At 59.7% G+C, this 56504-nt stretch carries 53 protein-coding genes and 2 tRNA genes (2 of these 55 only partly in view); 28 read left to right on the forward strand and 27 right to left on the reverse strand.

What is annotated here, in order from left to right:
• The 3 genes from KVH01_RS09070 to KVH01_RS09080 all read left to right on the forward strand — a co-directional run.
• On the forward strand, positions 1-508 hold the 3' portion of the coding sequence (locus tag KVH01_RS09070) for a phage tail fiber protein (protein ID WP_225924118.1). It extends 401 nt beyond the left edge of the window; the window shows 508 of its 909 coding nt (coding positions 402-909); its start codon lies off the left edge, out of view; the stop codon is at positions 506-508.
• Positions 509-551: 43 nt separating this feature from the next.
• Entirely contained in the window at positions 552-977 is a 426-nt protein-coding gene (locus tag KVH01_RS09075; protein WP_217881421.1) for a cell wall hydrolase, read from the forward strand.
• A gap of 75 nt (positions 978-1052) precedes the next feature.
• Positions 1053-1442, forward strand: coding sequence for a hypothetical protein (locus KVH01_RS09080; RefSeq protein WP_217881222.1), 390 nt, complete (start codon positions 1053-1055; stop codon positions 1440-1442).
• A gap of 136 nt (positions 1443-1578) precedes the next feature.
• Here the strand turns inward: KVH01_RS09080 and KVH01_RS09085 are convergent.
• The 6 genes from KVH01_RS09085 to KVH01_RS09110 form a co-directional block, all read right to left on the reverse strand.
• A tRNA-Thr gene (locus KVH01_RS09085) sits at positions 1579-1654 on the reverse strand.
• Between the two features lie 520 nt (positions 1655-2174).
• On the reverse strand, positions 2175-3362 hold the full coding sequence (locus KVH01_RS09090) for a methyltransferase (RefSeq protein WP_217881223.1): 1188 nt from the start codon (positions 3360-3362) through the stop codon (positions 2175-2177).
• Positions 3343-4032: an ABC transporter permease gene (locus tag KVH01_RS09095; protein ID WP_124380058.1), complete on the reverse strand. Its 690-nt coding sequence runs from the start codon at positions 4030-4032 to the stop codon at positions 3343-3345. The genes KVH01_RS09090 and KVH01_RS09095 overlap by 20 nt, the downstream gene beginning before the upstream one ends.
• 38 nt (positions 4033-4070) lie before the next feature.
• Positions 4071-4766: an ABC transporter permease gene (locus KVH01_RS09100; protein WP_043047309.1), complete on the reverse strand. Its 696-nt coding sequence runs from the start codon at positions 4764-4766 to the stop codon at positions 4071-4073.
• Between the two features lie 74 nt (positions 4767-4840).
• A complete protein-coding gene (locus tag KVH01_RS09105; RefSeq protein WP_003187758.1) occupies positions 4841-5593 on the reverse strand; it encodes an ABC transporter substrate-binding protein in 753 nt (250 codons plus the stop codon).
• A gap of 13 nt (positions 5594-5606) precedes the next feature.
• Positions 5607-6380: an ABC transporter ATP-binding protein gene (locus KVH01_RS09110; RefSeq protein ID WP_017738342.1), complete on the reverse strand. Its 774-nt coding sequence runs from the start codon at positions 6378-6380 to the stop codon at positions 5607-5609.
• A gap of 554 nt (positions 6381-6934) precedes the next feature.
• On the opposite strand from KVH01_RS09110, the gene gabP reads away from it, so the two are divergent.
• A complete protein-coding gene (gabP, locus tag KVH01_RS09115; protein WP_005783895.1) occupies positions 6935-8326 on the forward strand; it encodes a GABA permease in 1392 nt (463 codons plus the stop codon).
• 565 nt (positions 8327-8891) lie between these two features.
• On the opposite strand, the gene KVH01_RS09120 is transcribed toward gabP, so the two are convergent.
• Complete coding sequence (locus KVH01_RS09120) at positions 8892-9305, reverse strand: hypothetical protein (RefSeq protein WP_005783897.1); 414 nt, start codon at positions 9303-9305, stop codon at positions 8892-8894.
• 157 nt (positions 9306-9462) lie between these two features.
• Between KVH01_RS09120 and KVH01_RS09125 the strand changes: the two genes are divergently transcribed.
• Positions 9463-10428 carry an arsenic resistance protein gene (locus KVH01_RS09125; protein WP_217881224.1) on the forward strand — a complete coding sequence of 322 codons (966 nt, stop codon included), beginning with the start codon at positions 9463-9465 and terminating at the stop codon, positions 10426-10428.
• 87 nt (positions 10429-10515) lie between these two features.
• Positions 10516-12123: an ArnT family glycosyltransferase gene (locus KVH01_RS09130; RefSeq protein WP_217881225.1), complete on the forward strand. Its 1608-nt coding sequence runs from the start codon at positions 10516-10518 to the stop codon at positions 12121-12123.
• A 22-nt stretch (positions 12124-12145) separates the two neighbouring features.
• Here KVH01_RS09130 and KVH01_RS09135 read toward each other — a convergent pair whose 3' ends face one another.
• The 7 genes from KVH01_RS09135 to KVH01_RS09165 all read right to left on the reverse strand — a co-directional run bounded on the left by KVH01_RS09135 (position 12146) and on the right by KVH01_RS09165 (position 18683).
• Positions 12146-13306: a Fic family protein gene (locus KVH01_RS09135; RefSeq protein ID WP_043047305.1), complete on the reverse strand. Its 1161-nt coding sequence runs from the start codon at positions 13304-13306 to the stop codon at positions 12146-12148.
• Between the two features lie 198 nt (positions 13307-13504).
• Complete coding sequence (locus KVH01_RS09140) at positions 13505-14176, reverse strand: hypothetical protein (RefSeq protein ID WP_043047304.1); 672 nt, start codon at positions 14174-14176, stop codon at positions 13505-13507.
• 92 nt (positions 14177-14268) lie between these two features.
• Positions 14269-14703 (reverse strand): TonB family protein, encoded by a 435-nt coding sequence (locus tag KVH01_RS09145; protein ID WP_217881226.1) that lies wholly within the window; start codon positions 14701-14703, stop codon positions 14269-14271.
• 245 nt (positions 14704-14948) lie between these two features.
• Positions 14949-15024: transfer RNA gene (locus tag KVH01_RS09150), tRNA-Phe, on the reverse strand.
• Between the two features lie 103 nt (positions 15025-15127).
• Positions 15128-15400: an oxidative damage protection protein gene (locus KVH01_RS09155; protein ID WP_043047303.1), complete on the reverse strand. Its 273-nt coding sequence runs from the start codon at positions 15398-15400 to the stop codon at positions 15128-15130.
• On the reverse strand, positions 15397-16464 hold the full coding sequence (mutY, locus tag KVH01_RS09160) for an A/G-specific adenine glycosylase (protein ID WP_217881227.1): 1068 nt from the start codon (positions 16462-16464) through the stop codon (positions 15397-15399). The genes KVH01_RS09155 and mutY overlap by 4 nt, the downstream gene beginning before the upstream one ends.
• Positions 16461-18683 (reverse strand): AsmA family protein, encoded by a 2223-nt coding sequence (locus KVH01_RS09165; RefSeq protein ID WP_217881228.1) that lies wholly within the window; start codon positions 18681-18683, stop codon positions 16461-16463. Before KVH01_RS09165 ends, mutY begins: the two co-directional genes overlap by 4 nt.
• A gap of 326 nt (positions 18684-19009) precedes the next feature.
• Between KVH01_RS09165 and KVH01_RS09170 the strand changes: the two genes are divergently transcribed.
• The 7 genes from KVH01_RS09170 (at position 19010) to KVH01_RS09200 (ending at position 24881) form a co-directional block, all read left to right on the forward strand.
• The gene (locus tag KVH01_RS09170) at positions 19010-20671 is read left to right on the forward strand and encodes an OFA family MFS transporter (protein ID WP_043047300.1); all 1662 of its coding nucleotides are present in this window, start codon (positions 19010-19012) and stop codon (positions 20669-20671) included.
• A gap of 342 nt (positions 20672-21013) precedes the next feature.
• Positions 21014-21610: an imidazoleglycerol-phosphate dehydratase HisB gene (gene hisB / locus KVH01_RS09175; RefSeq protein ID WP_043047299.1), complete on the forward strand. Its 597-nt coding sequence runs from the start codon at positions 21014-21016 to the stop codon at positions 21608-21610.
• Complete coding sequence (gene hisH / locus KVH01_RS09180; RefSeq protein WP_217881229.1) at positions 21610-22248, forward strand: imidazole glycerol phosphate synthase subunit HisH; 639 nt, start codon at positions 21610-21612, stop codon at positions 22246-22248. Before hisB ends, hisH begins: the two co-directional genes overlap by 1 nt.
• Positions 22248-22505: a DUF2164 domain-containing protein gene (locus KVH01_RS09185; RefSeq protein WP_043047297.1), complete on the forward strand. Its 258-nt coding sequence runs from the start codon at positions 22248-22250 to the stop codon at positions 22503-22505. The genes hisH and KVH01_RS09185 overlap by 1 nt, the downstream gene beginning before the upstream one ends.
• 39 nt (positions 22506-22544) lie before the next feature.
• A complete protein-coding gene (gene hisA, locus KVH01_RS09190) occupies positions 22545-23282 on the forward strand; it encodes a 1-(5-phosphoribosyl)-5-[(5-phosphoribosylamino)methylideneamino]imidazole-4-carboxamide isomerase (RefSeq protein WP_003187784.1) in 738 nt (245 codons plus the stop codon).
• A gap of 9 nt (positions 23283-23291) precedes the next feature.
• Complete coding sequence (gene hisF / locus KVH01_RS09195) at positions 23292-24062, forward strand: imidazole glycerol phosphate synthase subunit HisF (RefSeq protein WP_003171107.1); 771 nt, start codon at positions 23292-23294, stop codon at positions 24060-24062.
• Positions 24063-24125: 63 nt separating this feature from the next.
• Positions 24126-24881, forward strand: a complete 756-nt coding sequence (locus KVH01_RS09200) for a substrate-binding periplasmic protein (RefSeq protein ID WP_217881230.1) — start codon at positions 24126-24128, stop codon at positions 24879-24881.
• 105 nt (positions 24882-24986) lie between these two features.
• Here the strand turns inward: KVH01_RS09200 and KVH01_RS09205 are convergent, their stop codons facing one another.
• From KVH01_RS09205 to gpmI, 4 genes are all read right to left on the reverse strand, one after another.
• Positions 24987-25760 carry a divergent polysaccharide deacetylase family protein gene (locus tag KVH01_RS09205; protein WP_217881231.1) on the reverse strand — a complete coding sequence of 258 codons (774 nt, stop codon included), beginning with the start codon at positions 25758-25760 and terminating at the stop codon, positions 24987-24989.
• A gap of 2 nt (positions 25761-25762) precedes the next feature.
• Positions 25763-27079, reverse strand: a complete 1317-nt coding sequence (locus KVH01_RS09210) for a S41 family peptidase (protein WP_217881232.1) — start codon at positions 27077-27079, stop codon at positions 25763-25765.
• A 30-nt stretch (positions 27080-27109) separates the two neighbouring features.
• The gene (locus KVH01_RS09215; protein WP_046070507.1) at positions 27110-28405 is read right to left on the reverse strand and encodes a murein hydrolase activator EnvC family protein; all 1296 of its coding nucleotides are present in this window, start codon (positions 28403-28405) and stop codon (positions 27110-27112) included.
• A 257-nt stretch (positions 28406-28662) separates the two neighbouring features.
• Positions 28663-30189 carry a 2,3-bisphosphoglycerate-independent phosphoglycerate mutase gene (gene gpmI, locus KVH01_RS09220; RefSeq protein WP_217881233.1) on the reverse strand — a complete coding sequence of 509 codons (1527 nt, stop codon included), beginning with the start codon at positions 30187-30189 and terminating at the stop codon, positions 28663-28665.
• A 151-nt stretch (positions 30190-30340) separates the two neighbouring features.
• Here gpmI and KVH01_RS09225 point away from each other — a divergent pair, with 151 nt between their 5' ends.
• The 3 genes from KVH01_RS09225 to secB are packed head-to-tail and all read left to right on the forward strand — an operon-like array spanning position 30341 to position 31533.
• Positions 30341-30754 (forward strand): rhodanese-like domain-containing protein, encoded by a 414-nt coding sequence (locus tag KVH01_RS09225; protein ID WP_003187796.1) that lies wholly within the window; start codon positions 30341-30343, stop codon positions 30752-30754.
• A 1-nt stretch (position 30755) separates the two neighbouring features.
• Positions 30756-31010 carry a glutaredoxin 3 gene (gene grxC, locus KVH01_RS09230; protein ID WP_043047291.1) on the forward strand — a complete coding sequence of 85 codons (255 nt, stop codon included), beginning with the start codon at positions 30756-30758 and terminating at the stop codon, positions 31008-31010.
• A gap of 43 nt (positions 31011-31053) precedes the next feature.
• On the forward strand, positions 31054-31533 hold the full coding sequence (gene secB, locus KVH01_RS09235; protein ID WP_043047290.1) for a protein-export chaperone SecB: 480 nt from the start codon (positions 31054-31056) through the stop codon (positions 31531-31533).
• A gap of 125 nt (positions 31534-31658) precedes the next feature.
• On the opposite strand, the gene KVH01_RS09240 is transcribed toward secB, so the two are convergent.
• On the reverse strand, positions 31659-32114 hold the full coding sequence (locus KVH01_RS09240) for a tRNA (cytidine(34)-2'-O)-methyltransferase (protein WP_046070509.1): 456 nt from the start codon (positions 32112-32114) through the stop codon (positions 31659-31661).
• On the opposite strand from KVH01_RS09240, the gene KVH01_RS09245 reads away from it, so the two are divergent.
• Positions 32113-32553: a hypothetical protein gene (locus KVH01_RS09245; protein WP_217881234.1), complete on the forward strand. Its 441-nt coding sequence runs from the start codon at positions 32113-32115 to the stop codon at positions 32551-32553. The two genes, KVH01_RS09240 and KVH01_RS09245, sit on opposite strands and share 2 nt — an antisense overlap.
• Before the next feature lie 442 nt (positions 32554-32995).
• Here KVH01_RS09245 and ntrC read toward each other — a convergent pair whose 3' ends face one another.
• The 3 genes from ntrC to KVH01_RS09260 all read right to left on the reverse strand — a co-directional run bounded on the left by ntrC (position 32996) and on the right by KVH01_RS09260 (position 36346).
• Positions 32996-34432, reverse strand: coding sequence for a nitrogen regulation protein NR(I) (gene ntrC, locus KVH01_RS09250; protein WP_046070511.1), 1437 nt, complete (start codon positions 34430-34432; stop codon positions 32996-32998).
• Positions 34429-35514, reverse strand: a complete 1086-nt coding sequence (gene glnL, locus KVH01_RS09255) for a nitrogen regulation protein NR(II) (protein WP_046070512.1) — start codon at positions 35512-35514, stop codon at positions 34429-34431. Before glnL ends, ntrC begins: the two co-directional genes overlap by 4 nt.
• A 295-nt stretch (positions 35515-35809) precedes the next feature.
• On the reverse strand, positions 35810-36346 hold the full coding sequence (locus KVH01_RS09260; protein WP_217881235.1) for a chorismate mutase: 537 nt from the start codon (positions 36344-36346) through the stop codon (positions 35810-35812).
• 425 nt (positions 36347-36771) lie between these two features.
• On the opposite strand from KVH01_RS09260, the gene KVH01_RS09265 reads away from it, so the two are divergent.
• Positions 36772-37008: a DUF6124 family protein gene (locus KVH01_RS09265; protein WP_217881236.1), complete on the forward strand. Its 237-nt coding sequence runs from the start codon at positions 36772-36774 to the stop codon at positions 37006-37008.
• A 74-nt stretch (positions 37009-37082) separates the two neighbouring features.
• On the opposite strand, the gene glnA is transcribed toward KVH01_RS09265, so the two are convergent.
• Complete coding sequence (glnA, locus tag KVH01_RS09270; RefSeq protein ID WP_034117297.1) at positions 37083-38489, reverse strand: glutamate--ammonia ligase; 1407 nt, start codon at positions 38487-38489, stop codon at positions 37083-37085.
• A 333-nt stretch (positions 38490-38822) separates the two neighbouring features.
• Here glnA and thiI point away from each other — a divergent pair, with 333 nt between their 5' ends.
• Together thiI and typA are read left to right on the forward strand one after the other, a co-directional pair.
• On the forward strand, positions 38823-40277 hold the full coding sequence (gene thiI, locus KVH01_RS09275) for a tRNA uracil 4-sulfurtransferase ThiI (protein WP_043047285.1): 1455 nt from the start codon (positions 38823-38825) through the stop codon (positions 40275-40277).
• A 139-nt stretch (positions 40278-40416) separates the two neighbouring features.
• Entirely contained in the window at positions 40417-42237 is a 1821-nt protein-coding gene (typA, locus tag KVH01_RS09280) for a translational GTPase TypA (RefSeq protein WP_043047284.1), read from the forward strand.
• Between the two features lie 189 nt (positions 42238-42426).
• On the opposite strand, the gene KVH01_RS09285 is transcribed toward typA, so the two are convergent.
• Complete coding sequence (locus KVH01_RS09285; protein WP_003187815.1) at positions 42427-42861, reverse strand: YkgJ family cysteine cluster protein; 435 nt, start codon at positions 42859-42861, stop codon at positions 42427-42429.
• Positions 42862-43088: 227 nt separating this feature from the next.
• Here KVH01_RS09285 and KVH01_RS09290 point away from each other — a divergent pair, with 227 nt between their 5' ends.
• From KVH01_RS09290 to KVH01_RS09300, 3 genes are all read left to right on the forward strand, one after another.
• Positions 43089-45539: a glycogen/starch/alpha-glucan phosphorylase gene (locus KVH01_RS09290; RefSeq protein WP_043047283.1), complete on the forward strand. Its 2451-nt coding sequence runs from the start codon at positions 43089-43091 to the stop codon at positions 45537-45539.
• A gap of 156 nt (positions 45540-45695) precedes the next feature.
• Complete coding sequence (locus KVH01_RS09295; RefSeq protein WP_217881237.1) at positions 45696-48773, forward strand: DUF2339 domain-containing protein; 3078 nt, start codon at positions 45696-45698, stop codon at positions 48771-48773.
• Between the two features lie 95 nt (positions 48774-48868).
• Positions 48869-49879, forward strand: a complete 1011-nt coding sequence (locus tag KVH01_RS09300) for a class 1 fructose-bisphosphatase (protein WP_034117301.1) — start codon at positions 48869-48871, stop codon at positions 49877-49879.
• Positions 49880-49959: 80 nt separating this feature from the next.
• Here the strand turns inward: KVH01_RS09300 and KVH01_RS09305 are convergent, their stop codons facing one another.
• Together KVH01_RS09305 and KVH01_RS09310 are read right to left on the reverse strand one after the other, a co-directional pair.
• Positions 49960-50283, reverse strand: a complete 324-nt coding sequence (locus KVH01_RS09305) for a type II toxin-antitoxin system RelE/ParE family toxin (RefSeq protein ID WP_124375922.1) — start codon at positions 50281-50283, stop codon at positions 49960-49962.
• On the reverse strand, positions 50280-50552 hold the full coding sequence (locus KVH01_RS09310) for a type II toxin-antitoxin system Phd/YefM family antitoxin (RefSeq protein WP_124375923.1): 273 nt from the start codon (positions 50550-50552) through the stop codon (positions 50280-50282). Before KVH01_RS09310 ends, KVH01_RS09305 begins: the two co-directional genes overlap by 4 nt.
• Before the next feature lie 218 nt (positions 50553-50770).
• Between KVH01_RS09310 and KVH01_RS09315 the strand changes: the two genes are divergently transcribed.
• Together KVH01_RS09315 and KVH01_RS09320 are read left to right on the forward strand one after the other, a co-directional pair.
• Complete coding sequence (locus KVH01_RS09315) at positions 50771-51025, forward strand: lipoprotein (RefSeq protein ID WP_043047281.1); 255 nt, start codon at positions 50771-50773, stop codon at positions 51023-51025.
• Positions 51026-51055: 30 nt separating this feature from the next.
• Positions 51056-51625 carry a lipocalin family protein gene (locus KVH01_RS09320; protein ID WP_014716529.1) on the forward strand — a complete coding sequence of 190 codons (570 nt, stop codon included), beginning with the start codon at positions 51056-51058 and terminating at the stop codon, positions 51623-51625.
• 111 nt (positions 51626-51736) lie between these two features.
• Here KVH01_RS09320 and KVH01_RS09325 read toward each other — a convergent pair whose 3' ends face one another.
• On the reverse strand, positions 51737-53101 hold the full coding sequence (locus KVH01_RS09325) for a formimidoylglutamate deiminase (RefSeq protein WP_217881238.1): 1365 nt from the start codon (positions 53099-53101) through the stop codon (positions 51737-51739).
• A gap of 147 nt (positions 53102-53248) precedes the next feature.
• Between KVH01_RS09325 and hutC the strand changes: the two genes are divergently transcribed.
• From hutC to hutU, 3 genes are all read left to right on the forward strand, one after another.
• Positions 53249-53959 (forward strand): histidine utilization repressor, encoded by a 711-nt coding sequence (gene hutC / locus KVH01_RS09330; protein WP_206425755.1) that lies wholly within the window; start codon positions 53249-53251, stop codon positions 53957-53959.
• Complete coding sequence (locus tag KVH01_RS09335; RefSeq protein ID WP_217881239.1) at positions 53956-54516, forward strand: HutD/Ves family protein; 561 nt, start codon at positions 53956-53958, stop codon at positions 54514-54516. Before hutC ends, KVH01_RS09335 begins: the two co-directional genes overlap by 4 nt.
• Before the next feature lie 402 nt (positions 54517-54918).
• A protein-coding gene (gene hutU / locus KVH01_RS09340; RefSeq protein WP_241194027.1) for a urocanate hydratase crosses the window boundary here: on the forward strand, positions 54919-56504 show its 5' portion. The gene runs 103 nt beyond the window's last position; only the first 1586 of its 1689 coding nucleotides appear in the window; the start codon lies at positions 54919-54921; the stop codon falls past the right edge of the window.

Below are 56504 nucleotides of genomic sequence, written 5' to 3' on the forward strand. Positions count from 1 at the left end.
TGATTACAGCACCACCTCATTCAACACGATCTATCACACCGGCAATACCACTCGTGGTTCTGGGGGCGTGCTTTCTGCTGCCTCGCCAATCATGCGGATTGCGTGCGTGGCCACCAGCGAGCGTCGTGACCTGCAGGAAGAAACCTTTCTCCCTGCTGGAGAGTGGGGGGTGGTGAACGGCGAAGCTCGGGGCGTCACCGTGGAGCGCATTGGTGTGGGTGAGTACAAGGTATTTGGGAGCCTTGGCTTAGCGCTTGAGGGGTGGCGAACCCAGGATCCATGCTCGCCAGATGGGGGGCGCACGCTCGGCGTTACCGAAAGCGAACAATCCGAAGATGGCAATGTGATCATCCGCCTTTTCAAGCAGCGTTGGACGCTTTCCGATGACGGCGAAATGTTCCCGGGTCGAGGTGCACCGATGGATGTCCCGCTAAATAGCTGGATCGACGTGCGGCTCGAAATGCCGAAGGCTGAAACGCCACCACCCATGGATGCCACAACAGAGTAACTGCCCGCCAAATGAGCGGGCTTTTTTACGCCTGGAGAAAAGCATGAATGAAGCAGAGAAAGACCGGGACATCCTGGCGCGGACGCTGTGGGGCGAAGCCCGCGGGGAAGGGCTGGCCGGCCAGATCGCCGTAGCCTGGACCATCCGCAACCGTGTGTTCGATGGCAAGGCCAAGTCGTGGTGGGGGGAGGGCTACGCCGGTGTGTGCCTGAAGCCCTGGCAGTTCAGCTGCTGGAACCAGAACGACCCGAACTACGCCTACCTGAGCGGTGCGAAGCCGATCCCGGCCGCGCAGTTCGCCCAGGCCCAGCGCGCGGCTGACCAGGTGATGTCTGGCGCGGTACCGGACCCAACCGGCGGCGCCACGCACTACTACGCGACCACGATGCCGAAGGCCCCGGCCTGGGCGGCGAAGGCCAAGCAGACGCTGCGCCTTGGTCACCATGTCTTCTTCAAGGATGTGCCGTGATGACGCCCGGCGCCGACCTACATTCGCGGCCGTGAAAATTATCATGACCTCGATTCATGTAGGAAAAACGGAATAGTGCTGATCTGCCAGCTTGCGCAAAATCGAAAGCTGGTCACGGCCACGACAAAACCGGCGCAGAATATTCCGGAAATTATTCCTTGCCTCCGCGCGACGGGAATATTTCCTGCTCATCTGGTAGCGTCATGGCATCAACCTAACCAGATGGAAATATGGATGTCGATCAAAGTAACTGCACCACTTGTGAATGGCGACTTGTGGGACCCGCTCGATGAGAATGCGTCAGGCGAGAACGCTGTCGAACTGATATGTGGCGATGACCTGCGCCCACCGCCCACCAGCGTGGTCATCACAGTCACTACCGAATCAGGCAAACGGGTCGAGGTCTGGATTCCTAACTCTGGCAGCAGCACGGCCAGCGTTAGGGTTGACGGCAAGTCGGTATAAGGAGGGTAGAGATTCGGATAGACGGCACATTAGGGTATCTGTGGATAACTCATGCGCCGCCAAAAACAATGTACGTCTATTTGTACGGTTGGCAGAAAAACAAAGGGCCTGCATCGCTGCAAGCCCTTGTTTTGTATGGTGCCGGCACCAGGAGTCGAACCCGGGACCTACTGATTACAAGTCAGTTGCTCTACCAACTGAGCTATACCGGCGTGTTAGGGCGACGATTATAGCGATTGGAAAGCTTCTGTAAACCCCTGAATTCTGACTATTTTTGCAGAAGGAGAGGTTTTCTTCGAATGGCGGGTTTTCCTGCTCCCTCGAGCGTCAATTCCTATCCCCGCAATCCACGGTGAATTTCATCTATTCCATCATCCTGCGTCTGCTCTTTGGAGTCGAGGTAGGTCATGTATGCGTACATTCACCACGCCTTAGCCTGCCTGTGGCGCGGAGCTTTCCGGCTGCTCAAAGGCCCAAAAAAAACATCGCATAAATTACGCTTTATACGCTTACCCCAAATGCTTATGCACAATCGGCAGGTAGATAGCATGATGAAGCAGCCATTTTGTATCGGCGTTCCTTACACCCCGCAACTGCCTGTTTTGCGTGCGTTTTATTTTGTGAACAAAAAATGACCAGTATCGATTTTTGCCTGTAACGCAGATAGATACTGGCTTGGTAAAGATTCCATCAACAGAGTTATCCACAGGGATGTGTGGGAAATTTCGCCGCTTAATCGCGCTCGGCCAGCACCATCAAGTTGCGCGGTGTCAGCGCTGTTTCACAGAAGCTGCCGACCTCGACGTTGTAGCCTTGCTCTTGTAGGAACAATGCTCGATCAAGCACCAGCCACATTTCCAGCGGGCGTCGAAACATGCCTCTTAACAACTCCAGGTTTCGCACCTCGGCCAGGCGGCGCCAGCCGTGTGCCTCCAGCGCCGCCCAGTCCTGTTCGCCTGTGGATAACCCCTTCAGGTTCGCCAGTTCTCGGCAGTAGTCGGCGAAAGGTTTATCCAGCCAGCTGGCGGGCAGGGAGGGCGTTGGCAGGTATTCGTCGCAACCGCGCAGCTGGCGTTGCAGTCGGTCAAAGCCCAGGCGTCGGGCCATGGACGTATCCCGTTGCTGGCGCACGCGGTTACCGGCGGTGACGGTTTCGCTCAGGGGCAGGCCTAGATCCTCTATGGATAGTTGCAGTCGGGATGCGCGCCCGGCAGCGGACAACGCCTGATAGTAATCGGCGTTGATGCGGTTGTAGCAGCAGGGCGCCAGTGCCAGTTGTTTGCAGCCGGCGGCGCTGGCACGTTGCAGCAGGCGCACGTGCAAATCGCCGCAGGCGTGCAGGGCGACTGGTGTGTGTGCGGGGTCAATCGCCATATCCGCCATGACGTCCTGCAGGCGATGGGCGGCGGGCAGGTTATGGCGGTCACTCAGGGCTTGGCCGGATGCGACCAGGGCTGGGTCGTATTCCAGGCAGGTCAGGTGTTGGTCGGACTGCAGCAGGCGGCGGCCTAGATGGCCTTTGCCGGCGCACCAGTCCAGCCAATGGGTGGGCGTTTCGGCAAAGTTCAGCGCGGCGCCGAAGGCTTCGATCTGTTGCCATTTGCGTCCTGGGACGTCGACATTCAGGCGGTGGCGAGCAGGTTCAAGGGTGTGGGTGGGTAATTTATCCACAGCACTGAGGTGTAACGCTTGCGCGGCCAGCTGTGGAAACGGTGCGGGCGCAGGCAGGTCGTGGGGGTGGTTGTGACTGGCTTCGGCTTCGGCCAGCGAGCGCTGGCGCAGCCATCGGGACAGCGTCGGGTGTTCGGTTTCCCAGGGCAAGCGCAGATGGGTAAAGGGCCGTGGTCTCCACAGCCCTTGGTGTTCGGTCAGGAATGCATCCAGTGCCTGGAAGCGTGCCTCAACGTCCTTGGCACGCATCGACGCGCAGCCATTTTTCCAGCAGTTTGAAGCCACGCACGAGGATGTAGGCCATCACCAGGTAGAACAGCCCGGCCGCGAAGAAGATCTCTACCGGCAGGTAGGTGCGGGCGATGATGGTCCGCGCCATGCCGGTCAGTTCCAGCAGGGTCACGGTACTGGCCAGGGCGCTGGCCTTGAGCATCAGGATCACTTCGTTGCTGTAGGCCGGCAGGCCGATGCGTGAGGCGCGGGGCAGGATGATGTAGAACAGCGTTTTGGGCTTGGACATGCCCAGGGCGCGCGCCGCTTCGATTTCACCTGGCGGAATGGCCTGGATAGCACCGCGCAGGATCTCGGCGATATAGGCGGCGGTGTGCAGGGTCATGGTGACGGTGGCGCACCAGAACGGATCGCGCAGGTACGGCCACATGAAGCTGTTGCGCACCGCATCGAACTGCGCCAGGCCGTAGTAGACCAGGAACAATTGCACCAGCAACGGCGTGCCACGGAAGAAGAAGATGTAGGCGTAGGGCAGGGCGCTCACGTACCAGCGGCGCGACGAGCGGGCGATGCCGAGCGGGATCGCCAGCAGCAGGCCGGCGATCACAGCGATGGCCACCAGCTCCAGGGTCAGGGTGGCGCCCTGGGCCAGTTTGGGCAGCCACTTGATGATCACGGCCCAGTTCAGGCCCAGGTCGAAGTGCGATAGCCAGCTGTAGTCGCCGCTCATTGGGTGCTCCTTGCAAAGCCGCGGGCGGCGCGTTTTTCCAGGAAGTGCATGCTGATCATCGCGAGCACGGTCAGGCCCAGGTACATGAACGCCGCGACCATGAAGAAGGTGAACGGTTGCTTGGTGACGGTCACGCCGATCTGTGCGTGGCGCATGATTTCTTCAAGGCCGATCACCGATACCAGTGCAGTGTCTTTCATCAGGATCATGAACAGGTTGCCCAGGCCCGGCAGGGCGATGCGCCACATTTGCGGCATGATCAAACGCGTGAAAATCCGTAGTTTCGACAGCCCCAATGCCACGCCGGCTTCGCGGTGGCCCTTGGGAATGGCGAGGATCGCGCCGCGGAACACTTCCGTGGCGTAGGCGCCAAAGCACAGGCCCAGGGCGATCACCCCGGCGGCAAAGGCACTCAAGGACAGGTCGGGGTTACCGAAGAACTCCCCGAGGGCACGCATCAGGTTGACCGTGCCGAAGTAAATCAGCAGCACCCACAACAGCTCGGGAATACCGCGGACGATGGTCGAATAAGCACCGCCCAGCCATTGCAGCGGCTTGTAGGGCGAAGTCTTGGCCAAGGCGCCGGCAAGGCCGAGCACCAGCCCCAGGCACAGGGCCGTGAGCGCCAGTTTGACGGTCATCAGCGCGCCAGCGGCGAGCGCCGGGCCGAATCCGTAGAGATCGAAATTCATGGTGTTTTCATATCGCGGCAGGCATTGCTGAAAGCCGGCGCGCTCAACCGAGCGCACCGGGCAGGCCGTTCAGGTCATTCGATGCTGAACGGGAAGTACTTGTCGTTGATTTTCTTGTAGGTGCCGTCTGCCTTGATCTCTGCCAGGGCTTTGTTCAGGCGCTCGCGCAGCGGGTCGCCCTTGCGTACGGCGATACCGATCTTGTCGCTTTCCACCACCGGGTCGCCTTTGAATTCATAGGCCGAACCGTCTTTGCTCTTGAGCCACTCGTACTGCACGTACTTGTCGGCGAGGATGCCGTCCAGGCGCCCGGAGGTCAGGTCGAGGTAGGCGTTTTCCTGGGTGTCGTAGAGCTTGGCTTCGGTGTCCGGCAGCTTGTCTTCCAGGTAGGTACCGGCCAGCGTTGCGCGTTGTGCACCAATCACCTTGCCTTTGAGGTAAGCGGCGTCGGTCTTGAAGTCCGCTGTGGCTTTTGGTGCGATGAATTGCAGCTTGTTGGAGTAGTACGGGTCGGTGAAGTCGACGGCCTGCTTGCGTTCATCGGTGATCGACAGCGAGGACACCAGGAAGTCGAACTTCTTGGCGTTCAGGGCCGGGATGATGCCGTCCCAGTCGGACACGTACACTTCGCACTTCTCGACTTTCATCTTGGCGCACAGGGCGTCGCCGATGTCTTTGTCAAAACCCACGACATTGCCGCTGGCGTCTTTATTGTTGAACGGCGGGTAGGCCGCTTCGATCCCCATTTTCAAGGTTTCTGCCATGGCCGTGGCGCTGAACGCCATCGAGACGGCCGCAGCCAGAAGGAATTTTTTATAGTTCTGCATGCATGTTGCTCCGTTAGCGGTTGCTGGACATGAATTGTTTGCAGCGCGCCGAAAGCGGGTTTTCAAATACCTGCTGTGGCGATCCTTGCTCTTCTACCAGACCCTGGTGCAGGAACACCACTTCGCTGGACACCTGGCGGGCGAAGCCCATTTCATGGGTGACCAGCAGCATGGTGCGGCCTTCTTCGGCCAGTGCGCGGATCACATTAAGTACTTCCTGAACCATTTCCGGGTCAAGGGCCGAGGTGGGCTCATCGAACAGGATGACTTTAGGCTGCATGGCCAGGGTGCGTGCAATCGCCGCCCGCTGCTGCTGGCCGCCGGAGAGTTGGGCAGGGTAGGCGTGGCGCTTGTCGCTGATGCCGACCTTGGCCAGCAGGGCCTCGGCCACTTCTATCGCTTCGGCCTTGCTTTGGCCGAGCACGCGGCGTGGCGCCTCGATGATGTTGTCGAGGATGCTCATGTGCGGCCACAGGTTAAAGTTTTGAAACACAAAACCGATTTCGCTGCGCAGGCGGTTGATCTGCTTGCCGTCGGCGGCCATCAGCTCGCCGTTTTTCGCGGCCTTGAGCTTGAGTTCTTCACCGGCCACCAGGATCTGGCCCTGATGCGGGTTCTCCAGCAGGTTGATACAACGCAGGAAGGTGGACTTGCCGGAACCGGAAGAACCCAGGATCGAGATCACGTCGCCGTCGCGTGCGGTCAGCGAGATACCCTTGAGTACCTCCAGCTCACCATAGCGTTTATGCAAGTTGCGGATTTCAAGCGCGGGCGTGGCCTCGGCCATGTGCGGTCCTCATTGTGTTCGTTGCGTGCTTCGCTGTTGGGCCGCCTTCCTGGCGAGGCGCCAAGCTAGCATAGCGTTTGGATGACAGCCAACAGCGCTGCGGACGGTTAACCGGTGGTCTGCGGCAGGGTGTCGCATCGGCACAGTAGCGTGTCGCGCCATCAACAACCGAACAGCCGTTTGAACCGGAAAAGCCACAGGCTTCGCGTAAAAAAGGGCGCGATGGTGCCAGCTTTGGCCGGGTGTTGGAAGGGTTAACCGGGCAAACGGTCCATATCAGTCCTTATATGGAGCGTCACGCACTTTTTGTGTGTGTTTTTGGTGCGCCTGTTCGTCTTGGATGTGGGTCGCACGGTAACGCTATAGCGGAATGCCATTGTTCTCAAAGACTTGCGATGACTGTTGAATTGTCCTACAGGCCGCGTCAATCGTGGTTTCGTAATATTTTGGCGCAAATCTTGCGTAAAAAATAAAGAACGCCCTGTTGGTTTCTTTTCACGAGAGAGGCAGCAACTGGGCGAACCGTTTTCGCAATTCCTCGCAAAGGTGTGTCAATGAGTAGTACGCAAAGCTCCAATGACCTCGAACAGGGGCTCAAACCGCGTCACGTCACCATGCTGTCGATTGCCGGCGTGATCGGTGCCGGTTTGTTTGTTGGCTCCGGCCATGCGATTGCTGCCGCCGGCCCCGCCGTGCTGCTGGCCTACGCGGCCGCCGGTACGTTGGTGGTGCTGGTGATGCGGATGCTGGCCGAGATGGCTGTTGCGTCACCCGATACCGGTTCGTTCTCTACCTATGCCGACCGCGCAATTGGTCACTGGGCTGGGTTTACCATTGGTTGGTTGTACTGGTGGTTCTGGGTGCTGGTGATTCCGTTGGAAGCCAACGCGGCGGCGACCATCCTGCATGCCTGGTTCCCCGATGTGGCGATTTGGGTGTTTACCCTGGTCATTACGTTGTTGCTGACGGCAACCAACCTGTTCAGCGTGAAGAACTACGGTGAGTTCGAGTTCTGGTTTGCATTGATTAAAGTCGTGGCCATCGTCGGCTTTGTAATCCTCGGCCTAGCCGCGATTTTCGGCTTTTTGCCCACCAGCCAGGTCAGCGGTGTTTCGCACCTGTTCGATACCCAGGGCTTTATGCCTAATGGGATGGGCGCGGTTCTGGCAGCGATCCTGACCACCATGTTCTCGTTCATGGGCACTGAGATCGTGACCATCGCTGCAGCGGAATCCAAGAACCCCGGCCAGCAAATCACCAAGGCCACCAACTCGGTCATCTGGCGGATTGGTTTGTTCTACCTGCTGTCGATCTTCATTGTCGTGTCGCTGGTGCCTTGGAACGATCCGACCCTGGCCGCCGTAGGTTCCTACCAGACGGTACTTGAGCGCATGGGCATCCCGAATGCCAAGCTGATTGTCGACCTGGTGGTGCTGGTGGCTGTTACCAGTTGCCTCAACTCGGCGCTCTACACCGCCTCGCGTATGTTGTTCTCCCTCGGGCGTCGCGGTGATGCACCAGCGGTGGCCAAGCGCACCAACAAAAGTGGTACACCTTATTGGGCGGTGTTGCTGTCCACCGGTGCGGCGTTCCTGGCGGTATTTGCCAACTACGTGGCCCCGGCGGCCGTGTTCGAATTCCTGCTGGCCAGCTCCGGCGCCATTGCGTTGCTGGTGTACCTGGTGATTGCCGTGTCGCAACTGCGTATGCGTCAAAAGCGTGCGGCGGCGGGCGAGAAGATCGTGTTCAAGATGTGGCTGTTTCCTGGCCTGACGTACGCCGTGATGGTGTTTATCGTCGGTACGTTGACCATCATGCTGTTCCAGGAAGCGCACCGGGTCGAGATCATCGCGACGGGAGTGTTGAGCTTGCTGGTGGTGTTGGCGGGGTTGTTCGTGGCGAGCCGCCGCAAGGCCCAGAAGGTAGGCGCAGCAGTGCTCAACTGACGGAATGTGATGCAAATGTGGGAGGGGGCTTGCTCCCGATGGCGGTGTGTCAGTCACTTGGATGTTGACTGAGACTCTGCCATCGGGAGCAAGCCCCCTCCCACATTTTGATATGGGTCAGTCTGCTGAGGTTGTCAGCGACTGAGATGCTGAGCTTGCAGGTGGTATTGGTAGTGGCGAGCTGCGACAAGGCCCAGAAATCAGGCGCAGCAGTGCTCAACTGACGGAATGTGGTGCAAATGTGGGAGGGGGCTTGCTCCCGATGGCGGTGTGTCAGTCACTTGGATGTTGACTGAGACTCTGCCATCGGGAGCAAGCCCCCTCCCACATTTTGATACGCGTCAGTCTGCTGAGGTTGTCAGTGACTGAGATGCTGAGCTTGCAGGTGGTATTGGTAGTGGCGAGCTGCGACAAGGCCCAGAAATCAGGCGCAGCAGTGCTCAACTGACGGGATGTGACGCAAATGTGGGAGGGGGCTTGCTCCCGATGGCGGTGTGTCAGTCACTTGGATGTTGACTGAGACTCTGCCATCGGGAGCAAGCCCCCTCCCACATTTTGATATGGGTCAGTCTGTTGAGGCTGTCAGCGCTTGGGATGCTGCCACGTAGTCCGCCTGGAACTGCGGCGATTCGATCCATGCCAGCGCAGCGGCCTCGTCATCGCTGTCTGTCGCCCACTGCCGATATTCAATCAGCGCCGCCAGGATAAAGTCGGTCGCTTCCTCTTCGCCTTCCTGCTCCAGCACCAGCGCCAGCAGCGGGTGCGCCAGGAATACCGCGCACAGTGCCTGCTGGCTGATCTCGCCTGCGGTGCGCATCTCGACGAACAGTTCGGTCAAGTCCACCGACTCAAGATCGATGCGGCTGTCGTCGCCGGCGAACGCATCCGGCTTGGCCGCGACAGCGCGCTGGGTGCGGTTTTGCTTGGCCTTGGTCTTTGCCCGCTGGGCGCGTTTTTGCTGCTTGTTCGGCGAGGCCATGGGCTCAACGTCCTTGGGTTCTGGATCTGGGTGGGGTATTGAAGCGCAGGTTGGGGTAAATCCCAAGGAAATCCGGGCGGATCTGGTCGTTCATCGCGCTCGACCGTCAGGCCATAGATCAATAGGCTACGGCTTTGTCATCCGCCAGAGCGTCCTCATGACCCGCGATGCCCTTGAGCATAACCAGATCCCCTTCTATTTTGTCGCCATCCTGCTGGCCGCTGCCTGTGGTGTGTTCGCGCCGGTACTGGCTCACGGTTTGAACGTATTGATCACACCCGCCATCGCGGTATTGATGTACGCGATGTTCCTGCAAATTCCTTTCCTCGATCTGCGCCAGGGTTTGGGCAATATCCGCTTTGTCTCGGCGCTGTTGCTGGCCAACTTTGTTCTGGTGCCATTACTGGTGTGGGCGCTGACCCGTGGTCTGTTGGAGCATCCCGCGCTGTTGGTGGGGGCATTACTGGTGTTGTTGACGCCCTGTATTGATTACGTGGTGGTGTTCACCCACATCGGCAAGGGCGACTCGCGGTCGATGCTGGCGGCCACGCCGTTGTTATTGCTGCTGCAGTTGGCACTGCTGCCGGTGTACCTGGGCTTTATGCTGGGCGCGCACTCGGGAGTGGTGGTTCAGATCGGCCCGTTTATCGAGGCATTCCTGTGGTTGATCGTGGTGCCGATGCTGCTGGCCGTGCTGACGGCCTACCTGGCGCGGCGATCAACGCTTGTCGGCAAATGGAGCAATGCGTGGGCCTGGTTGCCGGTGCCGACGATGGCCCTGGTGCTGTTCGTGGTGATTGGGTCGCAGATCACGTCAGTGATGCGCGACATCGACCTGCTGCTGCCGGTGCTTGCGATCTATCTGGGCTTTGTACTGCTGGCGCCGTTGATGGGGATCCTCGCTGCACGGCTATTTGCGCTGCCTGCGCCAAGCGCGCGGGCGGTGACGTTCAGTGCGTCAACGCGCAACTCGCTGGTGGTATTGCCGTTGGCGCTGGCCTTGCCGGAGGACGTGCGCGGGTTGGCTGCCGCGGCGGTGATCCTGCAAACCCTGGTCGAGCTGGTGGCCGAGTTGGTCTACGTTCGCCTGATCCCGGCAGTGGTGTGGCACTCAAGTCGGTAAAAACGTGAATGTTCAGGTTCGTTCAGGCGCTATTCAGGGCTGCGGTCGGCACCATACGCCAGCGCTTCCCACCTGACAGGTCACCCGATGGATCATCGCAACCGTATTCGCCTGGAGTCCCTGGGCCTCTTTCTGATTGCCCTGTTGTTGTTCACGTTGGGAATCTGGGATCAGCAGCCCCAGGGCTTTGATGGGCGCTGGGCGTTGTTCATGCAGGAAATGTTTCGCCACGGCGCAAGCTTTTTTCCCACCACCTACGGTCAGCCTTACGCGGACTACCCAGGCACTGCGACTTTCTTCAGTTTTGTATTCGCCCGCTGGTTTGATGCACCGAATCATTTGGCGAATGTATTGCCCACCGCGCTTGCGTCGGCCGGTGTGATCGCGCTGATGTACCGCTTGCTGGCGCCGTTCAGTCGTCCATGGGCGTTTTTGACGGCGTTGCTGACGCTACTCACCACCCAGTTGCTCGAAAAGTCGCGCTCGGTCTGCCTCGACCAGATGATCGCGCTGTTGTGTGTCGGCAGTTTCTATCTGCTGCACAGTGGCGAGCGCCAGGGGTCGCGCCTGCGGCAACTGGCGGTGTTCCCGTTGTTCGTCCTGGCTTTTGCAATCCGTGGCCCGCTGGGGTTGATTGAGGTCTGTGGGGTGGTGTGCGTGTATTGGGCGCTGGGCAGGCCGGGCGAGCGCGTTCGGCAAGTGCTGATCCACGGCGTTATCGGCCTGGTGCTGCTCGCGGTGTGCTGGTGGCTGCTGATGAAGCTTGCGCGGTTCAGTGGCGGTGATGCCTTTGCTGATGAAGTGTTCAAGATGCAGGTTGGCGGGCGCCTGGATGAGTCCGGCGAGCCATTCTATTTTTACTTTCAGCTGAGTTTGTACCGTTACTTTCCGGTGGTGCCGCTGGCGTTGGCCACCCTGGTCGCGCTGCGCCATCGCTGGCCTGAGCGCTGGGCCCATGAGGACCTGCAACTGCTGGTGCGTCTCGCAGCCTGTGGCTTGATGATTCTGCTCGGCTTGTCAGTGCCGCACTTCAAGCGCGCTTATTACATCTTGCCGATGGTGCCGATGTTTGCGGCTGTCGCGGCCTATGGGCTGCTCCAGGCGCAAGGTTGGCTGGTGGGCGTGCGCCGTTGTTACGAAGGGCTTGTCGTAGCGCTGCCGGCGTTGTGTGTGGTTGTGTTGTTTGTGTGTCGGCATGCTTGGCACAAGCAGGGCTATTGGCCGGATATTTCCTTGCCGCTGATGATTGGTGTGTTGGTGTTGCTGCAACTCGCAGCGTTGATTGCCTGGCGCCGGCCGTTGCGTTTGGTATGGCTCAGCGTGATAGCACTGGCGGCGCAATGGTCGTTGCTGGTAGCGGTGATAGAGCCGGCCAAGGACCTGCAATTCGACACCCGACGGTTTGTCAGCCAGGTGGAGGCACTACGTGAGTCGCAGCCTGGCCCTTTGGTATTTGTCGACCTGGCCCGAGACACCTGGGCGGTGCGCTACATGATGAACCTGGATCACGATGAGCAGCCACTGTTTGTCGAGCGTCACCAGCTTGAGCAACTGAGTGCGCTGCCCCGGCCATCCTGGGTGATTGTGCCGCGCAAGGAGACTGCGCTGTTGAAAGGCTCGCCAGTGGAGCAACTGTCGCCAAGCTTTGCGGGGCGGTTGAATGACAATCCGTTGATGGTGTTTTTGCTGAAGTGAGGGGGCAACTTGGCGGGCCCCCTCATGGATAAGGTTTGTCCAGCTGCTCAGGAATAAAGCCTTCTTCGCGCAGGGATTTGATAACCCCTCTGATCAAATAATTATTTGAGAACCCGATTGTGTACTGCCGAGCACCTGGACTGATGGGAAGCAGCATCCCTTGGTCGACCAGTTTTTTTATTTGATAGGTTCTTTGGGCGGCGGACAGTGTCGGTAGAGCGTCAGCGATATCGCCCGACTTGACCACCTTCAGTTGCATCGCCGTGCTCAGAATTTTCTCTTCAAGAGGCGTTATCCATGCGCGGTCTTTCGCCAATGCAATGGTGGGGGCAAGAATGTGCCTGGTCAGGTAGCCGTAGTCCGTCAGCCTGCTGACTTTCTCTAATTCATCTCTAATGCCTGCCAGCACATACGTACACCAAGCCTCAAGGCCTTCCTTGGTGCCTGTGTCAGCGGTGGAAAGCATCGCGTAATACTTTTCGCGGTCGATACAGAAGACTGCCGTCGGATTCAGGACTCGGCCGCCAGCGCTGACGTTGAAGCCGTACTTCATCAACATTGCGTACGTCAGAAGGCGCACGACGCGGCCATTGCCGTTGCCAAATGGGTGGATCCAGCCAAACCGGTGGTGGGCCAGCGCGACTTTCATCAGATCGTACTTGGGGGCATCCTGCTTATTCACAAAGGCGACGAGTTCTTGCATGTAGCCTGGCACCATCACCGCCTCGGGCGGGAGGTGATCGGACTGGGCAATGCTGACCCCGGACTCGCGGTAAGCACCTGGCGTACGATCACCTTCGCGTTGCAGTCCCTGGACGGTGATTGAGTGAAGCTCTCGAATCGCAAACTCCGTGAGATCAGCGCCGGTCTGCATGATGCTTTCGACGTAGTCCATGGCCTTTTCGATATTCGCAATTTCCCGCAACGGATCTGAAGCCTCGGCGGCCCCTTCGACTTTGCTTTCGATGTAGTCGGCCAGTGTCGTGTGGTTGCCCTCGATACGTGCAGAGCCCAGGCTTTCCAGCGTATGAAACAGGGCTTTCAACTGGAAAAAAACAGCAGGCGGTGTATCGCCACCCAGTTGCAGGCGGCGCAGGTGTTCCAGCTCGCTCAGAACATCAACCAGGCCCGAGTCGAACGAGGGGTTCAATAGCTCCAGATCGTGATGAGCAAACTCGGGCATATGGAAAGTATCTCCAATTGATATTTTGATTATCTCGAAATAAGGCTGATTTGATGCCCGTAGGGAAGGCGTTAGGGGCCTGATGAGGCCCTACACTATCTCAAAAAATCAGTTCGGATAAGTGAAAAATATCCCAAATGAAACTAGGTCGGGTCGGCTTTGGTCAGGGTGCCCAAGCTGTATCCGGACGGGAGCAAGCTATTTGCAGCGATACCCCTCAGGCATCGTCACCGTGTAATTGCGCTGCACGCGGTCCTGGAAGTTCAGGTTCTGCAGGCCTTGCTGCACCAGGAAGGCTTCGACCTTGGCCGCCTGGCAATCGTCGTTATAGGACGATACTCGCAGCACGTACACCGCACGCCTGCTCGCTTCATCCCGAGCGGTAGCCCGGAAGGTGGTGAGGGTGGTGTAGCCGGTGCGTTCCGATGTGCCCACCGGGCCATAGGAGGTGTTCGGGACGCTGGTGCAGGTCAGTTGGTCGGTTTTCTTCTTGTTCTTTTTGCACTGCGTGGTCGTGCTGTTTGCCACCGGGCCATAGTCGGTAGCGGTGTAGCGGTAAGTGACCTGCTTGCTTTCGACATCAAGAGTGATGGTCATTTTGATCGGTGCATGGTTCTTGGGCAGTGTGGTGTCGGTAAAGACATTGCGAAAGCCCTGGTCCTTCATGGCGCTGACCATGTCGCGCAGGTAGTAGCGGGCATTGAGTGCGTTTTCGTCGCTGCCACCGACAGACGTCACCAATACGGTTGCCTGGCGGTCGAAGTGATAGTCCGGATCGGGTGTTGCGTTGATCGCTACGTCCATTTGCGTGGCGCATCCACTGAGTAGTGCTGTCAGCAGTAATAGCGAGCAGAGCAAGAGGCGTGTCATGAAAGAAACCTTACAGCTGTGAATTAGGTAAAGGGTGAACGATTGAAGCCAGCGAAAAAAAAGCCTCAATCGCTTTGCGCAAAGAGGCTCGGTCAATCCGTTACCGTATTGCGCTCTACTGCCTCAATGGCGCCCTGGCGCGCCGCTTGCCCTGCGCAGGTTGGGGTCAGGCAGTATACGAAGGGAGCGCGCACCTCGACTTCGCCATCCTTGAGAACTGACGCAGGCGGAGCAGGCATTGGCGATGCTGCTGGGAGAAAAGCCTGCACGGCAGCGACAAAAAGCTCAGAGCCTGAGTGACTGATGACGCGCTGACGCAACAAGTTGCCGCGGGCATCGATGATGAACTCGATATTGACTTGACCCTCCAGCCCCTGCATCTGAGCGTTTGCCGGGTAAAATTTGAACAGTTGTATATGGCTTATCAACTGTTGTTCCCATAACTGCTGTTCTGCCAGTTGTTCAGGGGAAGGGGTCCTTGCACAGGCGCCAAGCAGAAGGGCAAGTGCGATCCAGCAATACTTCATGAATATCTCCTTGAATTTTTCTGCATCCGTACTATCCAGCGACCCAGGGTACTTTAGCTCCATGCTCTTGAAGGGCTCATCCCTTCGACGGCTATGCCGATGGACTTAATCGGTGCCGGTATCGTGATTGCCTGATTCAAGGCGCTCCTGCTCGGGATCCAGGTCCAGGGTTATCCAGAGCCCATTAAATCGCAGGCAATAAAAAACCCCAAGGACACATTGTTCCTTGGGGTTTTTCGGTATTTTGGTGCCCAGAGACGGAATCGAACCGCCGACACGGGGATTTTCAATCCCCTGCTCTACCGACTGAGCTATCTGGGCAACGGGGCGCATTAAACGGGTTTTTCAGGGGGTCGTCAAGCAAGTTTTCAAAAAATATTTAATTATTACCGTCGCTTACGTGCAGACCCCGGTTTTTGATCAATTATTGAGCAGGCGGCACGTAGCCGTCAGCCTTGGCGTATTCCTCGCCGGAAAAGAACTTGTCCATTTCGCCCGCCAGGTATTTGCGGTCTTCGGCGTTCATCATGTTCAGGCGTTTTTCATTGATCAGCAGGGTCTGGTGTTTCAACCAGTCGCCCCAGGCTTTGGCGGATACGTTGTCGTAAATGTCCTGGCCCTTGGCGCCCGGATAGGGAGGGCGTTCCAGTCCTTCCAGTTCTTCTTTGTACTTGCGGCACATTACGGTGCGGGTCATGACGAAACTCCTGCGTTCAATACGTCGGCCGCGCGCTTGAGCAACGTCTTTACCGGAGCGGCAAGGCCCAGGCGCGGCGGGGTGGCGAGGTTATACCAGAGCCAGTCGGCCTCGGCCACGTGATGGGCGGATTCCTCGACCTGGACCAGCCAGGGTTCGATGGCCAACTGGAAGTGGCTGAAGGTGTGGACCAGCCCGGGGAGCTCCTGATGCTTGCCCAGTTGCAGCGCGTGCTGGTTGGCCAGGTGATCGAGGTCTTCCAGGTCGTCCAGTTCCGGCAAGCTCCACAAACCGCCCCACAGGCCCGTGGAAGGACGACGGTAGAGCAGAATCGCGCCCTCGCTGTTCGCCAGCATCGGCATCAGCGTGCGCTTCTGTGGGATGGCCTTGCGCGGCTTGGGGATCGGGTAGCGTGTCTCCAGGCCAAGCATGTGGGCCTCGCAGCCTTTTTCCAGCGGGCACAGCAGGCAGCTGGGTTTGCTGCGGGTGCAGAGCGTGGCGCCCATGTCCATCATCGCCTGGGTGTAGGCGTTGACACGGGTATAGGGCGTAAAGCGCTCTGCGGTGGCCCACAGCTGCTTGGCCACCTTGGGCTCGCCTGGGTAACCCTCTTGCGCGGTAAAGCGCGCCAGCACGCGCTTGACGTTGCCGTCGAGGATCGGCGCGCGCAGGCCCATGCTCAGGCTGGCGATTGCACCGGCGGTGGACAGGCCAATGCCTGGCAGCTCGGTGAGCTTTTCCACGTCGCGGGGAAACTCGCCGCCGTGCTCGTTCACCACGATCTTGGCGGTCTTCTGCAGGTTGCGCGCCCGGGTGTAGTAGCCCAGGCCGGTCCACAGGTGCAGCACTTCGTCTTCCGGCGCGGCCGCCAGGGCTTCGACCGTCGGCAGAGACGCCATGAACCGGTCGAAGTAATTGAGCACGGTGCTGACCTGGGTCTGTTGCAGCATGATCTCCGACACCCACACCCGGTAAGGTGTGATGCCCTGTTGCCAGGGCAGGTCATGGCGGCCGTGGCGGTCGTACCAGTCGAGTACCGCCGCTGAAAACTGCTCGTCTCTCATCGGTTGAACAGGCCTTTCAAAGCGTCCTTGATTTTTGGATTGACCTTGTCGAGCTTCTCTTCGAGCTTCTCGTTCAGGCGATTGCCGGCAGCCTTGAGGGCGACCTGACCAAGGCCATCCTTGTCCAGACGGCAGGCCTTGGCGCCCAGCTCCAGCGGGCCGCGACAGCGCAGCGGAACTTCAATGCCCTGGAAATTGGCGCCAACCTGGCAGGCCGGGTCTGGCACCTCGCGCTGGTCGCCTTCGACGATGATGCCGACGCGGTAGTCCATGCCCAGCACGCGCAAGTCGACATCGCCATTGCCATTGACCGTCAGCCCTGGGATACGCACTTTCAGGTCGGGGTTGCTGGCCACGCCGTTACGGAACGTCAGATTGCCGCGCAGTTCCTGGAAGGGTGTGTCCTTGCCCGGTGGCGTATTGCTCAAGGTCTTGCGGTTGAGCAGGGCGATACCGGTGCAGACCTGTTGCTCAATGTTGGCGTTGAGCAGCACGCCATTATTGATCACAAAGCTGGCGGTACCGTTGAGGCTGTCGATCAGCGCCTTCTGGCTGTTGCCACGCCCGGTCAGATTGCTGTCCAGGGTGACCTGGCCTTTTACTGGCGGGTTTTTCCCCTGGGCTTGCAGGATCTTTTCCACCGGCACTTGCTTGATTTGGGTTCGCAGCGCCAGCAGTGGCAGGTCCTGGCGCACATCGAGCGTGCCGTTGGCCTGGAAGGTGCCGTTGTAGAGCCCGCCACTCAAGCTGTCGAGCTTGAGCTGGCCGTCGATACCCGAAGCTTTCAGCGCCGCGTTCTGGATCGGCAACTGGCTCAGGGTGAGTTGGCCGAACGCCAGGTCGGCGTTTATATCCAGGCTGCGCAGGCGGGTCAGTGGCAGCAGCTTGTCGGTGCTCCAGGCGCCTTTGGTTGGTGCGTCCGGCAATGGCGTGCTGCCCCCGGCTGCCATGGCGCCGGCTTCGCTGCTTTGCACTTCGGCCTGGCGTGCGGCGGTTGCGCCTTTGGCCGCTTCGGATTTGGCCGGCAGGTAATTGTCAGCGTTGAAGGTATCGGCCTTGAGTTGTAAACGCAGGGACTGCTTGGCGAAATCGTCCACAGCGACGCGGCCAGTGAAAGTGCTTTCGTCAAGTTTCAGGTTCAGGTTTTCCAGGGCCATGCTGGTGGGCGTGCCCTTCAGACGGCTGACCAGTTCGACCTTGCTCAGGCTGCCCGGGGCCATAGCCGGCAATGGGTGACCGACGCTGTCGAGAAACTTGGCCAGGTCAAACTGGGCGACAGACAGGGCGCCGCTGATTTGCGGGGTCTTGTCCAGGTCATTGACCTTCAATTCGCCCAACGCGCGTAACTGGTTGGCAGAAAGTTTCAGGTTGGTCCATTCGGCGATGTTGGCTGCCAGGTCCACCAGCAGTTGGCCCTGGGTGGAGAAACTTACGGTCTTGCCCTGCAGCGGCTCGCCGGTGGCTTCGCCGCTCAAGCGCATGTCTTCGAACTGGTAGCGCTTGAGGGCACGCTGGATGCGCAAGTTGCCGTTCAGCTCGGTCTTGACGCGCATCAGCGGCTGGTTGCTGCCCAGGAACGCGGTGAGTTTCAGTGGAATGCTGGCGCCTTCGTGGATCGCACCGGCACTGAGCTGGATGCTTTCGGCACTGAATTGCTTGCCGGTCTGTTCGTCGTTGTATTCGACGCGGGCGTTGTTGATGGTCAGGCTGTCGATATCCAGGCGGATCGGTTGCGGTGGTTTCTCCGGCTTGGTTTCAGCCACCGGTTCCACTGGCGCAGGCGCGGCTGCGGGGGCCTCGGCAGTCGCATCGGGTACGTTCTTGCCGATGTCTTCCCAGTTGCCATGGCCTTGCTTGTCGCGGTTCAGGCGCAGGTTCAGGCCCTCGACGCGCACATCGCTCATTTGCACTTCACGGCGCAGCAGCGGCAGCACGCGCACCGACAGGCCAAGCATCTGCAAGTCGGCGAATGGTTGAGTCGGTGCGGTCAGGGTCGCGACGCTGGCTTCGTGCAACTCCAGGCCCAGCCAGGGGAACAGGCTCCAACCGATATCGCCATTGAGCGTCAGCTCGATGTGGGCCTTGTCGCGGGCTATCTGGCGAATTTCTTCTTTGTAGTCGTTGGGATCGAAGAGGTGGGTCAGGGCAAAGCCGAGCGCCACAATGATCAGCAACAGCCCGAGAAGTACCAGACCCAGGATTTTGCCGAACGCTTTCATGGGCGAGTCCTTGTATGTCGATTTCAAAATTTAGCCGCAGAGTATAACGCCCGGCGGCCTGCGTCAGTTCACGCATCGTTACATTGTATCCAGTGACGCGAAAATAGGATTTTGACGTCAGAAAAATGCAGATAATCCAAAAAAGGTAGTGGCAGTTTGATTTTTCTGTCATCCACTGGTGCTAATCTCTGCACGTTCGTCCGCCTTCTGCGACTTAACGTCGCGCCTAAAAGGGAGCTTCACTCAACAAAACGGCCACGCTTTGCGTGCAAGGCCGAGGGAGAGAGCGCCTGACGGACGCATATTAATAAATGGGGGAAACACCAATGAGCACTAGCACTGTGGCCGGCGCCGTCGCCGCACAGCCCGCGTTCCTGTCCAAGGAACGCATCATCGCCAAGCCGGGGTTCAACCGCTGGCTGGTTCCACCGGCCGCCCTGGCCATCCACTTGTGTATCGGCATGGCCTACGGTTTTTCCGTATTCTGGCTGCCATTGTCCAAGGCGCTGGGGATCAGCGCACCGGTGGCCTGCGCGCCGGACATGAGCTTCATCGCCCAAGTCTTCTCGTCTCAATGCGATTGGCCCATCTCCATGCTGGGCTGGATCTACACCCTGTTCTTCATCTTCCTGGGCTGCTCGGCAGCGATCTGGGGCGGTTGGCTGGAACATGCCGGGCCGCGCAAGGCCGGGGTTGTCTCGGCACTGTGCTGGTGCGGTGGCTTGCTGATTTCTGCGCTGGGTATCTATACCCACCAGATCTGGCTGATGTGGATCGGCTCCGGGGTCATTGGTGGTATCGGTCTGGGCCTGGGCTATATCTCGCCCGTATCGACCCTGATCAAGTGGTTCCCGGACAAGCGCGGCATGGCGACCGGCATGGCGATCATGGGCTTCGGCGGTGGCGCGATGGTGGGCGCACCCCTGGCCGCAGCGCTGATGGGCCACTTCTCTTCACCGACCAGCGTGGGCGTGTGGCAGAGCTTCGTGGTCATGGCGGCGATTTACTTCGTGTTCATGATCGGTGGCGCATTGCTGTACCGCGTGCCGCCGACCGGCTGGAAGCCTGAGGGTTGGACCGCGCCGGCGAAAAAAGCCAGCAACGCGATGATCACTCATCGCCACGTGCATGTGAATGTCGCGTGGAAAACCCCGCAATTCCGCCTGGTATGGCTGGTGTTGTGCCTGAACGTATCGGCCGGTATCGGCATCCTCGGCATGGCCTCGCCACTGTTGCAGGAAGTGTTCGGCGGCAAGCTGCTGGGTGTTGATGTGCCATTTGGCCAGTTGGACGCCGGTCAGCTTGCCTCCATTGCGGCGATTGCCGCTGGCTTTACTGGCCTGCTGAGCCTGTTCAACATCGGGGGCCGGTTCTTCTGGGCGTCGTTCTCCGATTACCTGGGGCGTAAAAATACCTACTTCGTGTTCTTTGCACTGGGTTTTGCCCTGTACGCGCTGATCCCGAACCTGGGGCACCTGGGTAACGTCGCGCTGTTCGTGGCTGCGTTCTGCATCGTGCTGTCGATGTACGGTGGTGGTTTTGCCACCGTCCCGGCTTACCTGGCTGACCTGTTCGGTACTCAGATGGTGGGTGCCATCCACGGTCGCCTGCTGACCGCTTGGGCGGCTGCGGGCGTGTTGGGGCCGGTTCTGGTGAACTACCTGCGTGAATACCAGCTGAGCATCGGCGTTGAACGCGCTGCGGCCTACGATATCACCTTGTATATCCTCGCCGGCCTGCTGGTGCTGGGCTTTATCTGCAATATGCTGGTACGCCCGGTGGCCGACAAGTACTTCATGACTGACGCCGAACTGGCCGCCGAACAGGCGCTCGGGCATGACAAAGGTGCCGATGCGACCACCGTGCTGGAGTGGAAAGCGTCCGCCGGTAGCAAGCCGTTGGCGGTTGCCGCCTGGCTGGTGGTGGGTATTCCGTTGGCGTGGGGTGTGTGGGTAACCCTGCAGAAGACCGCGGTACTGTTCCACTAACACTGCAAACCCTTGTGGGAGGGGGCTTGCCCCAATGCATTACCCTCTGTAGGAGCGAGCTTGCTCGCGAAAAACGTCAACGATAAAGCGCGGTTTCTGAATGAACGCGGCGCCTGTGAGTTTTTCGCGAGCAAGCTCGCTCCTACAGAGTCTTAGCTGACAGGCATTGGGGCAAGCCCCCTCCCATATTGGTTTCCCAGTGTTTTCAGGGGCTGTGCTTCACATGTATGCACATGTCTATCCCCGACGCTCCATCAGTCTTATCCCCTTCGATGTTTCTGTTTAGCGCCCACGCCCCTATAATGGCTGCCTTTTTCGCCCAATGATTTTGCGGAGCTGGTGATGGCCGAACGTAAGGCGTCTGTCGAGCGCGACACTCTGGAAACCCAGATCAAAGCCTCGATCAACCTGGATGGCACCGGAAAGGCCCGATTTGATATCGGTGTACCTTTTCTTGAGCACATGCTGGACCAGATCGCCCGTCATGGGCTGATCGACCTGGATATCGTCGGCAAGGGCGACCTGCACATCGACGACCACCACATGGTGGAAGACGTGGGCATCACCCTCGGCCAGGCCTTTGCCAAGGCTGTTGGCGACAAGAAAGGCATCCGTCGCTACGGTCATGCCTATGTGCCGCTGGACGAAGCGCTGTCGCGTGTGGTCATCGACTTCTCCGGCCGGCCAGGCCTGCAGATGCACGTGCCCTACACCCGCGCCAATGTGGGCCGCGGCTTTGACGTCGACCTGTTCCAGGAATTCTTCCAGGGCTTCGTCAACCACGCCCTTGTCAGCCTGCATATCGACAACCTGCGCGGCACCAACACCCACCACCAGATCGAAACCGTGTTCAAGGCTTTCGGCCGCGCACTGCGCATGGCCGTGGAAGTCGATGAGCGCATGGGCGGGCAAATGCCGTCGACCAAGGGCGTCCTGTAATGCAGACGGTCGCGGTTATCGATTACGGCATGGGTAACCTGCACTCGGTGGCCAAGGCCCTCGAGCATGTAGGCGCCGGCAAGGTGCTGATCACCAGCGATGCCAATGTGATTCGCGAAGCCGACCGTGTGGTGTTCCCCGGTGTCGGCGCGATTCGCGATTGCATGGCCGAGATCCGCCGCCTGGGCTTTGACAGCCTGGTGCGCGAGGTTAGCCAGGATCGGCCGTTCCTCGGTATCTGCGTGGGCATGCAAGCCTTGCTCGACAGCAGCGAAGAGAACGACGGCGTCGACTGCATCGGCCTGTTTCCAGGCCAGGTGAAGTTCTTCGGCAAGGGCCTGCATGAAGACGGCGAGCACTTGAAAGTCCCGCACATGGGCTGGAACGAAGTGCGCCGCACCGTCGATCACCCGCTGTGGCATGAGATTCCGGACATGGCACGTTTCTACTTCGTGCACAGCTACTACATCGCCGCCGGTGACCCGCGCCAGGTGGTGGGTGGCGGGCATTACGGCGTCGACTTCGCCGCAGCGCTGGCCGAAGGTTCGCGTTTTGCCGTGCAGTTCCACCCGGAGAAGAGCCATACCCATGGCCTGCAATTGCTGCAGAACTTCGCCGCGTGGGATGGTCGCTGGTAATGGCTAAGAAACCGAAGCCGCCGATCTTGAACCTCACGCCCGAGCAGGAGCGTGCGGCCACCGACAAAATCAAACGGTTCATGGAGGACCGCTTCGAGCTCAAGCTGGGTTCGTTCGAGGTCGCCGAGATTCTTGAGTTGTTCACCACCGAAGTGGCGCCGCATTATTACAACAGGGCGATTTTCGATACGCAGACGCTCCTCAAAGAAAGGTTCGAAAGCATCGAAAGCGACTTGTGGTCGCTTGAGAAACCCTGATTTCCCAAGCATTGCTGAATATCGAATAAGGTTTGCCAGATGCTGATTATCCCCGCTATCGATCTCAAGGACGGCGCCTGTGTACGTCTGCGCCAGGGCCGCATGGAAGATTCCACGGTGTTCTCCGATGACCCGGTGAGCATGGCCGCCAAATGGGTGGAGGGTGGCTGCCGTCGTCTGCACCTGGTGGACTTGAACGGTGCCTTCGAAGGCCAGCCGGTCAATGGCGAGGTGGTCACCGCGATCGCCAAGCGCTACCCGAACCTGCCGATCCAGATCGGCGGCGGTATCCGCTCCCTGGAGACCATCGAGCACTACGTGAAAGCGGGTGTGAGCTACGTGATCATCGGCACCAAGGCCGTGAAAGACCCAGCCTTCGTCGCCGAAGCCTGCCGCGCGTTCCCTGGCAAGGTGATCGTCGGCCTGGATGCTAAAGATGGTTTCGTCGCCACCGACGGTTGGGCAGAAATCAGCACCGTGCAGGTGATCGACCTGGCCAAGCAGTTTGAAGCCGACGGCGTTTCCGCCATCGTTTATACCGATATCGCCAAAGACGGCATGATGCAGGGTTGCAACGTGCCGTTCACCGCTGCCCTGGCGGCGGCGACCAAGATTCCAGTGATCGCCTCAGGCGGCATTCACAACCTGGGCGACATCAAGTCGCTGCTGGACGCCAAGGCCCCCGGCATTATCGGCGCCATCACTGGCCGTGCGATTTACGAAGGCACCCTGGACGTCGCCGAAGCCCAGGCTTACTGCGATGCCTACAACGGCTGAGGACTGACCATGGCGCTGGCCAAACGCATCATCCCTTGCCTGGACGTCGACAACGGTCGCGTGGTCAAGGGCGTCAAGTTCGAGAACATCCGCGATGCCGGCGACCCGGTGGAAATCGCCCGTCGCTACGATGAGCAAGGTGCCGATGAGATTACCTTTCTCGACATTACCGCCAGCGTCGACGGTCGCGATACCACCTTGCATACCGTCGAGCGCATGGCCAGCCAGGTGTTTATCCCGCTGACCGTGGGCGGTGGCGTGCGCACCGTGCAAGACATCCGCAACCTGCTCAATGCCGGCGCGGACAAGGTCTCGATCAATACCGCCGCCGTGTTCAACCCCGAGTTCGTCGGCGAGGCCGCGCAGCATTTCGGCTCGCAATGCATCGTGGTCGCCATCGACGCCAAGAAGGTGTCCGGCCCGGGCGAAACCCCGCGTTGGGAGATCTTTACCCATGGCGGGCGCAAGCCGACCGGGTTGGACGCGGTGGAGTGGGCGATGAAGATGGAAGGCCTGGGCGCGGGTGAAATCCTGCTGACGAGCATGGACCAGGACGGTATGAAAAATGGCTTCGACCTTGGCGTCACCCGCGCCATCAGCGATGCCCTGGGCATTCCGGTAATCGCCTCCGGTGGTGTCGGCAACCTTCAGCACCTGGCCGATGGCGTGATCGAAGGCCACGCCAGCGCCGTGCTGGCGGCGAGTATTTTCCATTTTGGCGAATACACCGTCCCCGAGGCAAAGGCCTACATGGCGGCTCGCGGTATCGTCGTTCGCTAAACGCTGGACACCATGGCAGGCTCGCGGCACTCTCTGCGCTTGCCATGGATTTCGGTAGCCTTCATGTTCAAACACCTGCTGCTCGCCCTCGCCAGTTCCTCCATGCTCATGGTGGCTACGGCACAAGCCGAAGAATCGTCTGATACTTCCCTGGTACTGCTGACGGAAAATTTCCCGCCCTACAACATGGCGAAAAACGGCAAGAACTTCGCCAAGGACGAGAACATCGAAGGCATCGCCGTAGACATCATGCGCGAAATCTTCAAGCGCGCCGGCATTTCCTACAACCTGACCCTGCGTTTCCCGTGGGAACGAATCTACAAGCTCGCCCTGGAAAAACCCGGTTACGGCGTGTTTGTGATGGCGCGGCTGCCAGACCGTGAAGCCCTGTTCAAATGGGTCGGTCCCATCGGCCCGGACGACTGGGTGTTGCTGGCCAAGGCAGACAGCAAGATCCAGCTGGATAGCCTGGAGCAGGCGCGCCGCTACAAGATTGGCGCCTACAAAGGCGACGCCATTGCCGAAAGCCTGGACAAGCAGGGGCTCAAGCCGATGGTCGCCCTGCGTGACCAGGATAATGCGCAAAAACTCATGGAGGGCCAGATCGACCTGTGGGCCACAGGCGACCCTGCCGGGCGTTACCTGGCGCGGCAGGTGGGGGTGAACGGGCTCAAGACGGTATTGCGTTTCAACAGTGCGCAGCTTTACCTGGCGTTGAACAAGGACGTGCCGGATGAGGTGGTGGCCAAGCTTCAGGCCGCGCTGGACCAGTTGCGTGAGGAAGGCCTTATCGACCAGATCATGGCCAACTACCTGTAGGAGCGAGCTTGCTCGCGAAGGACGTCAACGATGACGCGGGTATCCGGGGTGTACGCGGCGGTCTCAAGTTTTTCGCGAGCAAGCTCGCTCCTACAGGGGGGGGCGTCAGCGATAGATGCCGTTTTTGCCATGCCCAGCCATCGCCCGGTTACTGCGCACGCTGATCATTAACTTGATATCGATCCACTCCACGCCCTGGGCCTTGAGCTTGGGCAATTCGCGCTCCAGCACCGCCAGGGTTTGTGGGTAAGGGTGCCCGATCATCACCGCCGACCCCTGCTTATGCGCCAGCTTGATTGCGGTTTGCAGTTGGGTGGTAATCGCTGCTTCGGTGCGTTCGTCATCGAGGAACACATCCCGCGAAACATGCGCCAGGCCAATCTTCTGCGCCTCGGCGGCGGCGACGGTCTGCGCGCTGGTGCGGCTGTCTACGAAGAACTTGTGACGTCGCTGCAGCTCGGCCATCAACCACGCCATCGCCTGCGGCTGCGCGGTCATGCGGCTGCCCATATGGTTGTTGATGCCGGCTGTATAGGGCACTGCCTGGAACGCGGCGTCCAGGCGCTTGCCGAGTTCTTCCACCGGCAGTTCGGGGTGCCAGGCGAAGGGGCCGGTGGCCGGGTCCATGGGCATGTGCAGAATCACGATCTTGCCGGCCTTGTGGGCCTCGCGGGCGAATTCGGCGGCGTGGGGCGTGTCGGGCATGATCGCAGTGGTTACCGGCCCAGGCAGGGCCAGCACACGACGATCCCGGGGCAGGTTTTGCCCGAGGTCGTCGATGATGAGGGTCAGGTAGGCTTTGTGTGGCTCGCTGGCCGAGGTCGCTTGAGCGACCCCGGCCAGGCTGCACAGCACAGCGATGATCAGGAAAAAGCGCATGATCAACGGCTGCGGGTGATGCTCAGGCCCTTGAGCAGGCTCAGCGCCTGGGCCAACTGATAGTCATCGTCCTGCGGCATCGGCTTGGCTTTGGCGCCGCTGCCGGAGGGCTGGTCGGCGCCGCCGTTGCCATTGCCCAGGTGACCTTGCAGGTCGGCCTCTTTGTAGTACTCGCTGTCGATCTCGTTGGTGATCTTGGCCTTGCGCACTTCGATGTCCGGCACGATGCCCTGGGCCTGGATCGAACGGCCGTTCGGCGTGTAGTACAGCGCTGTGGTGATCTTCAGCGCCCGCTCATTGTTGAGCGGCAACACGGTTTGCACCGAGCCCTTGCCGAAGGTGGTGGTGCCCATCAGGACGCCGCGCTTCTGGTCCTGCAAGGCGCCTGCAACGATTTCCGAGGCCGAGGCGCTGCCGCCGTTGATCAGTACCGCCAGCGGCACGTTCTCGCTCAGGTCGTTGCCGGTGGCCGAGAAGCGCAGTTCGGAGTTGGCGATTCGACCCTTGGTGTAGACAATCAGGCCCTTTGTAATGAAGTGGTCGACTACTTCCACCGCCGATTGCAACACGCCGCCTGGGTTGTTACGCAGGTCGAGCACGATGCCGTTGAGTTTCTTGCCGTTGTCCTTGCGCAGCTTGGCCAGGGCCTTGGCCACTTCGTCGCCGGTCTTGACCTGGAACTGGGTGATGCGGATATAGCCGTAGCCAGACTCCAGCAACTGGCTCTTGACGCTCTTGACCGTGATGGTCGCACGGGCCAGGGTCACGTCAAACGGGTTGCCGCCGTCGCGTACCAGGGTCAGGGTGATTTTCTGGCCGAGCTTGCCGCGCATCTTGTCGACGGCCTCGGTCATGCTCTGGCCGCGGGTCGGCTGGCCGTTGATCTTCACGATCAGGTCGCCGGCCTGGATGCCGGCCTTGGACGCCGGTGTGTCGTCGATGGGCGAGACCACCTTGATCTGGCCGTCCTCGGAGCCCACTTCGATGCCCAGGCCGCCGAACTCACCGCTGGTGCTTTCCTGCAACTCGGCAAAATCTTCAGGGCCCAGGTAGGCAGAGTGCGGGTCGAGGTTGCTGAGCATGCCCTTGATGGCATTTTCCAGCAGGGTCTTGTCGTCTACGGGTTCGACATAAGCTGCCTTGATCCGGTCCATGACCTCGGCAAAGGTGCGCAGCTCGTCCAGCGGCAACGGTGCCTTGGTGGTCGCGGCCATGGCAGCGGGCGCAGCCGGTGCGGCCTGGTCGGCAAAAGCCATAGGCGCGCCGATCACCAGGGCGATCGTCAGGGCCAGCGAAGTGAGGCGGGACAAATGCAGCATGTCGAACGAACTCCTAATGTAGATGCGACCCTATCCTTGGGATCTGCACCATTGTGCAGGATCGCTCGGGCGACCCTGCTGACGAATAGCGAAGTACAGCGCCGGGGTGTCCTGGCCGCCACTGGTACCGACAGTGGAGATGGATTCACCGGCTTTTACAACATCACCTGCCGACTTGAGTAATGTCTGATTGTGGCCGTAAAGGCTCAAATAGCCATTGCCGTGGTCGAGAATCACCAGCAAGCCGGCGCCCCGCAGCCAATCGGCAAACACCACGCGCCCACCGTGGACGGCATGGACCTGGCTGCCGGCGGAGGCGCTGATCATCACCCCATCCCACTTGGCACGGGTGTCATCGCCACGGGTTTCACCGAAGCGTGCCAGTAGTCGACCATCAACTGGCCATGGAAGTTTGCCCCGGGCTGATGCAAAAGGGCCGCCGAAGGACTCGCCGCTGCTGGAGACCAGCGGGCCAGGGGCTGCGCGTGCCGGTTTGCGCGGTGCTGGCGCGTCGCTGCTGGCGGCCAGTTCGGCCTCACGCTGGCGCTTTTTTTCCGCTTCCTGCTGGGCGATCAGCGCTTTTTGCCGCGCCTCTTCGGCCTCGCGGGCCTGGCGGGCCAGGGTTTCTTCGATGGTCTTGAGCACTTTGGCCAGGTCGGCCTGGTCCTGCTCGCGGGCCTGCAGCTTGGCGTCGCGGGCTTTCACGTCGTTATTGAGCTTGGCCAGCGCTTGCTGGCGTTCCTTGCGTACCTTGTCCAGCTGGTCGCGCTGGGTATCCAGGGCGCTTTTCTGGTCGAGCAGTTGTGACTGCTGGTCGGCAATTTCCTGTTCGACATTGGCCAACTGGCGCAGGGTCTCGTTGAAACCCTTCAATTGCGCCAGGCGCGCCTGGCTCAGGTAATCGTAATACGTGAGGGTGCGGGCGAATTTTTCCGGGTTCTGCTGGTTGAGCAACAGCTTGAGGTATTCCTGGCGGCCGCTCTGGTACGCGGCACGGGCCTGGATCGCGATCAGGCGTTGCTGTTCAACGCGTGCGCTCTGGAGTTTTTTTTTCTCAGCGTCGAGTCGCTCCAGTTCCGACTCGCTCTTCTTTAATTCTTTTTGCAGCTCCTGGACCTGCTTCTCGAGCTTGCCCATTTCGGTTTCCGTGCCGCGCAGGTCTTTCTGCACGCCGGATTTTTCTTCCTGGAGCTTGCCCAGCAGCTTTTTCAGCTCGGCAATGTCCTGACGCGTAGCGTCCAGTTGTTGTTGGGTTTGTGCGCGCTCATCGGCAAAGGCCGGTTGGAGCAGGCAGACAAGAGCGAGGGTTATCAAGGCGCGAAGCATAGAGGCGGGCGACACCAGGGAAAGGGACGGCCTAGTATGCCCGCCAAGCGCTGCAAAAAAAACGCCCAATTGGGGCTCAAAGGCAAGATAGGCGCCGAGCGGCGATGGTATGGCAAAAAGACATCTACCAAACGCTGCAAAGCTAATGTGGGAGGGGGCTTGCTCCCGATAGCGGTAGCTCAGTCACATAAGTCTCGACTGGCACACCGCTGTCGGGAGCAAGCCCCCTCCCACATTGTTATGCGTTGCTGTTTGGATCAGACCAGAATTGAGGTCCCGGTCATCTCCTTCGGCTTCTCCAGCCCCATCAGCATCAGCATGGTCGGCGCCACATCCGCCAGCACGCCGCCGTCACGTACCTTGAGGTCGCGCTTGCCAACATAGATGAACGGCACCGGCTCGGTCGTGTGGGCGGTATGCGCCTGGCCGGTGGATTCGTCGGACATCTGCTCGCAGTTGCCATGGTCGGCGGTAATCAACGCTTCGCCGCCGACTTTTTCCAGGGCGTCGACGATGCGGCCGACGCACAGGTCCAGGCATTCAACGGCCTTGACCGCCGCTTCCAGGTTGCCGCTATGGCCGACCATGTCGCCGTTGGCGTAGTTGACCACGATCACGTCGTAACGCAGGTTGTCGATGGCATCGACGATCTTGTCGGTCACTTCCGGCGCGCTCATTTCCGGCTGCAGATCGTAGGTGGCGACTTTTGGCGACGGGATCAGGATGCGCTCTTCGCCCGGGAACGGTTCTTCGCGGCCACCGGAGAAGAAAAAGGTCACGTGGGCGTATTTCTCGGTCTCGGCGATGCGCAGCTGGGTCTTGCCGTTCTTCGCCAGGTAGTCGCCCAGCACGTTTTCCAGGCTGCCCGGGGCGAAAGCCGACGGGGCCGGGATGTTGGCGGCGTATTGGGTAAGCATGACGAACTCGACTTTCGGCTGGCGCGCGCGCTCGAAGTCCTTGAAACCTTCATCGACAAACACATGGCTCAACTCGCGGGCACGGTCGGCACGGAAGTTCATGAACACCACGGCGTCGCCGTCTTCGACCTTCACCGGCTCGCCGATGGTGGTGGCCTTGACGAACTCATCGCTTTCGCCACGGGCGTAGGCGGCTTCCAGGCCTTCCTGGGCGGTGGCGGCATTGAATTCAGCCTGGCCGTCGACGATCAGGTTATAGGCCTGGGATACGCGGTCCCAGCGGTTGTCGCGGTCCATGGCAAAGTAACGGCCTACCAGGCTGGCGATGCGGCCCTTGCCGAGGGCGGCGAAGGTGGTGTCGAGCAGTTCGATGGACGATTGCGCGCTTTTGGGCGGGGTGTCGCGGCCGTCGAGGAAGGCGTGCAGGTAGATCTTGTCGGCGCCGCGCTTGTAGGCCAGTTCGGCCATCGCCACCAGATGGTCCTGGTGGCTGTGTACGCCGCCGTCCGACAGCAGGCCCATGAAATGCACGGCCTTGCCGGCGGCCACGGCTTTATCGACCGCGGCGCAGATGGTCGGGTTCTCGAAGAACTCGCCATCGCGGATCGCTTTGGTCACACGGGTGAAGTCCTGGTATACCACTCGTCCGGCGCCGAGGTTCATGTGGCCGACTTCCGAATTGCCCATCTGGCCGTCCGGCAGGCCTACATCCATGCCGGAACCGGAGATCAAACCATTCGGCACGGTGGCGCTCAGGCGATCCAGCACCGGCTTGTTGGCCGAGTACACGGCGTTATCGTGGTGGCTTTCACTGTGTCCGAAGCCATCGAGAATTATCAGGACCAAAGGTTTAGGCGTAGTAGTCATAGATCCTCTCGCGGCGGTAATAAAGGAAGACAATTGAAAAGGGAGTGGCAGTTTAAAGCGAAGTTCCAACCACGTCACCGCTTTACGGGGGTTGGCCGCCCCTGGCGCCTGTGTATACTTACCGCCATTTTAACGCCCTGGAACCTCCTTGATGGTTGATCACCTGATTGCATTTGCCACTGCCCACTACCTGCTCGTGGGTGCCTTCGTCATCCTGCTGGCGCTGCTGATCGCTCATGAACTGAGCCGCGGTGGTCGCAGCCTGAGCACGTCGGAGCTGACCGCGCTGGTCAACAAGGATGAGGCCGTTGTCGTCGATATTCGCCCGGCCAAGGATTATGCCGCCGGTCATATCGTCGGTGCCCTTAACATCCCGCAGGACAAGCTGATCGCACGCTTGGCCGAGCTGGAAAAATACAAGGCCAAGACCATCATCCTGGTCGACGCCCAAGGCCAGCACTCCGGCACCCACGCCCGCGAGATGCTCAAGACCGGCTTTACCGCCGCCAAGCTGTCGGGTGGTATCAGCAGCTGGCGTGGCGATAACCTGCCGCTGGTGAAGTGATATGAGCCAGGTTGTCGTGTATTCCAGCGATTATTGCCCTTATTGCATTCGAGCCAAGCAGTTGCTCCAAAGCAAGAAGGTGGCCTTCGAAGAGATCAAGGTCGATGGCAAGCCCCAGGTGCGCGCCGAAATGGCCCAGAAGGCCGGCCGCACGTCGGTCCCGCAGATCTGGATCGGCGCCACGCACATCGGTGGTTGCGATGACCTGTTCGCCCTGGAGCGCGCCGGTAAACTCGACGCGCTGCTGCTCGTCTGACTTCTAACCCCTTTAAAGACCCCAAGATAGAGAAGGATCTGCGATGACTGACCAACAGAACACCGAAGCAGCAGAAACCCAAGGCCCACAGTTTTCGCTGCAGCGCATCTACGTGCGTGACCTGTCGTTCGAAGCGCCGAAAAGCCCGGCCATCTTCCGCCAGGAGTGGACCCCAAGCGTTGCGCTGGACCTGAACACCCGTCAGAAAGCCCTGGAAGGCGACTTCCACGAAGTTGTGCTGACCCTGTCGGTTACCGTCAAGAACGGCGAAGAAGTAGCCTTTATCGCTGAAGTACAACAGGCGGGTATCTTCCTGATCCAGGGCCTGGACGAAGCGTCCATGAGCCACACCCTGGGTGCGTTCTGCCCGAATATCCTGTTCCCGTATGCTCGAGAGACTCTGGACAGCCTGGTCACCCGTGGCTCGTTCCCGGCGCTGATGCTGGCTCCGGTGAACTTCGATGCTTTGTACGCTCAAGAGCTGCAGCGCATGCAACAGGAAGGCGCGCCGACGGTTCAGTAATCTCGAACCTGGCGCAGCACTCAATGTGGGAGGGGGCTTGCTCCCGATAGCGGTGGAACAGTCACTTAGATGTCGACTGACACTCCGCCATCGGGGCAAGCCACCTCCCACATTTGTTTTGTGTGTTATTTGAAACCGAGCTGGCGCCAGCCTTCGTAGACGGCGACGGCCACGGTGTTGGACAGGTTCAGGCTGCGGCAGCCCTCGCGCATCGGCAAGCGCAGGCGGTGGCCGTCGGGCAGGGCGTCGAGCACGTCGGCCGGCAGGCCACGGCTTTCCGGGCCGAACAGGAAGGCATCGCCTTCGGCAAAGCTGGCATCATGAAACGGCCGTGAGCCCTTGGTGGTGAACGCAAACAGCCGTGGATGGCCCAGGCTTTCCAGGCAGCTGGCCAGGTCGGCATGGCGCTGGAGGGTGGCGTACTCGTGGTAGTCCAGCCCGGCGCGGCGCAGGCGCTTGTCGTCCATGTCGAACCCCAACGGCTCGATCAAATGCAGGTGGCAGCCACTGTTGGCGCACAGCCTGATAACGTTGCCGGTATTCGGCGGAATTTCTGGTTGAAAAAGGATGACGTGAAACATGCACGGCTCCGAAGGCAAAGATGCGCTGCATTCTACCCCTGAAGACGACCCCAGGCCGAAGCTATTGCCGAGGGTTCTAGGTTCGTTGGCGATTGTTGGCTTGATGATTGGCCTGATGATTGGTCGCCTGACCACCCCGGACCCGGTTGAACTGCAGCAGATAGAAACGGCGGCGGACGGCATCGTGGTGTGGTTCAGCAGCGAGCCCAAGCTGCATGGCGAGCATATCGATGGCACCGTGGCGCTGCTGTTCGACGCACTGGGCAAAACTGCCGGCGGGCAACTGAAGGTCAATGACAAGGACGTGAATTGGCGTGTGCGCAAGACCGATGGCGGTTTGCTGCTCAACCTGGTGGCGGCGCGGCCATTGCGAGGGGAATGGAAAGGCGAGCAGGTCGATGACCGCTGGCGGCTGGAGGTCCATCTCCAAGAGCAATAAAAGAGGGAGTTCCCGGCCTGCCTGTACCAGGGCTCCCAAAAGCGTGAAGCACAAGGGCTTCGTATAAAAGAGGGGATTCTCGGCCTGCCTGTACCAAGGTCCCCGAAACTGGGTAGTACTGGGGTTATTGCAGGGGGCGTGCCAGAGTCTTCGATTTGTGCCAAATAATGTCTTCAGAAAGCCAAAAGCCCCGGATTACGGGGCTTTGGTGTTTTTGCAGTGCAAGGTTTTCCGGGCTTTTCGGTTGTTTCAGGGTTGAAAGGCTTGCCCGATGCCGGTTCATGGTGCATCGAAGCGGTGCACAATCCAGCAGCCTTGTAGAGATCCAAATGTGGGAGGGGGCTTGCTCCCGATAGCAGGGGGTCAGTCAAAGATGCTGTAACTGATACTCCGCTATCGGGAGCAAGCCCCCTCCCACATTGGATATTGGTGAGTTCCGGAATCAGGCGTCATCGCTTTCGTCGTCGTCTCCGCCATCCACCTTCATCCCCAGCTCCTTGATCTTGCGCGTCAGGGTATTGCGACCCCAACCCAGCAGCACTGCCGCATCGCGGCGGCGCCCGGCAGTGTGCTTGAGGGCGGTCTCGATCATGATCCGCTCGAATGCCGGCACGGCGCTGTCCAGCAGGTTCGACTGGCCGCGGGCCAGGGCCTGGTCGGCCCATTGGCGCAGGGCCTGTTCCCAGTTGGTCACCGGGGCCGAATCCTGCGGCAGGCTCAGCAGCTCAGGTGGCAGGTCGCTGATATGCACTTCGCGCCCGGACGCCATCACGGTGATCCAGCGGCAGGTGTTCTCCAGCTGGCGCACATTGCCGGGCCACGGCAGGTTCTTGAGGTATTCCTCGGTCTCGCTTTTCAGCAGCTTCGGCTCTACGGCCAGCTCCAGGGCGGCGCGGCTGAGGAAGTGGCGGGCGAGGGTGGGAATGTCTTCGCGGCGGTCCGACATGCGTGGGATATGGATGCGGATCACATTGAGGCGATGGAACAAGTCCTCACGGAATTTGCCCGCGTGTACCAGGGTTTCCAGGTTCTGGTGGGTGGCCGCAATGATGCGCACATCGACCTTGACCGGCGTATGCCCGCCGACGCGATAGAACTCACCGTCTGCCAATACCCGCAGCAATCGGGTTTGGGTATCGGCCGGCATATCGCCGATTTCATCGAGGAACAGCGTACCGCCGTCGGCCTGTTCAAAACGCCCACGCCGCAGGTTTGCGGCGCCGGTGAACGCACCTTTCTCATGACCGAACAGCTCTGACTCCATCAAGTCCTTCGGAATCGCCGCCATGTTCAGCGCGATAAACGGCGAGGCCGCCCGTGGGCTGTGGCGGTGCAGGGCGTGGGCCACCAGCTCTTTGCCGGTACCGGACTCGCCGTTGATCAGCACGGTGATGTTGGAGTGGCTCAAGCGCCCGATGGCGCGAAACACTTCCTGCATCGCCGGCGCTTCACCAATGATTTCCGGGGTGCGGGTCAGGGTGGGCGGGGCTTCCTGGTTCTGTTGTTCCTGGGCGTGCTGGTTGGCACGCTTGACCAGCGCCACCGCCTCATCCACGTCGAATGGCTTGGGCAGGTACTCAAAGGCGCCGCCCTGGTAGGACGCGACAGCGCTGTCCAGGTCCGAGTGCGCGGTCATGATGATCACTGGCAGGCGCGGGTGCTGCTCGCGGATGCGTGCGAGCAAGTCCAGGCCGCTGGCGCCGGGCATGCGGATGTCGGAGATGATCACGTCGGGCTGCTGGCGCGCCAGGCGGCTCATCACGCCGTCGGCGCTGTCGAAGCTCTGGGTGGTCATGCCTTCCTGTTGCAAGGCTTTCTCCAGGACCCAGCGGATAGAACGGTCGTCATCGACGATCCAGACAGTTTCACTACGGCTCATGTCGTGGGGGCTCCTTGTTCCAATGGCAGGAAGATCGAGAACGTGGTGTGGCCGGGATGGCTTTCACATTCGATCAGGCCCTGGTGCTGGCTGATGATGTTCTGGGTAATGGCCAGGCCCAGCCCGGTACCGTCCGGGCGGCCGCTGACCATGGGAAAGAAGATGGTTTCCTGCAATTCGGCCGGGATGCCCGGGCCGTTGTCGATGATCTCGACCTTGGTCACCAGGCGATGGCGCACATGGCCGATGGTGAATTGGCGCAGGGCGCGGGTGCGCAGGCTGATACGGCCCAGGCGCAGCTCGTTCTGGCTGCTGATGGCTTGCATGGCGTTGCGCACGATATTGAGCACCGCCTGGATCATCTGCTCGCGGTCGATCAATACGTCGGGAATGCTTGGGTCGTAGTCGCGTACCAGGGTGATGCAGCCTTGGCTCTCGGCCTCGACCAACTGGCAGACGCGCTCCAGCACCTCGTGCACGTTGGTCAACGCCAGGGACGGCAGCTTGTTGGAGCCGAGCATGCGGTCCACCAGGTTGCGCAGGCGGTCGGCCTCTTCGATTATGACGTTGGTGTAGTCCTTGAGGTGCTCCTCCGGCAGCTCGCGGGCCAGCAACTGCGCGGCGCCGCGAATGCCGCCCAGGGGGTTCTTGATCTCATGGGCCAGGCCACGCACCAGCATCTTGCTGGTCTCCTGCTTGGACAGTTGCGCCTCTTCCTTGGTGATGCGCAGCAATCGGTCGCGGGGATGTACTTCGAGCAGCAGCAGGGTGGCGCCGTTGCTCAGGATCGGGGTCACGGCGTAATCGACGGTCAGGGTCTGGCCGGTGAGAGCAGTGAGCATTGCTTCGCGCTTGGTGAACGGGTGCGCCTGCTCCACCGCCTGGCGCAACGAGCTCAAGGCCTCGGCCGACTCGGTAAACAACTCGCTGATGAACTGCCCATGGCTGCGCTGGCCGCTGATGGCCAGGAGCATCTCCGCCGCCGGGTTCATGTACTCAAGGCGCAGGTCGGCATTGAGCAGAATGGTCGCGGTGGTCAGGTTGTCGAGTAACAAACGGTGCAGTGCATCGCTGATGGTCATCGGGACCTCTTTTGGAGCAAGGCGCGGGCTTGAGGCACACGCTGATACGAGGAAAATGCAAAAACCAAACCAAGGCTCCGAAAAGAAGCGTTAAAGCCCTGAAATAGGCGTTTGTGGCGCGAAACTGTGGCGTTCTGCCAGCTCGTACGGGAAGTTTCGAACCAAAATGGGCTGGGCAGGTGGGAAGGGTGCAACCTATTGCACCAATATAGTGCGATTTTGTGAGGGTTGTTCAGGAAGCTGCCAGAGATGGCTCTGAATGCATACAGTCCAAATGTGGGAGGGTTTGCAGTCATTAACCTTTGTAGATGCAGAGTTCTGCAGTGGCGCGAATCATCGCCAGTTGGCGCAGCGGATCATTCAGCGGTTCGTGCACGGCCTCGGCCAGCCACTGCGGACACTGCTGGTCGGTGCGCTGCGGGGTGAAAGCGGCCAATTGCTCAAGCAGGCGCTTTTGCAGTTGATCCAGCTGCGGGCGAATCTGCTTGACCAGATCCGGGCGCGGATCGTCAGGTGCCTTGCCCTGGAACTGCCAGTCGGACAGGTGGGCGTATTGCACCAGTTTGTTGGCTTCGATCTGTGCCGAGAAAAACTGCTCGGCGGCAACGGGCTCAAGTTTGTAGCCCGGTGCTTGGGCGACGACGCTGGCGATCACTTCCTGCTCGCGTTTTTTATCTTCGACGGGCTTGTGGTTGTCCCATTTGCTCAGGGCGACCTGGTCGGCAATCTCCAGGCGCTCGGCGATGCTGTTGAGCAACGGCTCAAGCGTAGGCGGCGCCGCGGTTGCTGTTGCGCTGGTCAAGAGCAGGGCAAATACGAGTCGATGTTTCAAGGGCGATCCTCTGTAGGAGCGAGCTTGCTCGCGATGGTCGCTAACGATAACGCGTAAATGTTGAAGAAATGCGGTGTCCTGGCGTTTTTCGCGAGCAAGCTCGCTCCTACAGTGGCGGAGTAGGGCGTAAGGCGGGGGCTACCTTAACTTGCGCGGTTGCCTACAGGTGAGCCAGAATCCGCCGGCTTGTACGGCTGGCTTGTCGTCTCTAAGGTTGCTCGGTCGCTGCTCATCAGCGATCAGGTTTAGTAGCCTGGATTCGAATTGTAGGTCGTGCATTCTCCATCACGCTTGATGGCGGTTGTGCGCAGGGCATCTTCGGATGCGCCGGGCTTCTACATTCACCGGTCTACTAACCTGCGCACAGCTGCCTCCACTTCGTTTAGTAGCGAAATGAAAGCGGCCTCATTTGAGGAATGTAGAAAATGTTCGAGCCAACCCCGAATCCACCGCCCTGCGTCTTCACCATCGCCGCCGATATCGACGACGAAGCGCTGATGATCAACAGCTTCGAAACCTTCTCCTCGGTCAGCACCTTGTTGCTGGACCTTTCCGAAAACCTGGATGGCAAGCACCGCGATGTCGCCCTGGCCATTCACCAACTGAGCGCCATGGGGACGCTGATGGTCAGCCGTATGCTCGACCGCCAAGCGGCCATCTGACAATTCGCAGGCAAAAAAAGACCTCCCGCTAAGGAGGTCTTTTTCATCACGCCACGTTAAGCAGCGCTACCGGATCAGCAGCTGTAGTACAGCTCGTATTCCAGTGGGTGTACGAAGGTGCGAACCTTGATTTCTTCTTCGCTTTTCAGCTCGATGTAAGCATCGATGAAGTCGTCGCTGAATACGCCGCCCTTGGTCAGGAACGCACGGCCCTTGTCCAGCTCTTCCAGGGCTTCTTTCAGGCTGCCGCACACTTGTGGGATCTCTTTGGCCTCTTCAGGCGGCAGGTCGTACAAGTTCTTGTCGGCAGCATCGCCTGGGTGGATCTTGTTCTGGATACCGTCCAGGCCGGCCATGACCAGTGCAGCGAAGGCCAGGTATGGGTTGGCCGCTGGATCCGGGAAACGCGCTTCGATACGGCGAGCGCGAGGGCTGGACACGTAAGGAATACGGATCGAGGCGGAACGGTTGCGAGCCGAGTAGGCCAGCATCACCGGCGCTTCGAAACCTGGCACCAGACGCTTGTAGGAGTTGGTCGACGGGTTGGTGAAGCCGTTCAGGGCCTTACCGTGCTTGATGATACCGCCGATGAAGTACAGGGCGGTGTCGGACAGGCCAGCATAACCTTCGCCAGCGAAGGTGTTCTTGCCTTCTTTGGCGATGGACAAGTGAACGTGCATACCCGAACCGTTATCGCCGTACAGCGGCTTAGGCATGAAGGTCGCGGTACGGCCGTAGGCATCAGCCACGTTGTGTACGCAGTACTTCAGGGTTTGTACTTCGTCAGCCTTGGCGACCAGGGTGTTGAACTTCACACCGATTTCGTTTTGGCCGGCAGTGGCCACTTCGTGGTGGTGAACTTCGATAACCAGGCCCATTTCTTCCATGGCGTTGCACATGGAGGTACGGATTTCGTGGTCGTGGTCGAACGGCGGAACCGGGAAGTAGCCACCTTTGATGCCTGGGCGGTGGCCCTTGTTGCCGCCTTCGATGTCTTGGTCGGACATCCAAGAACCCTGCTCGGAGAAGATCTTGAACATGGAGCCGGAGATATCGGACTTGAACTTGACCGAATCAAAGATGAAGAACTCTGGCTCAGGACCAACGAATACGGTGTCACCGATACCGGTGGACTTCAGGTATTCCTCGGCACGCTTGGCGATCGCACGTGGGTCGCGGTCGTAGCCTTGCATGGTCGAAGGCTCGATCACGTCGCAGACGATGATCAGGGTTGGGTCTTCGGTGAACGGGTCGAGCACGGCAGTGCTGTCGTCCGGCATCAGGATCATGTCGGAAGCTTCGATGCCTTTCCAGCCAGCAATGGAGGAGCCGTCGAACATTTTGCCTTCTTCGAAGAAAGCATCATCCAGCGCGTCGCGAGCCGGCATGGTCACGTGGTGCTGAGTGCCTTTGGTGTCCGTGAAGCGCAGATCAATCCATTTAACGTCATGATCTTTGATGAGTTGAACCGACTTCGACATGGTGTCCTCCGGGTGGCTTCGGGCTGGGTAGTGGAGTTAGCCCTTAGAATGTGGGTGATGCCGGCGCGGATACTCCGCCATGGCAACCTGCCTCACAAGAGAGCAAATTGCATGCCAGTGCGCCAACATGGTCGTTTTGCTTCAAAATGGCCCCTATAACGGTGCAATCGTTCAAAATGCGATAAATAGCGCACTGCAATGTAGCGTTTATTTGCGCAAATGACCCGTTTTGGTGCATTGCACAAGCGATGCATATTAACTGGTTAAACCTTGAGCGATTTCCGCTATAATCCGCGCCCCCCTTTTTCAGCAGGCCCGGCGCGCGCTGTTTCCATGAAATTAATCGTAAAAGTCTTCCCCGAGATCACCATCAAGAGCCGACCGGTACGGACGCGTTTCATCCGTCAGTTGGCCAAGAACATCCGTGCCGTGCTCCGTGACCTGGACCCGGCTGTGGTGGTGAACGGCGTGTGGGACAATCTCGAGCTGGAAACCCGTATTACCGACGCCAAAGCCTTGAAGGACATGACCGAGCGCCTGAGCTGCATGCCGGGCATCGCGCATTTCCTGCAGGTGGACGAGTACCCGCTGGGCGACTTCGACGACATCACCGACAAGTGCAAGCAGCACTACGGCAGCTCGCTGGAAGGCAAGATCTTTTCGGTGCGCTGCAAGCGTGCCGGCAAGCACCCGTTCAGCTCCATGGATGTCGAAAAGTACGTTGGCAGCAAGCTGCGTCGCGAGTGCGGCGCCGCAGGAATCTCCCTCAAAGCGCCGCAAATTGAAGTGCGCATGGAAATTCGCGACCAACGGTTGTTTGTGATCCACAGCCAGCACAACAGTATCGGCGGCTACCCGTTGGGTGCCCTGGAACAGACCCTGGTCTTGATGTCCGGCGGCTTCGATTCCACGGTGGCGGCCTACCAGATCATGCGCCGCGGCCTGATGAGCCACTTCTGCTTCTTCAACCTGGGCGGGCGTGCACATGAATTGGGCGTGATGGAAGTCGCGCACTACATCTGGAAGAAGTACGGCAGCTCCCAGCGTGTGCTATTTGTGAGCGTGCCGTTCGAGGAAGTGCTGGGAGAAATTCTCGGCAAAGTCGATAACAGTCATATGGGCGTGGTATTGAAGCGTATGATGTTGCGCGCTGCCTCGCGAATTGCCGATCAGTTGCAGATCGACGCGCTGGTGACCGGTGAAGCGATTTCCCAGGTATCCAGCCAGACGCTGCCGAACCTGTCGATTATCGACTGCGTTACCGAGAAGCTGGTGCTGCGCCCGCTGATCGCCAGCCACAAGCAGGACATCATCGACCTGGCAGAACAGATCGGCACCGCCGATTTTGCCAAGCACATGCCTGAGTACTGCGGGGTCATCTCGGTGAACCCCAAGACCCACGCCAAGCGGCATCGCGTGGAGCATGAAGAGAAAGAATTCGACATGGCGATTCTGGAGCGTGCGCTCGAGAACGCCAAGCTGGTGCCAATCGATCGCGTCATCGACGAGTTGGGCCAGGATGTGCAAATCGAAGAAGTCAGTGAGGCCCTGGCCGGCCAGATCGTCATCGACATCCGTCACCCGGATGCCGCTGAAGACGAGCCGCTGGAAATTACTGGCATCGACGTGCAAACGCTGCCGTTCTACGCACTGAACGCGCGTTTCAAGGAACTGGATAACAGCCGTCAGTACCTGCTGTATTGCGACAAAGGCGTGATGAGTCGCCTGCATGCCCACCATTTGCTCAGTGAGGGGCATGCCAATGTGCGCGTTTATCGACCGAGCTAAGAGCCCGGGGCTGTTTGCCTGTGGCCTGCGTCACCGGCCCCCCGACTCTGCCGTCAAGCTGTAACGGCAAGGCCTGACTCTACTGTTAATCGCTGCCACGACCTGTCAGCACACCGAATCCTCTGATCGAGATACACAAGTGATCGAAAATCTACGTAACATCGCCATCATTGCCCACGTTGACCATGGTAAAACCACCCTGGTAGACAAACTCCTGCGTCAATCCGGCACCCTGGAGCGCAACGAGCTCAACGACGAGCGCGTGATGGACTCCAACGACCAGGAAAAAGAGCGCGGTATTACCATCCTGGCAAAAAACACCGCTATCAACTGGAACGGCTACCACATCAACATCGTGGATACCCCGGGCCACGCCGACTTCGGCGGCGAAGTAGAACGCGTAATGTCGATGGTTGACTCCGTTCTGCTGCTGGTTGACGCTCAAGACGGCCCTATGCCGCAAACCCGTTTCGTGACCAAGAAGGCCTTCGAAGCCGGCCTGCGTCCGATCGTGTGCATTAACAAGGTTGACCGTCCAGGCGCGCGTCCGGACTGGGTTCTGGACCAGATCTTCGATCTGTTCGACAACCTCGGCGCCACCGAAGAACAGCTCGATTTCCAGGTTATCTACGCCTCGGCCCTGAACGGTATTGCTGGTCTTGACCACAACGACATGGCTGAAGACATGACCCCGCTGTACCAGTCGATCGTCGACAACGTACCGCCGCCGAAAGTTGACCGTGAAGGCCCGTTCCAGATGCAAATCTCGGCACTGGACTACAACAGCTTCCTGGGTGTTATCGGCGTTGGCCGTATCGCTCGTGGCAGCGTCAAGCCGAACACCCCGGTTGTCGCTATCGGTGCCGACGGCAAGAAGCGTAACGGTCGTATCCTGAAGCTGATGGGGCACCACGGCCTGCACCGCATCGACGTTGAAGAAGCTTTCGCCGGCGACATCGTGTGCGTGAGCGGTATGGACTCGCTGTTCATCTCCGACACCCTGTGCCAGCCGGACAACGTCGAGGCGATGAAGCCTCTGACCGTTGACGAGCCAACCGTTTCCATGACTTTCCAGGTAAACGACTCGCCATTCTGCGGTAAAGAAGGCAAGTTCGTGACCTCCCGTAACATCAAGGAGCGTCTGGACAAAGAGCTGCTGTACAACGTTGCACTGCGCGTTGAAGAAGGCGACTCGGCTGACAAGTTCAAAGTATCCGGCCGTGGTGAGCTGCACCTCTCGGTACTGATCGAAACCATGCGTCGCGAAGGCTTCGAAATGGGTGTTGGTCGTCCGGAAGTGATCATCCGTACTGTTGACGGCGTGAAGCAGGAACCGTTCGAAAACGTCACCATCGACACCCCTGAAGAATCCCAGGGCAAGGTCATGGAAGAGATGGGCCTGCGTAAGGGCGACCTGACCAACATGGTGCCGGATGGCAAGGGCCGTGTACGTCTGGAATACAACATCCCTGCTCGTGGTCTGATTGGTTTCCGTAACCAGTTCCTGACCCTGACCAACGGTGCTGGCATCCTGACCTCGATCTTCGATCGCTACGACACCATGAAGTCCGGCGACATGTCCGGTCGTCAGAACGGTGTTCTGGTATCGGTAGAAACCGGCAAGGCGCTGACCTACTCCCTGGAAACCCTCCAGGCGCGTGGCAAGCTGTTCGTTGAACACGGTCAAGAGATCTACAACGGCCAGATCGTTGGTCTGAACAGCCGTGACAACGACATGGGCGTCAACCCAACCAAAGGCAAGAAGCTCGACAACATGCGTGCTTCGGGCAAAGATGAAACCATCGCTCTGGTTCCACCTGTCCGCTTCACTCTGGAACAGGCCCTGGAATTCATCCAGGATGACGAGCTGTGCGAAGTCACGCCTAAGTCGATCCGCCTGCGTAAGAAGATCCTGGACGAAGGCGAGCGTACCCGCGCTGCCAAGAAAGCCAAGAACTGAGTTAACTCAGGCTGAATGAAAAACGCCCCCGGTCGAAAGACCGGGGGCGTTTTTTTATGCCTCGATTTTGTGCCCTGGCGGCTCTTTCTGTAGGAGCGAGCTTGCTCGCGAAGAGCTTTCAGGCACCGCTGGCTACCTGAAGCGCTGCGTAATCGTTGACGGTCTTCGCGAGCAAGCTCGCTCCTACAATCAGAACTTATCGAGTGTTTTGAAATTGGTCTCGCGCACCACTTCTTTCGGCTTATACGCACAATACCCCGGCCGCGGCCCGATTTTCGGGTGGTTGCGGCAAGTATCCGGGCGCTTGTCATAAATAGTGCAGAAGCGCGTCTTACGATCCAGGTACAGGCAGTCGTTGTTGCTCATGCGCTGCAGGGTAAAAATCTCGGATTTGTTGTTGTAGCGCTCGACGATGCCTTCCTTCTGCAAGCGCTTGGCGATGTTCTTCGGCGGGTCGCCGCGCTCGAATTCATCGACGATGCCAATGCGGATCAGGTCCTTGATCTTCACCTCCACCGGCAGGGTGCAGCAGCTGGATACGCAGCCGCCGCACATGTGGGCGGAATATTTCTGCCACGTTTCGAGGCGGTCGAGTTCCGCGGCGGCGATCAGTTGAGGCTTCATCAGGGTTCCAAGGTGGGGCGGTGTCCGGGCGCGCGATCATACCGGGATTGATGATTTTTTGAACAATATTTTCAGGTTTTTCATCTTCAGTGGCGTTCGGGCACGACCCCTGCATCTAATCCCTTTAATAGTGAATGAGTTAAAAAACTGACGAACCAGAGCCGGCGCCGTGTGTCAGAGCGTCTAGGCTCTAGCAACTCCTTCTATCTCGCCCGAGGTCGCATCTGATGTCTCAGGAACCACTTGCACGAGAAGCAGAGGTAGCCGCATTCCGCGATGCTGTCTTGACCAAACTCACCTACGCGGTGGGCAAGGACCCGGATCACGCCTTCGACCACGACTGGTTCGAAGCCATTGCCCTGGCCGCCCGCGACCAGATGGTCGATCACTGGATGGACCATACGCGGCGTATTTATCGCAAAGGCCAGAAGCGCGTTTACTACCTGTCCCTGGAATTCCTCATCGGCCGCTTGCTCTACGACAGCTTGAGCAACCTTGGGGTACTGGAAATCGCCCGCGAAGCCTTGTCCGAACTGGGCGTCGACCTGGAACGCATCCGCCTGCTGGAGCCCGACGCGGCGCTCGGCAACGGTGGCCTGGGGCGCCTGGCCGCCTGCTTCATGGAAAGCATGTCGACCCTGGGCATTGCCGGCCACGGTTATGGCATCCGTTATGAGCACGGTCTGTTCCGCCAGGCCATCGTCGACGGCTGGCAGCAGGAACAAACCGAGCGCTGGCTGGATTTTGGCAACCCGTGGGAGTTTGAGCGCGCCGAGGTGATTTACCCGATCGGCTTTGGCGGCAGTGTCGAAACTATTGCGGACGCCTCCGGCAAGATGATCCAGGTGTGGTCGCCCAACGAGACCGTACGCGCAGTAGCCTATGACACACCGGTAGTCGGCTGGCGCGGCGCCAGCGTCAACACCCTGCGCCTGTGGCGTGCACGGGCCGTGGAAGACTTGCATCTGGAGCGCTTCAATGCCGGTGACCACTTGGGCGCCGTCGCCGAAGTGGCCCGCGCCGAAAGCATCTCCCGCGTGCTGTACCCGGCCGACAGCACCGAAGCCGGGCAGGAATTGCGCCTGCGCCAGGAATATTTCTTCGTCTCCGCTTCACTGCAGGATTTGCTGCGCCGCCACAAGAACATGCACGGCTCGGTGCTGAGCCTGGGCGAACACGCCGCCATCCAGCTCAACGATACCCACCCGTCCATCGCCGTGGCCGAGTTGATGCGCCAGCTGGTCGACCTGCATGATATTCCGTGGGAAGCCGCGTGGGACGTCACCGTCGAAACGCTTTCCTACACCAACCACACCTTGCTACCCGAAGCACTGGAAACCTGGCCTGTAGGTTTGATGGAGCGCATGTTGCCCCGGCACATGCAGATCATCTACCTGATCAACGCCCAGCACATCGACTCGCTGCGCGCCAAGGGCATCCACGACTTCGACGTACTGCGCGCCGTATCACTGATCGAAGAAGACAACGGCCGCCGCGTGCGCATGGGCAACCTGGCGTTCCTCGGCTCCCATAGCGTCAACGGCGTGTCCGGCTTGCATACCCAGCTGATGCGCAGCACGGTGTTCTCCGAACTGCACAAGCTTTACCCCGAACGGATCAACAACAAGACCAACGGCATCACATTCCGCCGCTGGCTCTACCAGGCCAACCCCAAGTTGACCGAGATGCTGGTGCAGGCCCTGGGCCCGGACATTCTCGATAGCATGGAAACCCGCCTGACGGAGTTGGAAACCTTCGCCGAGAAACAGACCTTCCGCAAATCCTTCGCCGAACAGCGCTTGCACAGCAAGCGTGCACTGGCCGAGATCATCCATGAGCGCCTGGGCATCGCGGTCAACCCGGCGGCGATGTTCGATGTGCAGGTCAAGCGCATCCACGAATACAAGCGCCAACTGCTCAACCTGCTGCACACCGTGGCCCTGTACCAGGCGATTCGTGCCGAACCCGAGGTCGACTGGGTGCCAAGGGTGAAAATCTTCGCCGGCAAGGCGGCGGCCAGCTACCACCAGGCCAAGCTGATCATCAAGCTGACCAACGACATCGCCCGCACCGTCAACAACGACCCGACCGTGCGCGGTTTGCTCAAGGTGGTGTTCCTGCCCAACTACAACGTCAGCCTGGCGGAAAGCATCATCCCGGCGGCGGACTTGTCGGAGCAGATCTCCACTGCTGGCTTCGAGGCTTCCGGCACCAGCAACATGAAGTTCGGCCTCAACGGTGCGTTGACCATCGGCACCATGGACGGTGCCAACGTGGAGATGCACGAGCGTGTCGGTGCCGAGCACATGTTTATCTTCGGCCTCAGTGCCCAACAGGTGGAAGCGCGCAAGCATGCCGGTGAATTCAACGCCGGGCCGGACATCGCCGTGTCCCATCGTTTGAACGACGTGTTGCAAGCAATCCGCGGAGGTGTGTTCTCGCCGGATGATCCGGGGCGTTATGTCGGCCTGATCGACGGGCTGATCGACTACGACCGCTTCCTGGTGTGCGCCGACTTCGACTCCTACTGGGACGCCCAGGCACGGGTCGAGGCGCATTGGCATGATTCCAAGGAATGGTGGCGTTCAGCAGTGCTGAATACGGCAAGGATGGGCTGGTTCTCTTCGGACCGTACCATCCGCGAATACGCCACCGAGATCTGGAAAGCTCTCGACTAAACACCGCAACACAAAATGTGGGAGGGGCCTTGCCCCCGATGACGGAGTGTCAGCATTGAATGTATCAGCTGATCCACCGCTATCGGGAGCAAGTCCCCTCCCACATTAAGTCTGTGTCGATATACTGGCCTCCGGTTCGCTCAGGGAATATCGACCATGCAATGGATTTTCATGCTGATTGGCCTGGTACTCGGCTGGGCGCTCGATGAGTCGTTCAGCGATGCGGGTATCGGTGCATTGTTTGGGTTGGGCATCGGCCAGGCGCTTCGCTTGTCGCAGTTGTCGGCCCAGGCGCAGCAGCAGGCCAGTCAGTTGGAAACCACGCAGAAGGCGCTGATAGCCTTGGGCGAGCGCCTGCGGCAGCTGGAAGTGCCCACGCCGACCAGCAACGTTGCAGCGCAAACCCCTTTGCCTGAGCCGGCACCTGTCGCCAAACCGTCCGAACTGGTTTGGGATCTGCCTGCTGAATTGACGCCTGTGGCCATGATTGCCGAGCCGAGCCGGCCGCTACCGGATGACGCCTGGGCGCCCAATGCCACGCCTCGCCCACCTGAACCACTACGCAGCCCCAACCTGATCGAACGCGCCATTACCGCTGCACGCAATTGGTTGTTCGGCGGCAACACCGTGCTGCGTGTCGGTTTGGTGCTGTTGTTCCTTGGCCTGGCGTTCCTGTTGCGCTACGCCACGGAAGGCATGGTGGTGCCGATCCAGCTGCGGTACGCCGGGGTAGCGGCGGCTGCCATCGGCCTGCTGGGCCTGGGTTGGTGGTTGCGGCGGCGTAACCGCAATTACGGCCTGATGCTGCAAGGCGCCGGGATTGCAGTACTTTACCTGACGGTATTCGCCGCGATGCGCTTGCACCCGTTGATCGACCCGGGCACGGCGTTTGGCCTGTTGGTGGTCGTTACCGTGTTTTCCGCGATTCTGGCGCTCACCCAAGATGCGCTGGGCCTGGCCTGCGCGGCCGCGCTGGGCGGTTTTGCTGCGCCGCTGCTGGCGTCTACCGGTGCCGGCAGCCATGTGACGTTGTTCAGCTACTTCGCCCTGCTCAATGCCGGCATCCTTGCCATCGCGTGGTTCAAGGCTTGGCGCCCACTCAACCTGATCGGCTTTGTCGGCACTTTCGGTATCGGCTTCGCCTGGGGTATGCGTGCCTATACGCCGGACATGTTGTGGAGCACCGAGCCGTTCCTGATTGTATTTTTCCTGATGTACCTGGCCGTCGGCTTGTTGTTTGCCCGGCGCAAGTTGCAGGAGTTGGGGGATGCACCTGAGGGCGACAGCCGTGGCGCATGGCTGCGTTGGTCGGCGGCCAAAGGCGATTATGTCGACGGCAGCCTGCTGTTCGGTCCGCCGTTGGTGGGCTTTGGGTTGCAGTTCGCATTGGTACAGCACCTGGAATTTGCCGCAGCGTTCAGTGCCTTGGCGCTGGGCATTCTCTACATGGCCCTGGCGCGCTGGCTGAGTGGCGGGCGTGTCTTATTGCTGGCGCAAACCTGCCTGGCCCTTGGGGTGATTTTCGCCAGCCTGGCGATCCCCCTGGGGCTCGATGCGCGTTGGACCACGGCGGCCTGGGCAGTGGAGGGTGCCGGAATCTTCTGGCTCGGCTTGCGCCAACAGCGGCTATTGGCGCGGGGATTTGCCTTGTTGCTGCAGCTGGGCTCGGCATTGGTGTTTTTCAGCGAGTTGCGCCCCGGTACAGACACGCTGCTGGAGGGACCTGCACTGAGTGCGCTGTTGCTAGGCGCAGCGTTGCTGTTCACGTTCTATCAGGTTCACAAAGCCGCGCCTGAGCACGCCCGCGCCTGGGAACGTAAAGGCGCGCCGTGGCTTGCGGCGCTCGGCCTGGGCTGTGGATATCTGCTGGCGCCGTTGCTGTGGTCGACCCAGGGCAGCGTCATCGGCTGGTCGTTCGCCGGCCTGGTGACGGCGTGGGCAGGCCGGCGGCTCGGTTCGCAGGCTTGGGTGCGTTGTGCCGTGGCCGTGCAACTGCTCGGCGGCATCAGCTTTGCGCTCGACCCGGACAGTCATTTCTACACTCCGATGATCATCGCCCTGGCCGCAATGGCCAGTGCCTGGTGTTTGCGGCAGCAGCAATCGACCCGCGGCTCCAAACTGCTGCTGGGCTGGGGCGTGGTGTGGTGGGGGCTGGCCGTGCTCGGCGAAGTGTGGCGCTCAGCCCCGACGGATTGGCACGCAACCTGGTTATACGCGGCAGCGGCGCTGAGCACGGGGATGTGGTGCTGGCTGGCGCTACGCCTGCGTTGGGTGGCGCTCGGGGCGGTGTGCACCTTGCTGATGCCGGTTGTCGGTATGGTGCTGCTCGGCACATGGAATGAGTACCACCACCCGGCGGCCAACCTCGCCGGGATGGCGTGGGTGGCGGTTTTCGCGCTGCACTTCGTTTCGCTGCGCCGCCTGGCGTCGCTGGTGCCGCAGCAAGCGCTGAGTGTTGCCCATGTGCTCGGCTGTTGGATGTTGATCGGCGTGCTGACGCTGGAGCTGCGCTACGGCCTGATGCTGCTGTCGAGCGAATACAGCGCCTGGCGCTGGCTGGGTTGGGCGCTCCTGCCGAGCCTGTATCTGGTGCTGGCGGCTGCGCCACGTGCCTGGCCGTGGCCGGTGTCGGCCTGCCCGCGTGAGTACCGCGTGTTGGCCGCGCTGCCCCTGGCCGTGCTGATGCTGGGTTGGTTCTGGCTGGCAAATATATTCAGCGACGGCACGGCCAGGCCGCTGCCCTACGTGCCGCTGATCAGCCCGCTGGACCTGGGCCTGCTGTTTGCGTTGCTCGGGGTGTACCTGTGGTCGCACAGCGTGGCGGCGCAACGTGGTCTGCAAGTGACATTGATCGCCCAGGCGGTGGTGGGTGCCTCGTTGTTTGCTTTCTTTACCGCGCTGGTGATGCGCACCGCCCACCATTGGGGCGCTGTGCCATTTCAATTGGAGGCGCTGCTGGAGTCGATGCGGGTCCAGGCGGGCTTGTCGATTGTCTGGACACTCATTGCCCTCGGCCTGATGATCGGCGGCCACCTGCGCCATCGTCGCGAAGTGTGGCTGGTCGGTGCGGTGCTGATTGCGGTGGTGGTGGCCAAGCTGTTCTTTGTCGAGTTGAGCAACCGCGGCGGCCTGGCGCGGATCGTGTCGTTCATCGGCGTGGGTGGGTTGCTGCTGGTGGTGGGGTATTTCGCACCGCTGCCGCCCAAGCGGGCTGAGCCTGCGGGCAAGCCGTGAACTCTATTGGAGTTAAATCCTCTGATTAGAGGAAATACGCCCCGACTCGCGCTAAACTGCGCGGGTTTTCAGCCCCCTATTTTCCGGAGCCGTCCATGTCCCGCGTTACCCTGAGTCGCTATTTGATCGAGCAGACCCGCAGCAACAACACGCCTGCTGATCTGCGCTTCCTTATCGAAGTGGTGGCGCGTGCTTGCAAGGAAATCAGCCACGCCGTGTCCAAAGGCGCCCTGGGTGGCGTGCTGGGCAGCATGGGCACTGAGAACGTGCAGGGCGAAGTGCAGAAGAAACTCGACGTAATTTCCAACGAGATCCTGCTCGAAGCCAACGAATGGGGCGGTCACCTGGCCGGCATGGCGTCCGAAGAAATGGACAATGCCTACCAGATCCCGGGCAAATATCCGAAAGGCGCGTACCTGCTGGTATTCGACCCACTGGACGGCTCGTCCAACATCGACATCAACGCACCGGTCGGCACCATCTTCTCGGTACTGCGTTGCCCTAGCGAATACCTGAGCCAGAACGAAGCGCTGAACGAAAAGGCCTTCCTGCAGCCAGGCACTGAGCAGGTGGCTGCCGGCTACGCGATCTACGGCCCGCAGACCATGCTGGTGCTGACCCTGGGCGACGGCGTCAAGGGCTTCACCCTCGACCGCGAGATGGGCAGCTTTGTGCTGACCCACGAAGACATTTCGATTCCTGCCTCTACCCAGGAATTCGCGATCAACATGTCCAACCAGCGTCACTGGGAAGAGCCGGTGAAACGTTACGTCAACGAGCTGATGGAAGGCGAAGAAGGCCCGTTGAAGAAGAACTTCAACATGCGCTGGGTTGCTGCGATGGTGGCCGATGTGCACCGCATCCTGACCCGTGGCGGCCTGTTCATGTACCCACGTGACAGCCGCGAGCCTTCCAAGCCGGGCAAACTGCGTTTGATGTACGAAGCCAACCCGATGTCGTTCCTGGTCGAGCAGGCGGGCGGTGCGTCCACCGATGGCCACCAGCGTATCCTCGATATCCAGCCCGAAGGCCTGCACCAGCGCGTGGCGGTGTTCCTGGGTTCGAAGGAAGAAGTTGAGCGAGTGACCGGTTACCACAAGAAGTAATTTCTGTGGTGATGGAGCATTCGAGCTTTGATAGTTGAATGACAGAAGGCCCCGAAACGTTTCAGCGTTTTCGGGGCTTTTTATTGGATGAGGTTTTTGAGCAGCAGTGCCTGCAGGTTCTTGCGTGTGTCGACAATGATATGGATGTACACCGTCTGGTCTCTAACCTCATAGATGATCCGGTTCATCCCGCAGATTACCTGCCGGTATTGACTCAGATTCAACGTCTCGATCTCTTCAGGGATCGAGCCCACGTAGGGCTGAGTTTCGAGTCGACGTATTGCCTGCTTTAGCTGCTCGTAGGTCGCCTGCCAGGTTGCGCTGGAAAACTGCCGGGTAAGGTAGGACTTGAGATCCTTTAGGTGAATTTTTGCTGAATGGAGAATAACGACGGTGAAACTCATTGGGCGTCGTCCTTGTCCAGCTCAGCGAACACGTCCTCCATGTCTTGGTACTGGCCCAGTTCAATTTGCCGATTACCTAAAGCCAAGAGTTTCAACAAGGCCATGGTTTCCGCCTGCTCTTCAAAGCTCTTTACGTCCATCACCACCAGCTTCGCTTCACCATTTTGAGTGATTACCAACGGTTCGCGGCTTTCAGTGAGGGTTTTGACAATCTCAGCCGTATGGCTTTTGAGGTAGCTGATCGGTTTTATTTGTGATGAAAATTTCATGGGGGATGCTCCCTTTTAATAATGGACTGATTTTAGTCTTAATTAAGTCCTCGGTGGAAAGGAGTGACGAAAGGCGCCTTGCGCGCCCAAAAAGGTTTTCAAAAGAGCCCTCGCGCAGAAAAAAGAAATACCACCCTTCATCGGGAACCAGACACCTCTTTTCCCTTCTAAGCTTCTGGCAGATACCCCAGCTGCTTTGTCTCTCCAGGAGCTTTTCCATGTCTTTACGCCGTCTCGCCCTGCTGGCTTTTTGCGTGCTCTTAGCCGCTTGCAGCAAGGTCACCCAAGAAAACTACCAAAAGCTCTCAGCCGGCATGGCCAAGGCCGAGGTGGAGTCGTTGCTGGGCAAGCCAACCGATTGTTCCGGCGCACTGGGCATGTCCAGCTGCACCTGGGGCGATAAAAACAGCTTTATCAGCGTGCAGTACGCCGGTGACAAAGTTCTGATGTTTTCCGGGCAAGGCCTGAAGTAAACCGGGGCGCGAGCCTGCGGGAGAAGAAGAATGATGCGTTTTGTTTTGTTCCTTTGCGCCAGCCTGTTTTTGGCGGGCTGTGCCAGCCATTCTGGCGATGATCTGCAACCCAAGACGGCAAGTAACGTCAACCTCAAGCGGTACCAGGGCACCTGGTATGAGTTGGCCCGATTGCCCATGTACTTCCAGCGCAACTGCGCGCAATCCGAAGCGCGCTATACCTTGCTGCCCGATGGCGACATGTCGGTGTTCAACCGCTGCCTGACACCTGAGTGGAAGTGGCAGGAAGCCAAAGGCACGGCCACACCGCAAGTGCCCGGCAAGACCGACAAGCTTTGGGTCGAATTCAATAACTGGTTCACGTCACTGCTGCCGGGCGTCGCCAAGGGCGATTACTGGGTGCTGTATGTGAGCGATGACTACAAGACCGCCATCGTCGGCAGCCCGAGCCGGCGCTATATGTGGATCCTGTCGCGCACGCCGACGGTGAGCGCCGATACCCGTGAAGACTTGCTCAGTAGGGCGCGGCAGCAGGGGTATGACACTACGCGGTTGATCTGGCGTACTTCAGATAAACAAATGGCCAAGAGTTCGCAGTAATTGAATGTGGGAGGGGGCTTGCTCCCGATGCAGTATGTCAGCCAGTACATCTGATACTGATACACCGCTATCGGGAGCAAGCCCCCTCCCACATTTGTTAGGTGTTGGCCGTTAGCCCAACAGAGCCTTCAAGACCTGGGTGAATGCCCGGCTGCTTTCCTCTTCACCGGCATGCCGCCCGTCCCGCACCACCCACTTGCCATTGACCAGCACATCGCGCACCTGCCGATCGCCACCGGCGAACAACCAGCGGTTGAGAATCCCATCCTCATTGGCGGTGGCCAGGTACGGATCGTTACCGTCCAGCACGATCCAATCCGCACGCTTACCCACTTCCAAACGACCAATCGGCTGGCCCAGCGCCTGTGCGCCACCGTCCAGCGCAGCATCGAACAACGTGCGCCCAACCATCGGCTGATCACTGCGATACAGGCGATTACGCCGTTGATCGCGCAAGCGCTGGCCGTATTCCAGCCAACGCAATTCTTCCACCACACTCAGTGATACATGGCTATCGGACCCGATACCCATGCGTCCACCCTGGGCGAGGAAATCCACCGCCGGAAAAATCCCATCGCCCAGGTTTGCCTCGGTGGTCAGGCACAAACCGGCAATCGCTCGGCTCTTGGCCATGCGTGTCACTTCATCGGGGTCGGCATGGGTGGCGTGCACCAGGCACCAGCGTTCATCCACCTCGACATTGTCATACAGCCACTGCAATGGACGCTTGCCGCTCCAGGCCAGGCAGTCGTCGACTTCTTTTTGCTGCTCTGCGATGTGGATATGCACCGGGCAAGTCTTGTCACTGGCCGCCAGGACTTCATTGATTTGTTGCGGTGTAACGGCGCGCAGCGAGTGGAAACACAGGCCCAGTTGCTGCGCAGGTTGTGCCGCCAGAATTGGCTGCAAGCGTGCTTGCAGGTCCAGGTAACTCTCGGTGCTGTGGATAAAACGGCGCTGCCCTTCATTCGGCGCCTGGCCGCCGAATCCAGAGTGGGTGTAAAGCACCGGCACCAACGTCAGGCCGATCCCGCTGCTGGCGGCCGCCAGGCTGATCTGGCGCGACAGTTCGGTACGGTCGGCATAGGGCTCGCCGCTGACATCGTGGTGCACGTAATGAAACTCGGCCACCGAGGTGTAGCCGGCCTTGAGCATTTCGATATACAGCTGACGGGCGATGACCTGCAATTGCTCGGGGTTGATCTGGCCGACCATGCGGTACATCAGGTCGCGCCAGGTCCAGAAACTGTCATTGGGGTTGCCGGCCACCTCGGCCAGGCCCGCCATGGCGCGCTGGAACGCATGGGAATGCAGGTTCGGCATGCCCGCCAATACCGGGCCCCTGAGCCGTTCGGCAGCGTCTGCACTGGCATTGGGCTCAACCTGGGTCAGCAGGCCATCGGCGCTGACTTCAAGACGTACATCGTTGGCCCATCCATTAGGCAGCAGCGCGCGTTCGGCAAAGAAGGCGGACATGATCAAGGCACCCCGGTCGTGTGTTTATTTGTATATACATATACAGACGTTTGCCTGCTCGGTAAACTCCGGCAATCTATGCATCTTTTCCCCCTGCAAGGATTCCCTGTGCCGACTCCGCCCGCCAAGTCTTCGCTGGCTGCCCACATGGACGAAAGTCCGGCGCCCTTGTATGCCCGCGTCAAACAGATGATCAGCCAGCAGATCCTCAACGGCAACTGGCCGCCCCACTACCGCGTGCCGTCGGAAAGCGAGCTGGTCAGCCAGTTGGGCTTCAGCCGCATGACCATCAACCGCGCGCTGCGCGAACTGACCGCCGAAGGGATGTTGGTGCGCATGCAAGGGGTCGGCACGTTCGTCGCCGAGCCGAAGAGCCAGTCCGCGCTGTTTGAAGTGCACAACATCGCCGATGAAATTGCCTCCCGCGGGCATCGGCACACGTGCCAGGTCATCACCCTGGGCGAAGAAGCCGCCGGTTCCGAGCGTGCCGTGGCCCTGGAGATGCGCGAAGGCGGGCGGGTGTTTCATTCGTTGATCGTGCATTACGAGAACGACATTCCTGTGCAAATCGAAGATCGTTTCGTCAACGCCCTGGTTGCGCCGGAATACTTGCAGCAGGACTTCACCCAGCAAACCCCCTATGCCTACCTGAATCAGGTCGCGCCATTGACCGAGGGCGAGCACGTGGTTGAGGCGATCCTTGCCGACGCCGCTGAGTGCAAGTTGTTGCAGATCGAGCCGAGCGAGCCGTGCCTGTTGATTCGTCGCCGCACCTGGTCGGGTCGCCAGCCGGTGACCGCTGCGCGGTTGATCCATCCTGGTTCCCGTCACAGCCTCGAAGGACGTTTCAGCAAATGAGTGAAGTCAAGATCTGGCGCGCCGCCGACTACGTGCGCATGCCGTGGAAAAACGGCGGCGGCAGTACCGAAGAGATCACCCGTGATGCGGGCACTGGCCTGGATGGATTTGGCTGGCGCCTGTCGATTGCCGATATTGCCGAATCGGGCGAATTCTCCACGTTCGCCGGTTACCAGCGCGTGATTACGGTGATCAAGGGGGCTGGCATGGTGCTGACCGTGGACGGTGAGGAGCAGCGCGGGTTGTTACCGTTGCAGCCGTTCGCGTTCGAGGGAGACAGTCAAGTGACGTGCCGCCTGATTACCGGGCCAATCCGCGATTTCAACCTGATCTATTCGCCTGAGCGTTATCACGCGCGTTTGCAGTGGGTGGATGGCGTGCAGCGGTTTTTCAGCACGGCGCAGACAGTGCTGGTGTTCAGCGTGGCGGATGAAGTGAAGGTGTTGGACGAGAAACTCGGTCATCACGATTGCCTGCAAGTGGACGGTAACGCGGGCTTGCTGGATATCTCGGTCACTGGCCGTTGCTGCCTGATCGAACTGACCGCACGCGGTTGAAAAATGTGGGAGGGGGATTGCTCCCGATAGCGGTGTATCAGTCACTTATAAATTGACTGAACTACTGCTATCGGGGGCAAGCCCCCTCCCACATTTGTTTTTGTGTGACCCATAGATCTGTTTCCAACTCGCGCACCAATTTGTTACCGAATGCCCCAGCGTGACGCAAAGCTGCGCTGTCGTGACCAATCCTCGTAGCCGCAAAACCTTTCCGTAAGAAATTTCATCAAGCTTTGAAGCCTTTATTTTCAAGGCTTTTGCTCATCTTCGAAAAAAATCTGCAGGGCTCACTCAAAGAGTTGGCCGCTCGATTGCATATGCTTGTACATACAAGTAAAGATGTGTGCGTAAGACTCTCCTTCGCACCATCCATGTTCGCGCATCATGCCGAGGAGTCCAGCAGTGACCGATTTTTCGAAAGCTAGGCCTACAAAATACCGTGACGTCGAAATCCGCGCCGCCCGCGGTAACAAGCTCACCGCCAAAAGCTGGCTGACTGAAGCGCCGTTGCGCATGCTGATGAACAACCTCGACCCGCAAGTGGCCGAGAACCCGAAAGAACTGGTTGTGTACGGCGGTATTGGCCGTGCGGCGCGCAATTGGGAGTGCTACGACCAGATCGTCGAGAGCCTCACCAATCTGAACGACGACGAAACCCTGTTGGTTCAATCGGGTAAACCGGTCGGCGTGTTCAAGACCCACAGCAATGCGCCCCGTGTGCTGATCGCCAACTCCAACCTGGTGCCGCACTGGGCCAGCTGGGAACACTTCAACGAACTGGATGCCAAGGGCTTGGCCATGTACGGCCAGATGACCGCCGGCAGCTGGATCTACATCGGCAGCCAGGGCATCGTTCAGGGCACCTACGAAACCTTCGTCGAAGCTGGCCGCCAACATTACAACAGCGACCTCACCGGCCGCTGGGTGCTCACCGCCGGTCTCGGCGGCATGGGCGGTGCCCAGCCGCTGGCGGCAACCCTGGCTGGCGCCTGCTCGCTGAACATCGAATGCCAGCAGGTCAGCATCGATTTCCGCCTGAGCAGCCGTTATGTCGACGAGCAAGCTACCGACCTCGACGACGCCCTGGCGCGCATTGCCAAGTACACCAAGGAAGGCAAGGCTATTTCCATCGCCCTGCTGGGCAACGCCGCCGAAATCCTGCCGGAACTGGTCAAGCGTGGTGTACGCCCGGACATGGTCACCGACCAGACCAGCGCCCACGACCCGCTTAACGGCTACCTGCCGGCCGGCTGGACCTGGGACGAATACCGCGCCCGCGCCAAGACCGAGCCCGCCGCCGTGATCAAGGCCGCCAAGCAGTCGATGGCCGTGCACGTCAAAGCCATGCTGGAATTCCAGAAACAAGGCATCCCGACCTTCGACTACGGCAATAACATCCGCCAGATGGCTCAAGAAGAAGGCGTGGAAAACGCCTTCGACTTCCCGGGTTTCGTACCAGCCTATATCCGCCCGCTGTTCTGCCGTGGCATCGGCCCGTTCCGTTGGGCTGCACTGTCCGGCGACCCGCAGGACATCTACAAGACCGACGCCAAAGTCAAAGAACTGATACCGGACGACGCCCACCTGCACAACTGGCTGGACATGGCTCGCGAGCGCATCAGCTTCCAGGGCCTGCCGGCACGCATCTGCTGGGTTGGCCTGGGCCAGCGCGCCAAGCTAGGCCTGGCCTTCAACGAAATGGTACGCAGCGGCGAACTGTCCGCGCCGGTGGTGATTGGCCGTGACCACCTGGACTCCGGCTCCGTCGCCAGCCCGAACCGCGAAACCGAGGCCATGCAGGACGGCTCTGACGCCGTATCCGACTGGCCACTGCTCAACGCCTTGCTTAACACCGCCAGCGGCGCGACCTGGGTTTCGCTGCACCACGGCGGCGGCGTGGGCATGGGCTTCTCCCAGCATTCGGGCATGGTGATCGTGTGTGACGGTACCGACGAAGCGGCTGAGCGCATTGCGCGGGTGCTGCATAA

It is taken from the genome of Pseudomonas khavaziana, assembly GCF_019145205.1.
Classification (GTDB): Bacteria; Pseudomonadota; Gammaproteobacteria; order Pseudomonadales; family Pseudomonadaceae; genus Aquipseudomonas; species Aquipseudomonas khavaziana.

Excerpts from the sequence above, each read along its gene's own strand:
- KVH01_RS09075 (WP_217881421.1), top strand. The coding sequence starts at position 552 with ATGAATGAAGCAGAGAAAGACCGGGACATCCTGGCGCGGACGCTGTGG.
- KVH01_RS09090 (WP_217881223.1), bottom strand. The coding sequence starts at position 3,362 with ATGCGTGCCAAGGACGTTGAGGCACGCTTCCAGGCACTGGATGCATTC.
- KVH01_RS09100 (WP_043047309.1), bottom strand. The coding sequence starts at position 4,766 with ATGAATTTCGATCTCTACGGATTCGGCCCGGCGCTCGCCGCTGGCGCG.
- KVH01_RS09105 (WP_003187758.1), bottom strand. The coding sequence starts at position 5,593 with ATGCAGAACTATAAAAAATTCCTTCTGGCTGCGGCCGTCTCGATGGCG.
- KVH01_RS09110 (WP_017738342.1), bottom strand. The coding sequence starts at position 6,380 with ATGGCCGAGGCCACGCCCGCGCTTGAAATCCGCAACTTGCATAAACGC.
- gabP (WP_005783895.1), top strand. The coding sequence starts at position 6,935 with ATGAGTAGTACGCAAAGCTCCAATGACCTCGAACAGGGGCTCAAACCG.
- KVH01_RS09120 (WP_005783897.1), bottom strand. The coding sequence starts at position 9,305 with ATGGCCTCGCCGAACAAGCAGCAAAAACGCGCCCAGCGGGCAAAGACC.
- KVH01_RS09125 (WP_217881224.1), top strand. The coding sequence starts at position 9,463 with ATGACCCGCGATGCCCTTGAGCATAACCAGATCCCCTTCTATTTTGTC.
- KVH01_RS09130 (WP_217881225.1), top strand. The coding sequence starts at position 10,516 with ATGGATCATCGCAACCGTATTCGCCTGGAGTCCCTGGGCCTCTTTCTG.
- KVH01_RS09135 (WP_043047305.1), bottom strand. The coding sequence starts at position 13,306 with ATGCCCGAGTTTGCTCATCACGATCTGGAGCTATTGAACCCCTCGTTC.
- KVH01_RS09140 (WP_043047304.1), bottom strand. The coding sequence starts at position 14,176 with ATGACACGCCTCTTGCTCTGCTCGCTATTACTGCTGACAGCACTACTC.
- KVH01_RS09145 (WP_217881226.1), bottom strand. The coding sequence starts at position 14,703 with ATGAAGTATTGCTGGATCGCACTTGCCCTTCTGCTTGGCGCCTGTGCA.
- KVH01_RS09155 (WP_043047303.1), bottom strand. The coding sequence starts at position 15,400 with ATGACCCGCACCGTAATGTGCCGCAAGTACAAAGAAGAACTGGAAGGA.
- mutY (WP_217881227.1), bottom strand. The coding sequence starts at position 16,464 with ATGAGAGACGAGCAGTTTTCAGCGGCGGTACTCGACTGGTACGACCGC.
- KVH01_RS09165 (WP_217881228.1), bottom strand. The coding sequence starts at position 18,683 with ATGAAAGCGTTCGGCAAAATCCTGGGTCTGGTACTTCTCGGGCTGTTG.
- KVH01_RS09170 (WP_043047300.1), top strand. The coding sequence starts at position 19,010 with ATGAGCACTAGCACTGTGGCCGGCGCCGTCGCCGCACAGCCCGCGTTC.
- hisB (WP_043047299.1), top strand. The coding sequence starts at position 21,014 with ATGGCCGAACGTAAGGCGTCTGTCGAGCGCGACACTCTGGAAACCCAG.
- hisH (WP_217881229.1), top strand. The coding sequence starts at position 21,610 with ATGCAGACGGTCGCGGTTATCGATTACGGCATGGGTAACCTGCACTCG.
- KVH01_RS09185 (WP_043047297.1), top strand. The coding sequence starts at position 22,248 with ATGGCTAAGAAACCGAAGCCGCCGATCTTGAACCTCACGCCCGAGCAG.
- hisA (WP_003187784.1), top strand. The coding sequence starts at position 22,545 with ATGCTGATTATCCCCGCTATCGATCTCAAGGACGGCGCCTGTGTACGT.
- hisF (WP_003171107.1), top strand. The coding sequence starts at position 23,292 with ATGGCGCTGGCCAAACGCATCATCCCTTGCCTGGACGTCGACAACGGT.
- KVH01_RS09200 (WP_217881230.1), top strand. The coding sequence starts at position 24,126 with ATGTTCAAACACCTGCTGCTCGCCCTCGCCAGTTCCTCCATGCTCATG.
- KVH01_RS09205 (WP_217881231.1), bottom strand. The coding sequence starts at position 25,760 with ATGCGCTTTTTCCTGATCATCGCTGTGCTGTGCAGCCTGGCCGGGGTC.
- KVH01_RS09210 (WP_217881232.1), bottom strand. The coding sequence starts at position 27,079 with ATGCTGCATTTGTCCCGCCTCACTTCGCTGGCCCTGACGATCGCCCTG.
- KVH01_RS09215 (WP_046070507.1), bottom strand. The coding sequence starts at position 28,405 with ATGCTTCGCGCCTTGATAACCCTCGCTCTTGTCTGCCTGCTCCAACCG.
- gpmI (WP_217881233.1), bottom strand. The coding sequence starts at position 30,189 with ATGACTACTACGCCTAAACCTTTGGTCCTGATAATTCTCGATGGCTTC.
- KVH01_RS09225 (WP_003187796.1), top strand. The coding sequence starts at position 30,341 with ATGGTTGATCACCTGATTGCATTTGCCACTGCCCACTACCTGCTCGTG.
- grxC (WP_043047291.1), top strand. The coding sequence starts at position 30,756 with ATGAGCCAGGTTGTCGTGTATTCCAGCGATTATTGCCCTTATTGCATT.
- secB (WP_043047290.1), top strand. The coding sequence starts at position 31,054 with ATGACTGACCAACAGAACACCGAAGCAGCAGAAACCCAAGGCCCACAG.
- KVH01_RS09245 (WP_217881234.1), top strand. The coding sequence starts at position 32,113 with ATGCACGGCTCCGAAGGCAAAGATGCGCTGCATTCTACCCCTGAAGAC.
- KVH01_RS09240 (WP_046070509.1), bottom strand. The coding sequence starts at position 32,114 with ATGTTTCACGTCATCCTTTTTCAACCAGAAATTCCGCCGAATACCGGC.
- ntrC (WP_046070511.1), bottom strand. The coding sequence starts at position 34,432 with ATGAGCCGTAGTGAAACTGTCTGGATCGTCGATGACGACCGTTCTATC.
- glnL (WP_046070512.1), bottom strand. The coding sequence starts at position 35,514 with ATGACCATCAGCGATGCACTGCACCGTTTGTTACTCGACAACCTGACC.
- KVH01_RS09265 (WP_217881236.1), top strand. The coding sequence starts at position 36,772 with ATGTTCGAGCCAACCCCGAATCCACCGCCCTGCGTCTTCACCATCGCC.
- glnA (WP_034117297.1), bottom strand. The coding sequence starts at position 38,489 with ATGTCGAAGTCGGTTCAACTCATCAAAGATCATGACGTTAAATGGATT.
- thiI (WP_043047285.1), top strand. The coding sequence starts at position 38,823 with ATGAAATTAATCGTAAAAGTCTTCCCCGAGATCACCATCAAGAGCCGA.
- KVH01_RS09285 (WP_003187815.1), bottom strand. The coding sequence starts at position 42,861 with ATGAAGCCTCAACTGATCGCCGCCGCGGAACTCGACCGCCTCGAAACG.
- KVH01_RS09290 (WP_043047283.1), top strand. The coding sequence starts at position 43,089 with ATGTCTCAGGAACCACTTGCACGAGAAGCAGAGGTAGCCGCATTCCGC.
- KVH01_RS09295 (WP_217881237.1), top strand. The coding sequence starts at position 45,696 with ATGCAATGGATTTTCATGCTGATTGGCCTGGTACTCGGCTGGGCGCTC.
- KVH01_RS09300 (WP_034117301.1), top strand. The coding sequence starts at position 48,869 with ATGTCCCGCGTTACCCTGAGTCGCTATTTGATCGAGCAGACCCGCAGC.
- KVH01_RS09305 (WP_124375922.1), bottom strand. The coding sequence starts at position 50,283 with ATGAGTTTCACCGTCGTTATTCTCCATTCAGCAAAAATTCACCTAAAG.
- KVH01_RS09310 (WP_124375923.1), bottom strand. The coding sequence starts at position 50,552 with ATGAAATTTTCATCACAAATAAAACCGATCAGCTACCTCAAAAGCCAT.
- KVH01_RS09315 (WP_043047281.1), top strand. The coding sequence starts at position 50,771 with ATGTCTTTACGCCGTCTCGCCCTGCTGGCTTTTTGCGTGCTCTTAGCC.
- KVH01_RS09320 (WP_014716529.1), top strand. The coding sequence starts at position 51,056 with ATGATGCGTTTTGTTTTGTTCCTTTGCGCCAGCCTGTTTTTGGCGGGC.
- KVH01_RS09325 (WP_217881238.1), bottom strand. The coding sequence starts at position 53,101 with ATGTCCGCCTTCTTTGCCGAACGCGCGCTGCTGCCTAATGGATGGGCC.
- hutC (WP_206425755.1), top strand. The coding sequence starts at position 53,249 with ATGGACGAAAGTCCGGCGCCCTTGTATGCCCGCGTCAAACAGATGATC.
- KVH01_RS09335 (WP_217881239.1), top strand. The coding sequence starts at position 53,956 with ATGAGTGAAGTCAAGATCTGGCGCGCCGCCGACTACGTGCGCATGCCG.